Source organism: Mucilaginibacter sp. P2_D11 (assembly GCF_056404435.1).
This window is the reverse complement of sequence record NZ_JBFUEA010000002.1, coordinates 115,343-171,648: the sequence shown is the minus strand read 5'-3', so window position 1 is coordinate 171,648 and position 56,306 is coordinate 115,343. Positions and strand designations below refer to the sequence as shown.

General features: G+C 46.7%; 59 protein-coding genes (2 of these 59 running past the window's edge). 37 read left to right on the top strand and 22 right to left on the bottom strand.

The features are described from left to right. Window positions 1-303: the final stretch of a signal recognition particle protein gene (gene ffh / locus AC1DXC_RS03710; protein WP_477457789.1), read on the top strand. It extends 1,026 nt beyond the left edge of the window; the window shows 303 of its 1,329 coding nt (coding positions 1,027-1,329); its start codon lies off the left edge, out of view; its stop codon occupies window positions 301-303. A gap of 83 nt (window positions 304-386) precedes the next feature. Further along, the gene (locus AC1DXC_RS03705) at window positions 387-1,127 is read left to right on the top strand and encodes a TonB family protein (protein WP_477457788.1); all 741 of its coding nucleotides are present in this window, start codon (window positions 387-389) and stop codon (window positions 1,125-1,127) included. Window positions 1,128-1,391: 264 nt separating this feature from the next. Here AC1DXC_RS03705 and AC1DXC_RS03700 read toward each other — a convergent pair whose 3' ends face one another. Next, entirely contained in the window at window positions 1,392-3,527 is a 2,136-nt protein-coding gene (locus tag AC1DXC_RS03700) for a carboxy terminal-processing peptidase (RefSeq protein ID WP_477457787.1), read from the bottom strand. Between the two features lie 199 nt (window positions 3,528-3,726). Next, complete coding sequence (locus AC1DXC_RS03695; protein ID WP_477457786.1) at window positions 3,727-4,344, bottom strand: hypothetical protein; 618 nt, start codon at window positions 4,342-4,344, stop codon at window positions 3,727-3,729. 406 nt (window positions 4,345-4,750) lie between these two features. Here AC1DXC_RS03695 and AC1DXC_RS03690 point away from each other — a divergent pair, with 406 nt between their 5' ends. Continuing rightward, the gene (locus AC1DXC_RS03690; RefSeq protein WP_477457785.1) at window positions 4,751-5,530 is read left to right on the top strand and encodes a PKD domain-containing protein; all 780 of its coding nucleotides are present in this window, start codon (window positions 4,751-4,753) and stop codon (window positions 5,528-5,530) included. 511 nt (window positions 5,531-6,041) lie between these two features. Here AC1DXC_RS03690 and AC1DXC_RS03685 read toward each other — a convergent pair. Continuing rightward, window positions 6,042-6,884 carry an isoaspartyl peptidase/L-asparaginase gene (locus AC1DXC_RS03685; RefSeq protein WP_477457784.1) on the bottom strand — a complete coding sequence of 281 codons (843 nt, stop codon included), beginning with the start codon at window positions 6,882-6,884 and terminating at the stop codon, window positions 6,042-6,044. Next, window positions 6,881-7,807, bottom strand: coding sequence for a cyanophycinase (locus AC1DXC_RS03680; protein ID WP_477457783.1), 927 nt, complete (start codon window positions 7,805-7,807; stop codon window positions 6,881-6,883). Before AC1DXC_RS03680 ends, AC1DXC_RS03685 begins: the two co-directional genes overlap by 4 nt. A 165-nt stretch (window positions 7,808-7,972) precedes the next feature. On the opposite strand from AC1DXC_RS03680, the gene cphA reads away from it, so the two are divergent. After that, window positions 7,973-10,600 (top strand): cyanophycin synthetase, encoded by a 2,628-nt coding sequence (gene cphA / locus AC1DXC_RS03675; protein WP_477457782.1) that lies wholly within the window; start codon window positions 7,973-7,975, stop codon window positions 10,598-10,600. Window positions 10,601-10,764: 164 nt separating this feature from the next. Here cphA and AC1DXC_RS03670 read toward each other — a convergent pair whose 3' ends face one another. Beyond that, window positions 10,765-11,397, bottom strand: coding sequence for a DNA-3-methyladenine glycosylase family protein (locus AC1DXC_RS03670; RefSeq protein WP_477457781.1), 633 nt, complete (start codon window positions 11,395-11,397; stop codon window positions 10,765-10,767). 66 nt (window positions 11,398-11,463) lie between these two features. Here AC1DXC_RS03670 and AC1DXC_RS03665 point away from each other — a divergent pair, with 66 nt between their 5' ends. From AC1DXC_RS03665 to AC1DXC_RS03645, 5 genes are read left to right on the top strand one after another with little or no spacing between them, the layout of a single operon-like run. After that, on the top strand, window positions 11,464-12,744 hold the full coding sequence (locus AC1DXC_RS03665; RefSeq protein ID WP_477457780.1) for a replication-associated recombination protein A: 1,281 nt from the start codon (window positions 11,464-11,466) through the stop codon (window positions 12,742-12,744). Window positions 12,745-12,780: 36 nt separating this feature from the next. Continuing rightward, on the top strand, window positions 12,781-13,437 hold the full coding sequence (locus AC1DXC_RS03660) for a TMEM175 family protein (protein ID WP_477457779.1): 657 nt from the start codon (window positions 12,781-12,783) through the stop codon (window positions 13,435-13,437). 9 nt (window positions 13,438-13,446) lie between these two features. Beyond that, entirely contained in the window at window positions 13,447-14,922 is a 1,476-nt protein-coding gene (locus AC1DXC_RS03655; RefSeq protein WP_477457778.1) for a DUF5687 family protein, read from the top strand. Window position 14,923: 1 nt separating this feature from the next. Next, window positions 14,924-15,667 (top strand): ABC transporter ATP-binding protein, encoded by a 744-nt coding sequence (locus AC1DXC_RS03650; protein ID WP_477457777.1) that lies wholly within the window; start codon window positions 14,924-14,926, stop codon window positions 15,665-15,667. Between the two features lie 8 nt (window positions 15,668-15,675). Next, window positions 15,676-16,170, top strand: coding sequence for an N-acetyltransferase family protein (locus AC1DXC_RS03645; RefSeq protein ID WP_477457776.1), 495 nt, complete (start codon window positions 15,676-15,678; stop codon window positions 16,168-16,170). Between the two features lie 12 nt (window positions 16,171-16,182). On the opposite strand, the gene AC1DXC_RS03640 is transcribed toward AC1DXC_RS03645, so the two are convergent. Together AC1DXC_RS03640 and pdxA are read right to left on the bottom strand one after the other, a co-directional pair. Then, window positions 16,183-17,367 (bottom strand): DUF5009 domain-containing protein, encoded by a 1,185-nt coding sequence (locus tag AC1DXC_RS03640; protein ID WP_477457775.1) that lies wholly within the window; start codon window positions 17,365-17,367, stop codon window positions 16,183-16,185. An 81-nt stretch (window positions 17,368-17,448) separates the two neighbouring features. Next, complete coding sequence (gene pdxA / locus AC1DXC_RS03635) at window positions 17,449-18,504, bottom strand: 4-hydroxythreonine-4-phosphate dehydrogenase PdxA (RefSeq protein ID WP_477457774.1); 1,056 nt, start codon at window positions 18,502-18,504, stop codon at window positions 17,449-17,451. Between the two features lie 196 nt (window positions 18,505-18,700). On the opposite strand from pdxA, the gene rsmA reads away from it, so the two are divergent. Both rsmA and AC1DXC_RS03625 read left to right on the top strand, forming a co-directional pair. Further along, complete coding sequence (gene rsmA, locus AC1DXC_RS03630) at window positions 18,701-19,480, top strand: 16S rRNA (adenine(1518)-N(6)/adenine(1519)-N(6))-dimethyltransferase RsmA (RefSeq protein ID WP_477457773.1); 780 nt, start codon at window positions 18,701-18,703, stop codon at window positions 19,478-19,480. A 26-nt stretch (window positions 19,481-19,506) separates the two neighbouring features. Then, window positions 19,507-20,226: a hypothetical protein gene (locus tag AC1DXC_RS03625; RefSeq protein WP_477457772.1), complete on the top strand. Its 720-nt coding sequence runs from the start codon at window positions 19,507-19,509 to the stop codon at window positions 20,224-20,226. Between the two features lie 236 nt (window positions 20,227-20,462). Here the strand turns inward: AC1DXC_RS03625 and AC1DXC_RS03620 are convergent, their stop codons facing one another. Then, entirely contained in the window at window positions 20,463-21,026 is a 564-nt protein-coding gene (locus tag AC1DXC_RS03620; RefSeq protein ID WP_477457771.1) for a hypothetical protein, read from the bottom strand. 277 nt (window positions 21,027-21,303) lie between these two features. On the opposite strand from AC1DXC_RS03620, the gene AC1DXC_RS03615 reads away from it, so the two are divergent. Beyond that, window positions 21,304-22,068 (top strand): slipin family protein, encoded by a 765-nt coding sequence (locus AC1DXC_RS03615; RefSeq protein ID WP_477457770.1) that lies wholly within the window; start codon window positions 21,304-21,306, stop codon window positions 22,066-22,068. 139 nt (window positions 22,069-22,207) lie between these two features. Here the strand turns inward: AC1DXC_RS03615 and mfd are convergent, their stop codons facing one another. Further along, window positions 22,208-25,558, bottom strand: coding sequence for a transcription-repair coupling factor (gene mfd / locus AC1DXC_RS03610; RefSeq protein WP_477457769.1), 3,351 nt, complete (start codon window positions 25,556-25,558; stop codon window positions 22,208-22,210). 156 nt (window positions 25,559-25,714) lie between these two features. Between mfd and AC1DXC_RS03605 the strand changes: the two genes are divergently transcribed. The 5 genes from AC1DXC_RS03605 (at window position 25,715) to AC1DXC_RS03585 (ending at window position 29,230) form a co-directional block, all read left to right on the top strand. Continuing rightward, window positions 25,715-26,131, top strand: a complete 417-nt coding sequence (locus tag AC1DXC_RS03605; protein ID WP_477457768.1) for a DUF4199 domain-containing protein — start codon at window positions 25,715-25,717, stop codon at window positions 26,129-26,131. After that, window positions 26,124-26,438: a DUF2752 domain-containing protein gene (locus AC1DXC_RS03600; protein ID WP_477457767.1), complete on the top strand. Its 315-nt coding sequence runs from the start codon at window positions 26,124-26,126 to the stop codon at window positions 26,436-26,438. Before AC1DXC_RS03605 ends, AC1DXC_RS03600 begins: the two co-directional genes overlap by 8 nt. A 154-nt stretch (window positions 26,439-26,592) precedes the next feature. Continuing rightward, window positions 26,593-26,961: a TM2 domain-containing protein gene (locus AC1DXC_RS03595; protein WP_477457766.1), complete on the top strand. Its 369-nt coding sequence runs from the start codon at window positions 26,593-26,595 to the stop codon at window positions 26,959-26,961. 428 nt (window positions 26,962-27,389) lie between these two features. Continuing rightward, entirely contained in the window at window positions 27,390-28,487 is a 1,098-nt protein-coding gene (locus AC1DXC_RS03590) for a Nif3-like dinuclear metal center hexameric protein (RefSeq protein ID WP_477457765.1), read from the top strand. After that, on the top strand, window positions 28,487-29,230 hold the full coding sequence (locus tag AC1DXC_RS03585) for a zinc ribbon domain-containing protein (protein WP_477457764.1): 744 nt from the start codon (window positions 28,487-28,489) through the stop codon (window positions 29,228-29,230). Before AC1DXC_RS03590 ends, AC1DXC_RS03585 begins: the two co-directional genes overlap by 1 nt. A 39-nt stretch (window positions 29,231-29,269) precedes the next feature. Here the strand turns inward: AC1DXC_RS03585 and AC1DXC_RS03580 are convergent, their stop codons facing one another. Beyond that, window positions 29,270-30,019, bottom strand: coding sequence for a DUF4184 family protein (locus tag AC1DXC_RS03580; protein WP_477457763.1), 750 nt, complete (start codon window positions 30,017-30,019; stop codon window positions 29,270-29,272). Between the two features lie 133 nt (window positions 30,020-30,152). On the opposite strand from AC1DXC_RS03580, the gene AC1DXC_RS03575 reads away from it, so the two are divergent. Genes AC1DXC_RS03575 through AC1DXC_RS03565 form a run of 3 tightly spaced genes read left to right on the top strand, consistent with a single transcriptional unit; the run spans window position 30,153 to window position 32,055 of the window. Next, a complete protein-coding gene (locus tag AC1DXC_RS03575; protein WP_477457762.1) occupies window positions 30,153-30,686 on the top strand; it encodes a carboxymuconolactone decarboxylase family protein in 534 nt (177 codons plus the stop codon). A 28-nt stretch (window positions 30,687-30,714) separates the two neighbouring features. Then, the gene (locus AC1DXC_RS03570) at window positions 30,715-31,134 is read left to right on the top strand and encodes a nuclear transport factor 2 family protein (RefSeq protein ID WP_477457761.1); all 420 of its coding nucleotides are present in this window, start codon (window positions 30,715-30,717) and stop codon (window positions 31,132-31,134) included. A gap of 3 nt (window positions 31,135-31,137) precedes the next feature. Next, window positions 31,138-32,055 carry a helix-turn-helix domain-containing protein gene (locus AC1DXC_RS03565; RefSeq protein WP_477457760.1) on the top strand — a complete coding sequence of 306 codons (918 nt, stop codon included), beginning with the start codon at window positions 31,138-31,140 and terminating at the stop codon, window positions 32,053-32,055. Window positions 32,056-32,137: 82 nt separating this feature from the next. On the opposite strand, the gene AC1DXC_RS03560 is transcribed toward AC1DXC_RS03565, so the two are convergent. From AC1DXC_RS03560 to AC1DXC_RS03535, 6 genes are all read right to left on the bottom strand, one after another. Continuing rightward, on the bottom strand, window positions 32,138-32,626 hold the full coding sequence (locus tag AC1DXC_RS03560; RefSeq protein ID WP_477457759.1) for a hypothetical protein: 489 nt from the start codon (window positions 32,624-32,626) through the stop codon (window positions 32,138-32,140). 53 nt (window positions 32,627-32,679) lie between these two features. After that, the gene (locus AC1DXC_RS03555; RefSeq protein WP_477457758.1) at window positions 32,680-33,750 is read right to left on the bottom strand and encodes a PA0069 family radical SAM protein; all 1,071 of its coding nucleotides are present in this window, start codon (window positions 33,748-33,750) and stop codon (window positions 32,680-32,682) included. A 30-nt stretch (window positions 33,751-33,780) separates the two neighbouring features. Continuing rightward, window positions 33,781-34,422, bottom strand: a complete 642-nt coding sequence (locus AC1DXC_RS03550; protein WP_477457757.1) for a response regulator transcription factor — start codon at window positions 34,420-34,422, stop codon at window positions 33,781-33,783. A 274-nt stretch (window positions 34,423-34,696) separates the two neighbouring features. Beyond that, window positions 34,697-35,356, bottom strand: coding sequence for a hypothetical protein (locus AC1DXC_RS03545; protein WP_477457756.1), 660 nt, complete (start codon window positions 35,354-35,356; stop codon window positions 34,697-34,699). A gap of 41 nt (window positions 35,357-35,397) precedes the next feature. Continuing rightward, complete coding sequence (locus tag AC1DXC_RS03540) at window positions 35,398-36,135, bottom strand: sensor histidine kinase (protein ID WP_477457755.1); 738 nt, start codon at window positions 36,133-36,135, stop codon at window positions 35,398-35,400. A gap of 699 nt (window positions 36,136-36,834) precedes the next feature. Next, a complete protein-coding gene (locus AC1DXC_RS03535; protein WP_477457754.1) occupies window positions 36,835-37,269 on the bottom strand; it encodes a hypothetical protein in 435 nt (144 codons plus the stop codon). Window positions 37,270-37,699: 430 nt separating this feature from the next. Here AC1DXC_RS03535 and AC1DXC_RS03530 point away from each other — a divergent pair, with 430 nt between their 5' ends. Next, window positions 37,700-38,788, top strand: a complete 1,089-nt coding sequence (locus AC1DXC_RS03530; protein ID WP_477457753.1) for a metallophosphoesterase — start codon at window positions 37,700-37,702, stop codon at window positions 38,786-38,788. A gap of 43 nt (window positions 38,789-38,831) precedes the next feature. Here AC1DXC_RS03530 and AC1DXC_RS03525 read toward each other — a convergent pair whose 3' ends face one another. The 3 genes from AC1DXC_RS03525 to AC1DXC_RS03515 all read right to left on the bottom strand — a co-directional run bounded on the left by AC1DXC_RS03525 (window position 38,832) and on the right by AC1DXC_RS03515 (window position 41,112). Next, a complete protein-coding gene (locus tag AC1DXC_RS03525) occupies window positions 38,832-39,686 on the bottom strand; it encodes a DUF2911 domain-containing protein (protein ID WP_477457752.1) in 855 nt (284 codons plus the stop codon). Window positions 39,687-40,021: 335 nt separating this feature from the next. Next, a complete protein-coding gene (locus AC1DXC_RS03520; RefSeq protein WP_477457751.1) occupies window positions 40,022-40,534 on the bottom strand; it encodes a hypothetical protein in 513 nt (170 codons plus the stop codon). Further along, the gene (locus tag AC1DXC_RS03515; RefSeq protein WP_477457750.1) at window positions 40,531-41,112 is read right to left on the bottom strand and encodes an RNA polymerase sigma factor; all 582 of its coding nucleotides are present in this window, start codon (window positions 41,110-41,112) and stop codon (window positions 40,531-40,533) included. The genes AC1DXC_RS03520 and AC1DXC_RS03515 overlap by 4 nt, the downstream gene beginning before the upstream one ends. A gap of 338 nt (window positions 41,113-41,450) precedes the next feature. On the opposite strand from AC1DXC_RS03515, the gene AC1DXC_RS03510 reads away from it, so the two are divergent. Beyond that, a complete protein-coding gene (locus AC1DXC_RS03510; protein ID WP_477457749.1) occupies window positions 41,451-41,801 on the top strand; it encodes a DUF6249 domain-containing protein in 351 nt (116 codons plus the stop codon). 60 nt (window positions 41,802-41,861) lie between these two features. Here the strand turns inward: AC1DXC_RS03510 and AC1DXC_RS03505 are convergent, their stop codons facing one another. Continuing rightward, window positions 41,862-42,374 (bottom strand): DinB family protein, encoded by a 513-nt coding sequence (locus AC1DXC_RS03505; protein ID WP_477457748.1) that lies wholly within the window; start codon window positions 42,372-42,374, stop codon window positions 41,862-41,864. Next, a complete protein-coding gene (locus AC1DXC_RS03500; protein WP_477457747.1) occupies window positions 42,352-43,572 on the bottom strand; it encodes a sensor histidine kinase in 1,221 nt (406 codons plus the stop codon). The genes AC1DXC_RS03505 and AC1DXC_RS03500 overlap by 23 nt, the downstream gene beginning before the upstream one ends. A 193-nt stretch (window positions 43,573-43,765) precedes the next feature. Here AC1DXC_RS03500 and gltX point away from each other — a divergent pair, with 193 nt between their 5' ends. After that, a complete protein-coding gene (gltX, locus tag AC1DXC_RS03495; protein ID WP_477457746.1) occupies window positions 43,766-45,295 on the top strand; it encodes a glutamate--tRNA ligase in 1,530 nt (509 codons plus the stop codon). Between the two features lie 26 nt (window positions 45,296-45,321). Here gltX and AC1DXC_RS03490 read toward each other — a convergent pair whose 3' ends face one another. Next, window positions 45,322-45,603, bottom strand: coding sequence for a hypothetical protein (locus AC1DXC_RS03490; RefSeq protein WP_477457745.1), 282 nt, complete (start codon window positions 45,601-45,603; stop codon window positions 45,322-45,324). Window positions 45,604-45,821: 218 nt separating this feature from the next. Here AC1DXC_RS03490 and AC1DXC_RS03485 point away from each other — a divergent pair, with 218 nt between their 5' ends. The 14 genes from AC1DXC_RS03485 to AC1DXC_RS03420 form a co-directional block, all read left to right on the top strand. Then, window positions 45,822-46,337: a YceD family protein gene (locus AC1DXC_RS03485; RefSeq protein ID WP_477457744.1), complete on the top strand. Its 516-nt coding sequence runs from the start codon at window positions 45,822-45,824 to the stop codon at window positions 46,335-46,337. Between the two features lie 16 nt (window positions 46,338-46,353). Further along, the gene (gene rpmF / locus AC1DXC_RS03480; protein WP_133226593.1) at window positions 46,354-46,545 is read left to right on the top strand and encodes a 50S ribosomal protein L32; all 192 of its coding nucleotides are present in this window, start codon (window positions 46,354-46,356) and stop codon (window positions 46,543-46,545) included. A 14-nt stretch (window positions 46,546-46,559) separates the two neighbouring features. Then, window positions 46,560-47,498, top strand: coding sequence for a phosphate acyltransferase PlsX (gene plsX / locus AC1DXC_RS03475; RefSeq protein WP_477457743.1), 939 nt, complete (start codon window positions 46,560-46,562; stop codon window positions 47,496-47,498). Window positions 47,499-47,502: 4 nt separating this feature from the next. After that, window positions 47,503-48,498: a beta-ketoacyl-ACP synthase III gene (locus tag AC1DXC_RS03470; RefSeq protein ID WP_477457742.1), complete on the top strand. Its 996-nt coding sequence runs from the start codon at window positions 47,503-47,505 to the stop codon at window positions 48,496-48,498. A gap of 189 nt (window positions 48,499-48,687) precedes the next feature. Then, window positions 48,688-49,152, top strand: a complete 465-nt coding sequence (gene accB / locus AC1DXC_RS03465; protein ID WP_477457741.1) for an acetyl-CoA carboxylase biotin carboxyl carrier protein — start codon at window positions 48,688-48,690, stop codon at window positions 49,150-49,152. 85 nt (window positions 49,153-49,237) lie between these two features. Beyond that, complete coding sequence (gene accC / locus AC1DXC_RS03460; RefSeq protein WP_477457740.1) at window positions 49,238-50,572, top strand: acetyl-CoA carboxylase biotin carboxylase subunit; 1,335 nt, start codon at window positions 49,238-49,240, stop codon at window positions 50,570-50,572. Window positions 50,573-50,649: 77 nt separating this feature from the next. After that, window positions 50,650-51,498, top strand: a complete 849-nt coding sequence (gene tatC / locus AC1DXC_RS03455) for a twin-arginine translocase subunit TatC (protein WP_477457739.1) — start codon at window positions 50,650-50,652, stop codon at window positions 51,496-51,498. Between the two features lie 225 nt (window positions 51,499-51,723). Further along, on the top strand, window positions 51,724-52,158 hold the full coding sequence (gene rpiB, locus AC1DXC_RS03450; protein WP_477457738.1) for a ribose 5-phosphate isomerase B: 435 nt from the start codon (window positions 51,724-51,726) through the stop codon (window positions 52,156-52,158). Window positions 52,159-52,189: 31 nt separating this feature from the next. Beyond that, window positions 52,190-53,773 carry a M28 family peptidase gene (locus tag AC1DXC_RS03445; protein ID WP_477457737.1) on the top strand — a complete coding sequence of 528 codons (1,584 nt, stop codon included), beginning with the start codon at window positions 52,190-52,192 and terminating at the stop codon, window positions 53,771-53,773. 236 nt (window positions 53,774-54,009) lie between these two features. Then, entirely contained in the window at window positions 54,010-54,450 is a 441-nt protein-coding gene (locus AC1DXC_RS03440; RefSeq protein WP_477457736.1) for a hypothetical protein, read from the top strand. Between the two features lie 3 nt (window positions 54,451-54,453). Beyond that, window positions 54,454-54,654, top strand: coding sequence for a helix-turn-helix transcriptional regulator (locus AC1DXC_RS03435; protein ID WP_477457735.1), 201 nt, complete (start codon window positions 54,454-54,456; stop codon window positions 54,652-54,654). Between the two features lie 15 nt (window positions 54,655-54,669). Next, on the top strand, window positions 54,670-55,086 hold the full coding sequence (locus AC1DXC_RS03430; RefSeq protein WP_477457734.1) for a VOC family protein: 417 nt from the start codon (window positions 54,670-54,672) through the stop codon (window positions 55,084-55,086). A 66-nt stretch (window positions 55,087-55,152) separates the two neighbouring features. After that, window positions 55,153-55,527 carry a VOC family protein gene (locus tag AC1DXC_RS03425; protein ID WP_477457733.1) on the top strand — a complete coding sequence of 125 codons (375 nt, stop codon included), beginning with the start codon at window positions 55,153-55,155 and terminating at the stop codon, window positions 55,525-55,527. A 105-nt stretch (window positions 55,528-55,632) separates the two neighbouring features. After that, window positions 55,633-56,306 carry the 5' portion of a hypothetical protein gene (locus AC1DXC_RS03420; protein ID WP_477457732.1) on the top strand. It continues 220 nt past the right edge of the window, so the window shows 674 of its 894 coding nt (coding positions 1-674); it begins with the start codon at window positions 55,633-55,635; the stop codon falls past the right edge of the window.

The window sequence follows — 56,306 nt, the reverse complement described above, 5'->3', positions numbered from 1 at the left end:
GGTAACATGAAAGATCTGATGGGCATGATACCCGGCGTTGGCAAAATGATGAAAGATGTAGAAGTGAGCGATGATGCCTTTAAAGGCATAGAAGCCATTATCCAGAGCATGACGCCGAAAGAGAAAGAGAACCCCGATATCATTAGCCCAAGCCGCCGTATGCGCATTGCCAAAGGATCGGGCAGCGACCTTGCCGAAGTTAACCGCCTGATGAAGCAATTCGACGATATGAAAAAGGTAATGAAGCAAATGAGCAACCCGGCAGCCATGGCCAACATGATGCGCAGGATGCCAAAACAATAACGCTTAAAGCAGCGGAATTTTTAGAAGCCTCAGCAGAAATGTTGGGGCTTTTTTATTTGGCGCGCAAAAGCTATCTTTATAGAATGAAACCTAAACTGCTCATACTATTAAGCTTTCTGCCTTTCGTCGTATCGGCGCAAACCAAACAAATTGTAACGGAAGACCGGGATCATAACCGCATTGAGAAATATTATGTGTTGGAAAAAAACCATGATATTAAGGAAGGCGAGTATAAAGTTTACGGATTTTTCCAGGGTTATTTAAGAGTTGACGGCTTTTATAAAAACAACCTGAAGGATAGCTTGTGGCGCATGTATGCCTATGGCAATAAATTACTTTTAGAAGGAAAATATAAAGCCGATAAAAAGACCGGAACCTGGACAGCTTACGACAGCCAAAACCAAATACAGGTACAATACGATTATACAAATAAATCATTGCTGACGTTTAAATCATCGGCAACGGACACCTCCATGTTGTACCGGGTGATAAATGGCCGCGATACAACACTTTCTCAACCGGATAGGAGACCAGTTTACTTAGATGGTGAGGCAACCTTTAAAAACATTATAGGGCAGGAGATGAAATATCCCGCTGCTGCAAGGGAGGCTCTTAAAAGAGGCACTGTAATTATTTCATTCACGGTTGGTGTCGATGGCAAGGTGTCAAATTACCGGGTTATAAAAGCACTTGGCTACGGGTTGGATGAATCGGCGCTGGCTGCTGTTATGGCAGCCAATGGAGAATGGTTGCCCGCAATGCGCAGTGGAAAGCCGGTAGCATCTGAATATGATGTACCGGCGACATTTTCGTTAGCTTATTGACACTCAAAACACCTCCGGCCAGCCTTGGTAATTTTTCCTATCTGAATAAACGTGCGATTTTGGGTAAGGAAGCAATGCCGTATTAGCATTGCTTCCTTACTGGCGGCGGAAGTTTACCGTTAGTGCTCTGTTGATTTATGCAGCGACCAAGGCTCCGAATCAACCCGAACAAAAAACAGTTGACGGCATGTTGACCGCGATGTTCTAAACAAAAGCCCCGCTCAGTAATCCTGAACGGGGCTTTTGCTATTTATTTAGAAGCACTTATTTAATGGTGGTGCTTACCTTGTTATCAAGCGTGAGGTAATCTGTCAGTATCTGGCCTGCTTCGCGTTTCAAAAAGTCCAGGTCCTCGTTTTTAGGCTTGGTGTCGCCTTTTTTCAATGGCGGCAAGCCCATGGCTACGCGGCGCAGGTTGTTCTGCTCAAGGGCTTTCTTTTCGTCGGCATCGCGTTTTAGCCTCAGTTGTGCTTCGTTCAGGGTAACGCTTACTTCGTTGTCGCGGGCTTTCATATCGGCAATATCCTGCAACAGGTATTTAAAGCTATCGCTGCTGCTCATACGCTGGTCGTGCAGTTTTTTAAGCTGCGGTATTATCGCGGTAAAATCGCCTACCCTGGTGTAATCCGTTTTATCGATAACATCGTAAGGCATAGCCGATGGCTCGGTGTCTTCGCCGTATTTATCAATCGGGATAACCGACGGGAACTCGATATCGGGCAGTACGCCTTTATGCTGGGTAGAACCACCGCTGATGCGGTAGAACTTGCCGATGGTTAAATTAAGTTGCCCGAATTTGTTTTGGCTACCCGTAGCAACGGTTGATTGCTTGCCCATCAGTTTGGCAAGGCGATCTTTGATGGATGGGCTTATCACCTGGTCGAGGTCTATAATGCGTTGTACCGAACCCTTACCGTAAGTTTGGGTACCGATGATAAGGCCGCGGCCATAATCTTGTATTGCGCCCGAGAATATCTCAGAGGCCGATGCGCTGAACCTGTCTACCAGTACTGCCAGCGGGCCGCCATAAGCAACGGCGGGGTCATCGTCTTTTTCAAGTTCTACCTGGTTGCGTGGGTCCCTAACCTGTACCACGGGCCCGGTTTTGATAAACAGGCCGGTAAGCTCGGTAGCTTCCATTAGCGAGCCGCCGCCGTTTTGGCGAAGGTCTAACACTACGCCGTCTACGCCTTCGCGTTTAAGGGTGTCCAATATCAGCCTTACATCGCGGGTGGTGCTTTTGTAATTGGGGTTGCCCGATTTGTAATCATTAAAATCGATGTAGAAAGCCGGCACATTGATGATGCCTATCTTAACTATTTTACCATTGGAGTTGTAGGTGCGTATTTCTTTTTTTGCCGAGATATCCTTCAGGATGATCTTTTCGCGAACCAGCTCAAGCACACGTGGTTTTACGGTTGCGCCGGTGCCTTTTGGCAGTATCTGCAAACGCACTATTGTACCCTTGGTGCCACGGATAAGCGCGATTGCGTTCTCTATCCTCCAGCCCACAACATCCTGGAACTCGCCGGTTTTGCCCTGCGCAACGCCTATGATGCGTTCGTCTACTGCCAATTGCTTGCTTTTATCTGCCGGGCCGCCGGGCACTATAGACGTAACCGTAACATATTCGTTTTGCGATTGCAGCGTAGCGCCGATACCCTCCAGCGAACGGGAGATATCGATATTGAACGCAGCCGCAGCCGATGGTATAAAGTAATTGGTGTGCGGGTCTATAGCGCCGGTAAAGGCATCCATAAATACCTGGAACACATCGTTGCTGTTCAACTTGTTAGATTGCGACAGCACGCCGCTGTAACGCTTTTTCAGCGTTTCTTTATTTGCTTCAAGCTCTTTGCCGGCCAGTTTAAGGTTAAGCAGGTCGTATTTTACGCGTTGTGCCCATTGCTCGTGCAATTCGTTCTCGTTTGCTGCGAAAGGCAGTTTCTCGCGGTCGTAAGTAAAAGTGTCGTTCTTGGTGAAGTCCATCGGCTTGCTCAGCTGCGCGATAGAGAAGTTCACATACTCGGTGTACCTTTTCTGGAAAACGTTGAATATGTAGAACACGTGGCTAAGGTCGCCGTTCTTGATGTCATCGTCTAAAACGGTTTTGAATTGTTCGAATTCCTTTACGTCGCCGGCGGTGAGGTAATTATGGTTTTCGTCTATCTTTTTAAGGTATTCGGTATAGATGATAGCCGAAATAGAATCGTTAAGGGGCACCTTTTTGTAATTATAGGTGCTTACCATACCGGCTACGGTTTTCAATACCACGCTCTGCTGCTCATCTGGCTGCAAATCGTTCGGCCCGGCTTTTTTCATTATTGCCGGTTTAGTGGGCGAGGCGTTGCAGGCCAGCGCAGCCGCTAATGCCAGCATTAAATAACATTTTTTAAACATATCCTTTACAGTAGTTAAGTCGGGACTTTGGTGAAACATCAATACGAGTGCCTGGTTTAATTTCGCTTTATAAAAAAAGAGACAGCCACAAAGCCGTCCCGCTAATATATTGAATAACAATATTACAATAATGTTTGGGTTGTTTTATTATACGACCCGCATTTTACGTAAATGTTACATTAACGCGGTATTAAAGCATTTATTTTGATTTGGCCGGCAATTGGGCGGTTTCGGCGTAGCGGAGGTCGGCTTTGGATAGCCACACCTTGTTGCTTTTTACGTAGGCTATCTTCTTATCTATGAACTGCACCTCGGCGTTGCGGCCCGTAGTAAAGGCAATGCGGCGCGCCTCTGCAAGATCCTGCTGTGCCTGTGGCAGGTCGCCCAAATCGGCTTTTACCATGGCGAGTGCTATCAGGCTTACGATGGTGTGCCCATCATCGGCTTGTATTTTGGATAGGCGGATGCTCTGCAGGTAATACCATTTGGCTTCTGAAAGGCGGTTCTCCTGCACGTACAGCTGCGCCAGTTCGCTAAAACTATAACTGGCCATGGCGTATTCGCGGTAACGCATATGGTGCTGGGCGGCTTTGATTACCTCTTTTTCGCAGAGTTCGAGATTATACGCACTGCGCTGTACCTGCTTAACCTGTACCGTGGTTTTGGCCATGGTGAATTTGGGTAGGCGTTGCACGGAGTGAATTTTAGACTGCACGATGAGCGGATACCGTTTGTGCTTTTTGAAATCGCCCCGCCACCACTGGGCCGAAGCCGAAAGGTTGCAAGCGCAAAGAAGTACAATAATCAGGTATTTCATTTAAGATTTTTTCGCCCGAAGACAATTAAATTAACTAGTATGTAAAGATACTACAAATTTCAGGATTTCCAAATAGGGTTAACTTGTGCTACCTGCCTCAATTAACGGGCGACGCTTTCTAACGTTTTTTTAGGCGCTTTGGTATATGGCCGCCACATAGCTATACAACAACCGGGGGCGAGCTAATTCATAACGCGGACGAGGCCGCAATATTTCGACCTCTTACACAAGCGCATTTTTACTCATGTTGAACAAGGTAAGTATTGTTTAATTATCCCCACAAAAACGTTACAATTTGTACGATGCTGATTTACTGCAAATTACAAAAGAGTCAAAAAAATTTAACATTTGGTTAATCTTTGGCGTGCTAAACCTGTCTAAATTTAGCTTAAACATTAAATCTCCTATGAAACGAATTTTATTCTCCCTGGCCATTGTGGCTATATTTACCTCCTGCAAAAAAGAAAATAATCCACCAAAACCCACCGCCGGATTCAGTTTTGCCCGCAATACATCGGCAGAAGCCATTAGCCTTGGAAGCGGCGATACAGCGGCTGTAGTCAGCAATGCTACCAACGCAGCATCTATCAGTTGGGACCTGGGCGATGGCCGCACATCCGCCGATAGCAAGGTGCTGCTTTCGTACCCCAATGCAGGCACTTATACCATCACGCTGAGCGCGAAAGCTGTCGATGGCACCATTGTTACCAGCACCAAAAAGGTTACTGTGCTGGATAGGGTGCTGAAAAACATTGTGATAAATGAAGTTTACTGGAACAACACGGATGCCACGTACAAAGATGCCGGCTGGCCCCTTACCGAAACTGCCGACATCTACGTAAAGATACAGCAGCTACAAGGCAACGAGGTGTATTTGCCCAACGGCGTAGTGCAGAATGCACCGGTCATTTATACGAGCCCTATAATTGCCAACGTAGCAAAAAACACCACTACCCCCCTACAGATAAACGTGAGCGGCAAGGTCGTGCTGGATAAAACCGTGCTGGATAATTATAAGTACGTCATCAGCTTGGTTGCGAAAAACGCCAGTGGCGAATATGTACTGTTCAATAACCATTATAGCGGTTCCGAACAAATGACAAAAGCAGACGATATCACCAAAAACCAGTTTGTGGTAAAAACAGATTTCTTCAGCTCGATGACGCTGAACGCGGAATTTGAATAAGCCCGGTTTAACCATAAGGCTGCCGCGGGCTTCCGGCCCGTGGTAGGCACAAGTTCAGCTTTCAGCTGACGCAAGCCGGAAGCTTGCTCAACGAGCACCACGAGTTACGCCGCGCTAAACTCGCGGTAGCGATGTGAAAGGCCTGGATAATACAGCCCCTGCAAAGCTGGAAATTCCTGGAAAACCATAGCTGGAACCCGCTCAAAACCTGGAAAAAACTGGACAAGATTTCGCGGCCGGTACAAGGGTCATTTAGTCAAAAACCGCCATTCCATGCAAATAAGGCCGTTTTTGAGCCCAGGCAGGAAAAACCCCAAAAACACCAAAAAAGGCGGGAAAAACACAGAAAAGCACAGAAAAATGCGGATTTTTGAAGGCGTTTTTGGGAAATTTACGCCAGTAGCAGATGCAACAAACCGGTAGATAGGTTTTCCCGGTTCGACGAAATTTCACATGATTTTCCCCACATTTCTATAAATAAAAGCTGGACAAAACAGGGAGCAATTTACCCCTATTCAAACACCTCCGCTTCACCATCGTGCAGGGCCCAAACCATGTAGGGGTGTGTATCCGCATGATAGATATCGCCCGTTTGGCTGATGCCGATAATGCCGGCAAAGCCATCGTAGGGCTTCATTTCGTCAAGGGTTTTTTCTGTAGCGAGGGATAAAGGCATGCCATCGGTTACGCGGGTAACTATTTTGGTAGCTACTGAGCCACTTACGATGTCTTCACCCACGCCGGTGCAGGATATACCCGCAAAGGCATTGGCATAATTGCCAGCCGTTGTTGCCGAATCGCTTACGCGGCCGGGTATCTCGAAGCCTTTACCCCCTGTGGAAGTGGCAGCAGCTATATCGCCATAAATATCAAGCGCCACTGCGCCAACGGTACCCAGGCGTATCGAATCGCTTAGTTTTTTCTCGTATTCTTTGCGGCGCTGGGGTATCTCGGTATTGTAGTATCCGAAGCCATTCTGCTTGGCAAAATCGCAGGCACCGTTGCCGCTCAGCACACGGTCGTCATATTCCATCAATTTTTCGGCAACGCAAATTGGGTTGCGCACATCCTCTATATTGATCACGCCCGAAAACTTTTGGGTTTTGCCATCCATCAGGGCGGCGCTTAAACGGATCTTGCCGTCGCTTTGTATCTGCGAACCGGTGCCGGCGTTAAAAAGGTCGCAATCTTCTAGCAGGCGCACGGTATATACAACGGTTTGGGCAGCGGTATGGTGCTCCAGGTATTTATGGCCCAAGTGCACGATTTCCAGCAGGGCATCCTGTTTGGCTTTTTTTACTTCCTGGTTTGTTTGGCTCTCGCTAAAAAAACCGCCGTGAATAATTAGCTTCATTGTAAAAGATCGTTACTACTATCCTGGGTGGTGATGAACACGCCATCTTCCACCCTCACCGTTTTTTTGATGATCATCCGTTGCTGCAGCAAGTCGTATTTATCGAAAATAGACATTACATGCACCTTCAGGTTCTCTATAGAAACAGGATCACCTATCTCTACATCATAAACGTTGGTTTCTACAATATTAGTGCCATCAACCAGCATGATCAGCCCCGAGCCGATGGCTTCCATCATGGTGCCCTCGGTAATCAGCAGTCCCGCGTCTTCGCCAAGGCCTATGCCTAATATGCCGGGATTTGTGGCTACGGCGTATAATAAACGACCGATACGGCCGCGTTGTACAAAGTGGGTATCCACAATTACCGAATCGATGAAACCAAGCCCGGCGGTAATCTGCACCTCTCCTTTTATCAGGGCCTCGTTGCTTTGCCCGCGGTATATCATGTGGGTTGATGCCGCTGCAGCACCTGCTGATGTACCGGCAATAACGAAGTTCTCGTTGGTATAGCGTTTTTTCAGTATCTGTAAAAATTGCGTTCCGCCGAAAATGGCCGTTAGGCGTAGCTGATCGCCACCGCTGAACATCACTACATCTGCTTTGCTGATACGGTCGAGGTATTCGGGGTTGGCTGCATCCTCGCGGCTTTTGATGTGCAGGATATTTACGTGGGTTACATTAAGCTGGTTAAAGGCTTTGATATATTCGTTGCCAACCAGCTCGGGTATCTGCGATGCGGTGGTGATAACCTCAACCGATGAACCCTCTTTTTTTGCCGATTCGTTGATGATGCGGCGCAGGATGCCTTTCTCGAAAAACTTGATATAATGCGGCTGCATGATATGTTCCAGCACGCTTACGTTACTGCCCATATCCACAGCACCTCCAATTATCACCAATTTTCCTTTAGGGCTTGCCATTCTTTACTCTTTCTTAATCAATTTATACAAATTAAAATAAAAATCATTAAAACAGGCTGATTTAATTAATAAAACTGCATTTTTCGGCCCAAAGGTTTTATTAGAATGATAAGTTTTTTAGATTTAAAACTTATTACCTCACACATCCGTTTTGAATCACCACTTATGAAGATAGAAAATATACAAGTACTGCGCGGGCCCAACATCTGGAGCGTTAACCGCAAAAAGCTGATACAAATGCGGCTCGACCTGCAGGAAATGGAGCAGAGCCCAACTAACGAAATTGCTGGCTTTTACGAGCGCATGAAGGCATTGTTGCCATCGCTGTACAATCATCGCTGCTCGCCGGGGGTGCCAGGGGGCTTTTTTGAGCGTGTGATATCGGGCACCTGGATGGGGCACGTAATTGAGCATATTGCCTTAGAAATACAAACCCTTGCGGGGATGGATACCGGCTTCGGCCGTACCCGCGAAACTAAGACGCCTGGCGTTTATAATGTGGTGTTTGCTTACCTGGAAGAAAAAGTAGGCGTTTTTGCGGCGGAATCTGCCGTGCGTATAGCCGAAGCGCTGATAGCCGGCGAGGAGTACGATTTGGAGAAAGATATACAGCAAATGCGCGAGATACGCGAGAACACCCGCCTTGGCCCAAGCACCGGTGCCATTGTTGAGGAAGCTATCGCGAGGAATATCCCGTGGATAAGGTTGAACAACCAAAGCCTGGTTCAATTGGGCTACGGTAAAAACCAGGTACGTTTCCGCGCCACCATGACGGAGAAGACCAGCAGCATTGCCGTGGATATTGCCAGCAATAAGGATGAAACCAAGCGCCTGCTACAAGAACAGGCCATCCCCGTTGCCAAAGGCATGACCATCAGCCGTACCGAGCAGGTGGTAGAGGCCATTAACAGGATAGGCTTCCCACTGGTATTTAAACCGCTGGATGGTAACCATGGCCGAGGCATCAGCATCAACATCAATACTACCGAGGACGCTATCGCCGCTTATGAATTTGCCGCAAAAATTTCGCGCCGCGTAATTGTGGAACGCTACATCACTGGCTACGATTTTAGGGTACTGGTGATAGATAATAAAATGGTTGCCGCCGCCCTACGCGACCCGGCTCACGTAAAAGGCGATGGTGTGCTCACTATACAAGAGCTTATCGATAGAGAAAACACCGACCCGCGGCGCGGCTACGGGCACGAGAATGTGCTTACCTTAATTGACGTTGACCGCGATACGCTTGACTTGCTGGAAAAGAAAGGCTATACCTTAGATACCGTACCGGCAGCCGGCGAAAAGGTGTTCGTAAAATCCACCGCTAATCTAAGCACCGGCGGCACTTCGGTTGATGTTACCGACCATGTGCATCCGCAGAACGTATTCATCTGCGAGCGTATCTCTAAAATCATTGGTCTGGACATTTGCGGCATAGATATTATGGCCGAAAACCTGACAGAGCCGTTAACAGAAAACGGCGGCGTGGTTTTGGAAGTGAACGCCGCACCTGGTTTCCGCATGCACATCGCACCAAGCGAAGGCCTGCCGCGCAACGTGGCCGGGCATGTGATAGATATGCTGTACCCTCCGGGCAAATCGGCAAGGATACCCATTATTGCCATTACCGGCACCAACGGTAAAACCACCACTACCCGTTTAATAGCCCACATTGTAAAGAACAACGGGCACCGCGTAGGCTTCACTACATCAGATGGTATCTACGTACAGAACACCATGATGCTGAAAGGCGATACCACCGGCCCCGTAAGCAGCGAGTTTATATTAAAAGACCCAACGGTAGATTTTGCCGTACTGGAGACAGCACGGGGCGGCATCCTGCGCTCGGGCCTGGGCTTTAGCTTCTGTGATATAGGCGTAATCACCAACATACAGGAAGACCATTTAGGTCTGTCGGACATACATACCCTTGACGACCTCGCCCGCGTAAAAAGCGTGGTGACCAACGCCATAAAAAAAGACGGCTGGGCAGTATTGAATGCTGATAATAAGTACTGCGTGGAAATTGGTAAGAAGGCCGATTGCAACGTGGCTTACTTTAGCCGCAACGAGAATAACCCTGTGGTGATTGCCCATTGCAAAAAAGGCGGCATTGCTTGCGTACACGAAAACGGCTTTATCACTATACAAAAAGGCGATTGGAAAATCCGCGTACAGCGTACCATCGTTATCCCGCTAACCTTTGGTGGTACGGTTGGTTTTATGATAGATAACGTGATGGCCGCAACGCTGGCTACTTTCCTTCACGGGTTCAAAACCGAAGACATCAAAATGTCGCTGGAAACCTTTATCCCATCGGCCGCACAAACGCCGGGCCGTATGAACATCTTCGAGTTCAAGGATTTCCGCTTCATGATAGATTTTGCGCATAATCCGGATGGTTTCAATGGCATCAAGCAGTTCCTGAGCCATATCGATTCGCCGTTGAAAATAGGCATCATAGCAGGCACCGGCGACAGGCGCGATGAGGACATCATCGAACTGGGCAAAATAGCAGCCGAAATGTTCGATTACATCATCCTTCGCCAGGAAAAACACCTCCGTGGCCGCACCGAAGAAAATATTTTAGACCTGTTGAAAGCGGGCATCGCATCGGAAGGCAGCAACACGCCTTACGAAATTGTGCCTAAAGAGATAGATGCCATTAAACATGCCATGAGCATGGCCAAACCCGGCGCATTCATCGTTGCATTAAGCGACGTAATAAGCAACGCTATAGAAACCGTACAAAATTACCAGGAACAGGAACGGAACGGGTTGTTTAACGTGTAGGGGCCTCTGATTTCGTTAGCTAACTTAGAGTTTTTGAAAAGTATAGGGCTGGCCGAGATTTGGCCAGCCCTGTTTTATTGTAGAGACGCAATATTTTGCGTCTCCCGTTTGCATTGTAGCGAAAGCCATTCCATGCATGTTCAGAGACGCAAAATATTGCGTCTCTACGGTTTTGCCTTTGGCGACGAAAGATAATAATGCCACAGCAGCATACTCGCCACGGTTCGGTAAGGCTGCCATTGTGCTCCAATGGTGGCTAGATTTTCTTTGGTGGTTTCTTTGGGTAGCCCTTTCAATCTTTTAATAGCATTTACGATGGCGAGGTCGCCCAGGGGCAATATATCGGTGCGCTGTAGTACGAACATCAGGTAAACGTCTACCGTCCAGTTGCCGATGCCTTTGAGAGCACAGAGCTGGCTGCGGATGTCATCGTCTTCCATTTGTTTAAATTCTTCGAGATTTATTTGGCCACTGAGGATAGCATCTGCCAGGTAACGGGTATAGGCCGTTTTTTGTCGACTGAAATAGCATTCGCGGAACTCGGCACCTGTTAACAATAACATCCTCGCAGGGGTCAATTCCTGTACCCGTTCCCGCATCTTATTTAATGCTGATAAGGCCGAAGCCAACGATACCTGCTGCTCCAGGATAATATGCACCAAAGTTTCGAACGTATTAGGTCGAGACCACATGGGTGGGTAGCCGTAGCTGGAAATGACAGCTGAAAAATCAGTATCCATTGTGCCGAGCTCGTCGCAAATGGAGTGGTAGGTAGAAGAGGTAAACTGTTGTGGCATATGATTGTTATTTAAACGTACTAACTTTTTTAGGATTTAGCATTTCTATTTCTGAATTTTACATTTATGAACAACCTGCCGCCATTAGCCGAACGCATGCGCCCAAAATCGCTGGATGATTATGTTGGGCAAAAACATCTGGTTGGCCCGGGCGCAGTACTGCGCAAGGCCATAGAGAGCGGCTCGTTACCCTCCATGCTGTTTTGGGGGCCGCCGGGGGTGGGTAAAACTACGCTGGCCTATATTATTTCGCAATCACTGTCACGTCCGTTCTTTTCGTTGAGCGCCATCAATTCGGGCGTAAAGGATGTACGCGAGGTGATAGAAAAGGCTTCTATCCTGAAGGAACAGGGCGAGGTGCTGCCTGTACTGTTTATTGATGAGATTCACCGCTTCTCCAAATCGCAGCAGGACTCTTTGCTTGGCGCGGTGGAACGCGGCATTGTTACGCTGATAGGTGCCACTACCGAAAACCCCTCCTTCGAGGTTATCTCCGCTTTGCTCTCCCGCTGCCAGGTTTATATATTGCAGCATCTCGCGGAGCAGGATATGCTCGACTTATTGGATAAAGCGCAAAAGGAAGACGTAGTCCTCAAAGAAAAAAATATCGTAATTGAAGAGCACGAGGCCCTGCTGCGCCTCAGCGGCGGCGATGCGCGCAAGCTGCTCAATATCTTCGAGCTGCTGGTGAACGCTTTCGACAGTAAGAAAATAGTACTGAACAATGATGTAGTGCTGGAGCATGTGCAGCAAAACATGGCCCTTTACGATAAAACCGGCGAGCAACATTACGACATCATTTCGGCATTCATTAAATCCATGCGCGGCAGCGACCCTAACGGGGCCGTTTACTGGCTGGCCCGTATGATTGTTGGCGGCGAAGATCCACTATTCATTGCCCGCCGTATGCTCATTTTAGCGTCAGAGGACATCGGCAACGCCAACCCCAACGCGTTGTTGCTGGCGCAAAGTTGTTTTAACGCCGTACAGGTTATCGGTATGCCCGAGTCGCAATTGATACTATCGCAAACGGTGATTTATTTGGCCACATCGGCCAAAAGCAATTCGGCCACCACGGCTATTGGCACTGCAATAGCCTTAGTAAAGCAAACCGGCGACCTGCCCGTGCCCCTGCACCTACGTAACGCGCCCACCAAACTGATGAAGAACATCGGTTACGGCAAAAACTACAAGTATGCCCACAGCTACGAAGGCAATTTTGCCGACCTTGATTTTCTGCCGGAAGCCATCCGCGGCACAAAAATTTATGAGCCGGGTAACAACGCGAAAGAAAACGAGTCCAAAGAGAAAATGAGGAAACTTTGGGGCGACAGGTATAAGTATTAGTTAATATTGTTATCTTCCGTCGTTAACCTTTAACCGATGCAACACCCCGATCTAAAAAAAGAATTCCAGGTAGAGCGGATCGCTTTCTTCAGTGATGCTGTTTTTGCGATAGCTATCACCCTGTTGATAATTGAGATAAAAGTACCCGAAGTGCATGGCGAACGGTTTAGTTCGGCAGAGATAGTACTCGGCTTGCGGGTTCTTATCCCAAAGTTTATAGGCTTTATTGTGAGTTTTTTTGTGATAGCCTTGTATTGGGTTAATCACCACCAAATATTTAAATACGTGGTACATTACAGCCCCAAACTGGTTTGGACCAACCTTTTCCTGTTATTTTCCATCGTGCTGATGCCGTTTAGTTCGGCCTTTTACAGCGATTACTGGCTATCTTACAGTGCCGTACCACTGGGATTTTATGTGGTAAATATTTGCCTTACCGGTTTTATGAATACCCGTTTGTGGTATATTATCAGTAACCCGGCCAATAAGCTGAGCGAGGGACTGGACAATCCCGCTTTTGTAGCTTATTGCAAAACCCGCTCGATGATTGCACCCAGCGTTTTCCTGCTTTCGTTTTTGGTAAGTATCTTTAGCATGCGTATTGCCTACTGGTGCCCTGGCCTCATTTTTATAATTATGATAATCCTTAAAAGGCAGTACCGCAAAAAACACCCGGAACTGTTTGCCAAATAATCACATAATATGATCTCAACCTTTTTTAGCCACGAGTTAAAAGCCTTCTGGCGTTCAAAAAACACCGGCAAAACCATAGCCGTGAAGGCGGTAATGGGCGTGCTTATCCTTATCCTGTTGCTTTACGTAGTAGCATTGGGCGTATTGCTGGATATGATTTTAGGCAAGGTGTTCCCCAAAGAGGATTTGGTGGCTACCTTTTGCGGAATCATCCTCATTTACTTTTTGTTTGATATGCTTATGCGTATGCAGTTGCAGGAGCTGCCTACGCTTAAGGTGCAGCCATACCTGCATTTGCCGGTAAAGCGCAACAGTGTTGTAGGTTACCTGGCCTTAACTGCGCTGCTTTCGTTTTTTAACCTGTGGCCCATCGTGCTTTTTGGGCCGTTCATCATCAAAGTTATTTTGCCTTCATCGGGTGCCTTGGTGGCCATTGCGTTTTTGGTCGCGGTAATATCGCTGTCGGTATTCAATAATTACCTGGCTATGTACATCAAGCGCAAGTCCAATTTAAACGGCTGGGTATTTTTGGTGGCCTTTGCGGTGTTGGGCCTTGCTATAGCCGGCGATTTCGCATGGCATATTTATTCGCTGCGTAACCTATCTTACTTATATTTCGGGGCCTTGCTCACCAAACCTTATTTTGCCTTGCTACCGCTGGTATTGGGCCTGGGCATGTTTTACTTCAACTTTATTTACTTAAAGGGTAACCTATATCTCGAAGAACTGGGTTCACGTAAAGCTTCTGCCTATAAAAGCAGTACCGAGATACCTTTCCTTGGCCGTTACGGCAGCGTGGGCGATTTGGTGGCCAACGAAATTAAGCTCATCCTGCGCAACAAACGATCTCGCTCGGCATTGGTAATGAGTAGTTTCATGTTGTTTTACGGGCTGATATTCTACACCCAAAAAGCCTATCCCGATGGCTTCAAGGTGTTCGTGGGCATGTTTATGACCGGTATCTTCATCATCAGCTACGGGCAGTTTATGTTCAGCTGGCAGGCATCGCACTTTGATGGCTTGCTGGTGAGCAAGATCAAATTCTCCGATTTTTTGAAGGCCAAATATCTGCTGTTTACAGTAGTATCAACCCTGGCTTTTTTGCTCACGCTGCCGTATGTGTACTTCGGCTGGAAGGTTATCCTCATCCACTTTGTGATGTATCTATGGAACCTGGGCGTAAACACCACCATTGTATTGTTTTTTGCCAACCGCAATTACAAACGTATCGACCTATCTAAGGGTGCGTCCTTCAACTGGGAAGGCGTAGGCGCAACCCAATTGCTGCTCTCGTTCCCGCTACTGATATTGCCTTACGTTGTGTACTGGCCGTTCAGCTTGTTGGGGATGCCTTACCCGGGATATGCCGCAATGGCCATCATCGGGCTGGCCTTTATAGCTACCCGCAGCTTCTGGATAAAGAAACTGGAAGCAGATTTTTACCAAAAACGATTTAAAATAGCCGAAGGCTTCAGGAATATATAAGATGATTGAGATCAAAAACTTAAAAAAGGTTTACGCCGGGGTAACCGTAGTAAACGTACCTGCGCTCACTATAAACAAGGGCGAAAGTATTGGCCTTGTAGGCAATAACGGCGCGGGCAAAACCACGCTGTTCCGCATGATACTGGATTTGATACGCCCCGATGACGGTGAAGTATTATCCAACGGAAAGAACGTGGCAGGTGCCGAGGAATGGAAAGACTATACGGCCTCTTACCTGGACGAGGGTTTCCTGATAGACTACCTTACGCCCGAAGAATACTTTTACTTCATAGGCGGCCTGCACCAGCAAAACAAGCCCCAGGTAGACGAATATTTGGCAGGCTTAACGGAGTTTTTTAACGGCGAGGTATTGAAGAAAGGCAAATACATCCGCGATTTATCAAAGGGCAACCAGTGTAAAGTGGGCGTGGGCAGCTGCCTGCTTCAGAAACCGCATTTGTTGATGCTTGATGAGCCATTCGCAAACATCGACCCAAGCACGCAGTTCCGCCTGAAGAATGTTCTGAAGGCCGAGAACAAGAACAATGGCGTAACCACAATCGTATCCAGCCACGATTTGAACCACATAACCGATGTATGCGAGCGCATCTTACTGATGGAAAAAGGGCGCATCATTAAAGATATCGCCACCAGTTCATCAACCCTGAACGAGTTGGAAGAATACTTTGGCGTGGGGCAAACTATTACGCCAGGCTTCATTATAGATAAAGAAGAGAACCACTAAGCTGTATTATGTATTTGATTAGAGAGGCCACAACGGCCGATGTTGATACCATTTTGCAAATAGCCGAAGACACCTGGTGGCCCACTTACGAGCCATTGTTGGGCAAAGAACAAGTTGCTTACATGCTAGGCACCATTTACACCCGCGATAAAATTTTAGGGCAATTGAAAAAGGGAGAGCAAGCCTATTTGCTTTTGATAGAAGAGGGCACGCCGGTTGCGTTTGCCGCGTACTCGCCGCGCGAGGAAGATGCAGATATATACAAGCTGCACAAGCTTTATTGCCTGCCCGCAACCCAGGGCAAAGGCTATGGCAAAATACTGATTAACGCCGTTGCAGATAAAACAAAAGAGGCAGGCAAGCATACACTCGACCTTAACGTAAACCGCTATAACAAAGCCAAGGATTTTTATGAGCGGATGGGCTTCACGATAGCGTATGAAGAGGATATCGCCATAGGGCCTTATTGGATGAACGATTATGTGATGCGGAAAGAGTTGTAATCTGCACCGTAGCTAAATCTTCAGCCGGATGTTTATTTTCTGCAATAAACCAGCCAGCCAAACAATTACCAGCGCAAAAAGCAAGGAGCGGATAAGCCCGCCGTTGCCCTGATCAAAGTATTGGGGGTAAGTAAAGTTGGTCATTTGATACATGGGGTAAAACAGGTAAGGCAGCAGATAGCAGGTGAACGTGTTGGTGCCCGCAGGTTCTATCACCTTTACCCAGTTGTACTTTTTGCAGGTATCTACCACAAAAACAAATATGGCGTAAACAATAAGGCTTATGCCCGTGCAAATGAGCACCCATGAGGGGGTATCGCGCATTTTGGATATGCCCCCACTGAAATAACGCACAATAAAGCCCAGGTTGAACAATATAATGGCTATCAAAAACATGGCCACCCAAAGCATCTTCAGTTCGCGGTTTTGGGCAAGGCGCATGTATAATACCGACACGAATATCCCCGCCATGGTAAACGCCTGCATGGCCCCATTGCCCGATATCCAAACATATTGTTGTATGGGGTTGAGGAAGGTAAGCAGCCCAAAGTGGTAATCGAGATTAAAAAACATGAAGAATAGCCAGGCAGCAGCCTGCACCCACAGCACCCCGTTGGAGTAATGGTAAATAAAGGCACAAATAAGGTATGCCCAGCCGATGAGCCCAAGTATGCCCCACCAGGTAAGGTGCAGCCAGGCGTGCCCCGGGTCGGAACTCTTATAGACTGCGCATACAGCAACTAGCAAGGCAACGCCAAAGCCCTGGCATAGGTAGCGTTTTAGCTTAGATGCGGTGTTGCTATAATCAATGAAAATAAAAAAGAAGCTAAAAGTTGCCAGGCTATCCCACACGGGCCGGGGCAAAATGGCGTGGGCCTCATCGTAAGTTTCCATATTGGCGTGGAAGAAGCCGATGAAGATGAGGGCAAAAGAGCGCGTAATGATACGCATGGGTATTTTGGCATCCTCTTTTTTAGAGCGATGCGCAAAGGCATATGGGATGGCCAACCCCACTATAAATAAAAAGGCCGGAAAAATCGTATCGGCTAATCCTAATCCATCGGCATTGACGGCCACGTGTTTGAGCCATTCGGGCGTGTTGGGTACGCCGTCCAGATCGTTCACGAAAATCATCAGGAACATGGTAACCGCACGAAACGCATCTATAGACCGGATGCGGTTAATTAAATTACTCATTAAACAGGAAAATGTTTTTTAGGGACAAATGTTTTAAGTAAACGGCAATTTTCTTAAAACAGTATCGCTAAAAGAGTGGTTTTAGTCCCTGTCGCGGCTAAGCTTGGTAAATAACAGCGGGTTTTCGTTCAGCTCGGCTGTTTCACGGCGGTGTTTGATGATATGGATAGCCGTGAATAACGCTTCGCGGAAGGATATCTCCGATGCCATGTTTTTGCCCGCAATATCATAAGCCGTGCCATGGTCCGGCGAAGTGCGCACGAAGCTGAGCCCGGCGGTATAATTTACGCCCGATTCGAAGGCGATTTGCTTAAAAGGGATAAGCCCCTGGTCGTGGTACATAGCCAGCACAGCATCAAACTGCAGGTAAGTGCCGTTGGCAAAAAAACCATCGGCCGCATATGGGCCAAAAGCCAGAACATCATGTGCACGAGCTTCTTCTATGGCGGGGATGATAACGTCTTTTTCTTCATTGCCTATAAGGCCGTTATCGCTGGCATGGGGGTTTAGGCCCAGCACGGCAATTTTGGGTTTGCGTACCCAAAAATCATCGCGCAGGCTGCTGTGCATCAGCTTCAGTTTGGCTATGATTTTTTCGGTAGTGATGCTTTCCGATATTTTCGATACGGGGATATGCCCCGTAACCACGCCAACGCGTAGGGTTTCGCTCACCAAAAACATCAGCGATTCGTTTGCGCTATCGCGCGATTGCAAGTACTCGGTATGCCCCGGGAAATTGAACTCCTCGCTCTGGATATTATCTTTGTTGATAGGAGCGGTAACCAGTCCGTCTATCTTGCCGCTCAGGAGGTCGTCGGTAGCGCGTTGTAATGATTGATAAGCGTATTTACCGCCTTCGGCCGTAACGGTGCCCAGCTCTATACGTACGTCTTCTTCCCAGCAGTTCACCATATTGGCCCGCTTGGATATTGCTTGCGATGCATCGTCGACGATATTGAAATTAAGCTCGTTTACCTGCGTGGCCCTGCGGTGGAACGATGCCACCTTGCTGTGCCCGTAAACAATTGGCGTGCAGTAATCGTATATTTTGGTATCGGCCAGCGTTTTGATGATTATCTCTAACCCAATGCCGTTAATATCGCCGATGCTTATCCCTATTTTAGGTTTGTCGCTCATGATTTATTTTGATTTCACCGATTTAACTGATTTCACCGATTAGCCGTTGTGGCGAGTTGAATACAGGGAAATGGTTATAATTGCTTTAAGCTTTGGCCGTTGCGGTTTAGCTTAATATGCAAAGAAAAAGATTTTAAGTTTATAATTCCTTAATAAAGCGCAAATATGCCTTAATTTGCTTAAATATACTTGTATAATGACATTAGTAAGAGCAAAAAAACATTTAGGCCAACACTTTCTTACTGATAAAAATATTGCGCAGAAAACGGTGGAGAGCCTGCGCGCCGGCGATAAATACCGGCAGGTGCTGGAGGTTGGCCCCGGTATGGGCATCCTGTCGGATTTTCTGTTGCAAAAGCCCGAATACGAAGCCTTCCTAATCGACATCGACACAGAATCGTACACGTTTCTGCAAAAGAAATACCCGGCACTGGGCAGCAGATTAATCAATGCCGATTTTTTGGAGCTCGATTTCGCAAGTCTCTTCGAGCCGAAGATGGCGGTTATCGGAAACTTCCCCTATAATATTTCCAGTCAGATACTTTTTAAGATATTGGATAACCGGGAGCGGGTTGTTGAGGTGGTGGGCATGTTCCAGAAAGAAGTGGCCGAGCGCTGCGCCAGCAAGCCGGGCAGTAAAGAATATGGTATCCTGAGCGTTTTTTTGCAGGCCTATTATAAAGTTGAATATTTATTCACAGTTAAAGCAGGAGTTTTTAACCCTCCGCCCAAAGTACTCTCGGCGGTTATCCGTTTAACCCGCAACGAAACCGAAACTCTCGGTTGTGACGAAAAACTGTTTTGGCAGGTAGTAAAGGCCGGCTTTAACCAGCGACGCAAAACATTGCGCAACGCGCTATCGTCCCTCATCAATAAAGAAAAAATGACCGAGAATAAAACGCTCGATTTAAGGGCCGAGCGGTTAAGCGTGGCTGATTTTGTTGCGTTGACCAATGAGATAACCGCGAATAGATGAAAAGGCTGTCGGTTACCATTTTCCTATTGTTTGCCGGTATTTGCGGCTTTGCACAAAAAACGCTCACTGCAAAGTCACCAGTTATAAGCACAAAAAGGGTTTACCTGCAGTACGGAAATCAAAAGGATAGTTTGTTAATTCCTGTAATATCTAACGATTACCCGGCTTTGCAAAAAGCGTTTTCAGATTCGGTATTATTCTCTGGCGATAAGCTCCCGGATGTGGTGGACAACTATAGTACTTGCGGATGCGGCGTTACGAGCTTAAATTATAAGGTAGAGTATTCCAACAATCTGCTTGTTTCCATTAGGTTGCTTTACGAAGGCATGGTGGCTTACCCTTCGTCTTATCAAAAATGGCTGACGCTATTTGTTGAAGATGGGAAGCCGATACCGTTAAACACTGTATTAGGCGAGGCGGGTATGGATTATGTATTGCAGAAGTACAAAGCAGTCCTCATTTCACGAATTAAGCGCAATCTGATTACTCAGACGCATGATGCTGATGCTATTTCCGCACGCAAAGAACTATTAGAGGCCGCCCGAGGCTTAAAAGCGCATGATATTATTAGCAAATTCCTCATTACGCCTAAAGGACTGCTTGTAACAACGGATAATGTGCTGCCGCATGTTATACAAAGTTTTGAACCACCGCGCGAAGTGTTATTTACAAGGGCAGAATTGCGAAAATTCATCGCGGCTTATTCCGTAGAACCGGGATGGCATACTACAATCAAAAAACCTTAACGTCTGTTGAGTCATTTAACCCTTCGATTTCTTCACGGAATCGGCTATACGTTTTACGAACAGGTGGTTTGCCGTGCCGCCAATTACTACTCCAACAACAGGTATTAGCTTGTGTTCAGCAAACCAGCGTTTGGTTCAAAACAGACTCTATGCTTCGCATGTAGTTCAAGCGCTCGAACCCGACCGTGAAGTTTTCTTTTCTCATGCTGAACTTAAAAAGTACGCAAAGGCTTAAATTAATAAACTTTCACCTCAACCGGCCCTTTTATCCCCTGCGATTTCTTTACCGAATCGGCCATGCGTTTTACGAACAGGTAGTTTGCCGTGCCGCCAATTACTGCGCCAACAACAGGTATCAGTCTTTCGGCAGTGCGTACGCCAAAGGCCAGTAACAGCTTTTCGGCAATGCTTTCCATTACGGTTTTGGTCATGGCAACGCCGGCTTCTATTTTAAAAGAGGCGGCAACCAGCCCCATAAATTCCTCGAAACTTATTTTATAACTACCTCGGCTGTAGTACATAATAGCCATGGTAACCCTGAACTGTTGAGTGATGAGGTTAATGAAATCGACCGGCATGCCTACCAACATAGTGATGATGCCACCGCTGCCTGATATGGCTCCCGAGCCTGCTGCCAGGTAGGCGCATTGGTTGATGAATTTATCCAGCCCCATTTTATCCACGCCGCGTTTGATGTTCAGCTGGTCTATATGGTCGAATATCTGCCTGAAGCCGTCGTTGGATAATTTAACGGCGTATTGTTTTATATCGGTGCGCGTACGCTTGAATGGTAATTTCATATTGGTTGCAGGCCTATGTTTGCCAATGGTGTATTGCCATTTACGTGCCAACATTTTATAGCAGCAGAAATGGCGCGTTTAGGCATATCAGCTGGCACGGATCATGTGTCATTCCTGGCTATTTTACAGGCAATTAGCCGCTGAAAATATTTTTTGCATATATCGAAATGTACGCTACATTTACCGCGTAATCGCATACCGGTGAAACTTCCCCGAAACCTCAAAATCCTCCCGGAACCTACAGGCAGGCGATGCGTTCATTAAACAACAAAACATCATGTATTTACTTATTGTATTAGCTATCGCCCTTGTGCTGGTAGTAATTAGTGCTCACATTGCGCAGGAGTATCAACGCGCCATTGTTTTCCGTTTAGGCCGCTACAGCCATACCGCCGGTCCGGGGCTTTATTTTATCATTCCCTTTGTTGACAGGCAGATAACCGTTGACATCCGTACCCGCACGGTTGATCTGGAGCAGCAGGAAACCATCACTAAAGACAGCGTAACCATTAAGGTGAACGCCGTGCTTTGGTTCAAGGTAATTAATCCAGAAGACTCGATTATCAAGGTTGCCAATTATAACCAGGCGGTTTACCAGTTTGCGGTGACAGCGCTGCGGAACATTATCGGCCAGCACCATTTGGATGAAGTGTTGCGCGAGCGCGAACAGATAAACTCAACAATGCAAAAAATTGTAGATGCTGCCACCGAGCCATGGGGCATTAAGATAGTGATGGTAGAGATGAAGGACGTAGAGATCCCCGAATCGATGCAGCGCGCCATGGCACGAGAAGCCGAAGCCATCCGCGAGAAACGCGCCCGTATCATCAAAGCCGAAGCCGAATTGGAAGCATCCATCAAACTAACGCAAGGTGCCAAACAAATGGAAGGCAGCCCGATAGCCCTGGAACTTCGCCGCATGCAGATGCTATCGGAAATCGGCATCGATAACAATACCACTACTATTGTATTGGTACCATCTGATTTTACCAATGCTGCCAGGAGCTTTACGGAGATGGTGAGTAAGAAGACGGAGGGGTAAGAATATTAAATAACGTCCTGCTGAATTAAATTCAGCATCCCACATGCGCAGTGACATCGCAGAGGTGTTTGCTTTTATGATGGGATACCGAAACAAGTTCGGCAGGACGATTTATTGAGTTGGCCCGAGCGATAGGTGTCTACACCCCAACCACCAACAACTCCTCCAAAACTTCCAGTGCTTCATTAATATTTCCCACCCTATCTACGCTTAAGCGGAGGGTGTTTTTTACCTCTTTTAAGTTGGTGCGCCTCGGGTTACGCTGTACAAAGGCAAGCACTTCGCGGAAGGCATCGCTTTCGAAATAGGCAGATTGCTGGTTGGTGATGAAGTACCCGCGCAGTACGTTGTTTTTAAGGGACACTTTTTCGAAACCGATGGTTTTGCCCAGCCATTGCAGGCGCATTGAGTTCAGTAAATCGTTTACCTGCAGGGGCACGGGGCCAAACCTATCGTGCAGTTGCTGCTTAAAGGCTTGTAGTTCGGTTTCGTTTTCCAGTTTGCTTAATTCGGTGTACAGGTTATACCGCTCGCCAATGTTCGTTACGTATTCATCCGGTATTAGTATCTCCTGGTCGGTATCAATCTGGGTAAAGCTGATGAATGGCTTGGGCTTTTCATCGGGGAACACGCCTTTGAATTCGTCTTCCTTCAGTTCCTGTATGGCCTCGTCCAATATCTTGTGGTACATATCGAAGCCTATTTCGGCAATAAAGCCGCTTTGCTCGGCACCCAGCAGGTTGCCGCTGCCGCGGATGTCCAGGTCGCGCATGGCTACGTTAAAGCCGCTGCCCAAATCGCTGAATTCTTCTATCGCGCTCAGGCGTTTGCGGGCCTCATTGGTGAGGGTTGATAACGGCGGACTCAGCAAATAACAATATGCTTTTTTGTTGCTTCGCCCAACACGGCCGCGCATCTGGTGCAGGTCGCTTAAGCCAAACATATGGGCGTAGTTGATAATAATAGTATTGGCGTTTGGGATGTCCAACCCTGCCTCGATGATGGTAGTCGCCACCAGCACATCGTACTCGTGGTTCACGAATTTCAGCATCACATCTTCCAGCGCGTCGCCCTCCAGCTGCCCGTGGGCTATGCCTATACGGGCTTTGGGGACGAGCTTGTGTATCATACCGCCCAGTTGTGGCAAGTCGGCAACGCGGTTGTGGATAAAGAACACCTGCCCGTCGCGCTCTATCTCGTGCTCTACGGCTTCTTTTATCAGCTTATCGTTAAACACATGCAGCTCGGTAACTACCGGTTGGCGGTTTGGCGGCGGAGTGGATATGATGGAAAGATCGCGTGCGCCCATCAGCGAAAAATGCAAGGTGCGTGGGATAGGCGTTGCCGTGAGGGTAAGCGTGTCCACATTGGCGCGCATCTGTTTCAGCTTTTCCTTTACGGATACGCCGAATTTCTGCTCCTCATCAATAATCATCAACCCCAGATCCTTAAACTTTACATCCTTACTCACCAAACGGTGTGTCCCGATGATGATATCTACCTTGCCCTCCTTCAATTTGGCAAGGGTGTCCTTTATTTGCTTGCTGCTTTTAAAACGGTTGATGTAATCGATATTGGCGGGGAAGCCCTTCAGGCGGTCGCTAAAGGTTTTATAATGCTGGGCGGCTAAGATGGTCGTCGGCACCAATATAGCCACCTGCTTGCTATCTGCAACGGCCTTAAACGCTGCACGCACGGCTATCTCGGTTTTGCCAAACCCAACGTCGCCGCAAATGAGGCGGTCCATCGGGTGCGGCGATTCCATATCCTTTTTAAAATCGGTAGTGGCCTTTTCCTGATCGGGCGTGTCTTCGTATAAAAAGGATGCTTCCAGTTCGGTCTGCAGGTAACTATCAGGCGAAAAAGCGTTGCCATCCTGCGCTTTACGCAGTGCGTAAAGTTTGATGAGGTCGCGGGCTATATCCTTAACTTTTTTTTTTGTTGTTTTCTTTAGCCGTTCCCAAGTGTCGGTGCCCAGCTTGTTCATGCGGGGCTGCGTACCCTCCTTGCCGCTGTATTTGCTGATGCGATTAAGCGAGTTGATATTTACGTACAGCAGGTCGTTATCGGCGTAAACCAGGCGTATCATCTCCTGTACTTTACCATTCACTTCCACTTTCTCCAGCCCGGCGTATTTACCTATGCCATGGTCTATATGGGTAATGAAGTCGCCGGGCTTCAAATCGCGCAGTTCTTTTAACGTGATGGCCTGCGAACGCTGATAGCCTTTCTTAAGTTTGTATTTATAGTATCGGTCAAATATCTGGTGGTCGGTATAGCAGGCGAGTTTTTGCTCCCGGTCTATAAATCCTTCGCGAATGGATACGCTTAGCGGCGTAAATTTTACCGTTTTATCCAAATCATCTAAAATGGCGTAAAGGCGTTCTACCTGCCTTGCGCTATCGGTAAGGATATAATTCTCTACCTTATCGGCCTCGTTGTTCTTGAAATTATGTATCAGCAGGCTAAAATCCTTATTGAACGACGGCTGCGGGCGCATATCGAACATAATTTGTGCGGCATCGTGGTAAAAGAATTGCTTGCCAAATTCTACCAACGGGAAATCGTGCAGTTGGTCGGCTATCAGTTTTTCGTCGGTAAAGCTGAATTTGGGGTCTATCCAATCGGGGTTCTGATTTTTCTCCTCTGCAGAAAGGGCCTTCCACAATTGGGTGGCTTTTTTATGCCCGGTTTGGATAATATCCAGCGTAAACTGCACATCCTTTATCCACACCTGTGTGCCGGCATCTACATATTCCAACAGGGAGATGTTATTCTCGGTAAGGAATTTAGATTGTACGTTGGGTACGATGGTGATATTCTTCACCTTCTCTACCGATAGCTGGCTCTCTATCTCGAACGTGCGTATCGATTCGATGGCATCGCCAAAGAATTCTACCCGGTAAGGCAAATCGTGCGAGAAGGAAAAGATATCTACAATGCCACCGCGTACCGAGAACTGCCCCGGCTCGTAAACAAAATCAACCCGGTCGAAATCGTATTCCACCAAAAACTCGCTGATGAATTCGAGGCTCAGTTTATTATTAACGGCAATCTCGAGGGTGTTTTTTTCCAGAGAAGCACGGTCTATCACCTTTTCGGCAATGGCCTCGGGGTAAGTAACGATGAGCTGGCCGTATTCGGTAGCGTGGTTAAGTTCGTTCAATACTTCGGCGCGGGCCAAAACATTGCTGCTATCGGGCTGGGTAAATTCGAATGGTTTGCGGTATGATGATGGGAAAAGCAGGGCTTCTTTACCGGTAAGGCTTTCCAGGTCGGCCTGGAAGTAGGCAGCTTCTTCCCGCTCGGGCAGCACGAATATCATGTGCTTGTGCTGCAAAAAATATAACGCAGCAGCCATGGCCGCATCGCCCGATCCGACTAAGCCCCTTAGCTGCACCCTTGGATTTTTACCGGCATTAAGCGCCTGCGCCAGTGCCTTTATCCGTTCGTCGGCCTTATACCTTTCTAATATATCGCGGATATTCAAAACGATGCAAATATAGGCAAAAAAGGGCTTTAAGACCTCTACTGTTAATTATGCAAAATTTGGGCAAACAAAACGGGACATACATTACTTTTAAATGATATTTCGCTGCCAGTAAGGCGGCGCCAACCAAAACCATAAACTAAAAATTTCTTCAATATGAAAAATTCAGTAATTTTCGGCGTAGTGATAGGCGTTTTAAGCACTATATGGCTTTTTGTACTGCGCGGCAACCATGCCGATCTTACCGATAGCAAGGTGGCGACCATAGAATACGGGTCGGTACTCATCCCGCTTATCGGGCTTTATTTCGGCGTCAGGAATTTCCGCGATGGCGAATTAAAGGGTAAGATGGGCTTTTTAGAGGCGCTCATCCAAAGCTTTAAGATACTGCTGGTAGGCGGTGCGCTAACTACATTTATCGGCATCGTTTTTGTAAACTGGGGCGGCATAAGCGCACACGATCCAACACTGCAGGCTTTTAGCGGCCGCATTTTTGGCGCTTTGCTGGTTGGCGTAATTATGGCCTTTGGCGTATCTTTACTGCTCACCACCCGCAGCAATAAGGTTGATTAAAAAGCTTTTTAACCGATACTTCGAACTGATATTTTGGATAGCTGCGATGGCTTGCCTGGCGTTTACCAACCCGGCGGGGCCATCGCATTTTAGCTTGTGCCCCTTAAAGTATCTGGGCTTTGTCTGGTGCCCCGGCTGTGGGCTAGGCCATGCCATCGCTTACTTGTTCCTCGGCGATATTCGGGCCTCTTTCCACGCGCATTGGCTGGGTATACCGGCGGTGCTTGGCATAATGTACAGGATATATGCCCTTATTTTCCCGGTAAACTACCTCGCCCGCATGCAAAAGCGCGATACTCACCGATAGATTTTCTTCCGGCAAAAGCCCGGCCCTGTTTCACCGTAAAATCCACCTCGTTTACCGATACTTTATCACATGCTGCCAATAATGCATTGACCACAGTTGTGTTTGGATGTAGTTTTACATCATAAATCATCACAAACATTAAAAAACAACAGCCATGAACACGCACTATGATCCTTATATGACCTTCTCGGATATGACAACCGAAGAAATGACATTTTTGCAACAGGCAACAAACGGCCTGAGCGAAAGACAGAAACAATACTTTTATATGGTTTACTCGGGCAAACGGCGCAGCCCGCAAGAGATACTGATTTATACGCTACTTGGTTTTGTGTGCATTGCCGGCGTACAGCGCTTTGTAACCGGGCAAATTGTAATGGGCATACTCTACTTTTTTACAGGCGGTTTCTGCGCTATAGGTACCATTATAGATTTAATTAACCACCGCTCCATCGCAACAGAGTATAACCAGAAAATGGCTTACGAAAGCTTCCAGATTACCAAAATGGCCGTTCAGGAATAATTAACGCAAAAACATCACCCCAAACTTTAAATACATACAAACATGAAAACCCTTAACAAAAACACCCATAAGCTAACCGTTCGTTTCGATAAAGAATTGCTGGCCCTGTTGCAGAACGACCTGAAAACCGCAAAGGCAAAAAAAGCGTGATAAGATAAATACTGAATGGGCTTAACGCCCGGGAAGACCGAAACGATTGTAAGCATTGGGAAGGGCCACAGCGCCCGGCGGCGATTGGCCCACCAAAGAAAATATTACAGGCGTTTTGGTCTTTGTTGTTTGTGGTGATTTTTAACCACAGAGGGCGCGGAGTAGCCGCGGAGCTTCACAGAGATTTAGGAGGAATGCCATTTAACCAACAGGAAGCGACTCAAATAAAATCCTGTCAATCTTTTTAATCTCCTCAATCCTGTATTACCTTCGCTTATATGAAATTAGCACAGCTTACCGCTTACCTGGAGAGCCTGGCTCCGCTGGCCTATCAGGAAGATTACGATAATTCAGGCCTGATTGTAGGCCACCCGGATGCCGATATCCACCAAGCGCTCATCTCTTTGGATTGTACCGAAGCCGTAGTAGATGAAGCCGTAGCCATGGGTTGCCAGGTAATCGTATCGCACCACCCCATCGTTTTTAAAGGACTAAAAAGGTTCAACGGCAAAACCTATGTTGAGCGCGTGGTAGAGAAAGCCATCCGCCACAACATCGCTATCTACGCTATCCATACCAATCTGGATAACATCATGACGGGGGTTAACGCACGCATCTGCGAAACGCTGGGTTTAAAAAATAGCCGAATCCTGGCTCCCAAGCACCAATTACTCAAAAAGCTGGTTACCTACGTACCCGTTGCGCAGGCCGAAGAGGTGCGCAATGCCTTATTTGCCGCAGGGGCGGGCAACATTGGCAATTACAGCGAAGTAAGCTTCAACGCCGAAGGCTTTGGTTCCTTTAAAGCAAACGAGCACGCCACCCCCTACGTGGGCGAGCCCGGCAAACGCCACCGCGAGCACGAGATACGCATAGAAAGCATTTACCCTACCAACCTGGAGAGCAAGATAATTATGGCCCTGGTACTGGCGCACCCCTATGAAGAGGTGGCGTACGACCTTTACGCCCTCACCAACCAAAACCAGCAAGTGGGTAGCGGCATGATTGGCGAGTTGGAAAATGCTAAGGATGCCAATGCTTTTTTAGCATTCGTAAAAGACAAAATGCGCGCAAGCGTTATAAGGCATACCGAATTTACGGACAAGCCCATCAAAAAAGTAGCGGTTTGCGGTGGCTCGGGAGGCTTTTTATTGAAGCACGCCATAGCCGCCGGGGCCGACATTTTTATCACCGCAGATTACAAATACCACGAGTTTTTTGATGCAGAAGGAAAGATAGTGATTGCCGACATCGGACATTTTGAAAGTGAGCAATTTACGCAACAATTATTGCATGAAATTATTCAAAATAAATTTGTTAACTTTGCGGTCCGTTTAACAAAAGTAAATACAAACCCCGTCAAATATTATATTTAATGGAACAAACTGTAGAACAAAAGCTTAAAGCTTTATACGACCTGCAAACCATCCACACCAAAATTGACAAGATACGCCAGGTACGCGGCGAATTGCCTATGGAAGTTGCCGATCTGGAAGATGACGTAGCCGGATTAGAAACCCGCATACAAAAAATAAAGAACGAGCTGGACGACCTTGAGGACGAAATTGTGACCCGCAAGAACATCATCAAGGAATCGCAAGCCAACACCAAAAAATACGAAGCCCAGCTTAACGAGGTTAAAAACAACCGCGAGTACGACGCAATCTCTAAAGAGATTGAGATACAGGGTCTGGATATACAGGTAAGCGAGAAAAAAATCCGCGAGTTTGGTTTCGAGATAGCATCTAAAACCGCCATCTACGAAAAAGCACAGGCCGATTTAGATGCCCGCCGTGCCGACCTTGACGCCAAGAAAGACGAGCTGGGTACCATTACTGCCGAAACTGAAAAGGAAGAAAACGAGCTGAACAGCCAGGCCGATAAAGCGACCGTGAACATAGAAGAGCGCTTGCTTACCGCTTACAACCGCCTGCGCAACAATGCAAAGAACGGCCTTGCGGTAGTAACTATACAGCGCGATTCATGCGCGGGCTGTTTTAACCAAATACCTCCTCAGCGCCAGAGCGATATACGCCAACGCAAAAAGATCATCGTTTGCGAGCACTGCGGCCGTATATTGGTTGATGAGCTGATGGCTTTGGAAGAAGAAAACGTATAACAAGCAACCAACTATAAATTTATATTTAGAAGGCTCCAGCTATGGGGCCTTTTTTTGTGGGGCAAAAATGGAAACCAACAAAAGCCCAAGTAATATCCCGGAAATGGCCGTTACGATAATATCACCATACGGAAATTCATTTTGGCTATTCCATGTTTTAATGCATGCAATGGTTTTTATAGCTAGTACCATCAACATAATACCAAGTACACCAAACCAAAACCAGGTTTTATTTTGCTTCACTGTTGTCTCGGCCCTCTGCAACCGTGATACAGCATACCCAATTACGCCGAAGCCAACCAGCGTGCTGCAATGCTGTAAGAGTTTATAAACGGCCACCGAATGCCCGGCTATGCTAATAGTTGAAGTAAACACCGGGAAGTGCGCAGCAAAATAGCGTTGCTTGTGTGTAAAGCCGTCCCAAAAAAGGTGCGAAGCCGAGCCTATTAAAAGGCATATCATAATGATAGCTATATTGTTTACGGAAAGCTGGCTGGCAGCAGTGTTCTTATAAGCAGAGAACCGGCGGTTTAAGTATGCCGGTAGATAATCAATAAGAGGGTTTTTTACCAGCCGTTGATAGGCAAAATATACAAGCAAGCCCAGCGGTAAGTCGAACCAAAATAAACCACCAAGGCTGTGCCCGTAAATACCTATCAATTTCATCCTGATAAAATATTCAAAGTCGGGAATCATACTGCCTATTATTAAGGCTGTTAATGATGCCATCCGTTTAGGCAAACGGCTTAAAGGTAATACGATAGCAGGGTGTGCAAAGGTGAAAGGCATTAGGCTAATTTATAAAAAAGAATGCTCCCGCGAAGGAAAACTATCCATGTACTTGCGCCCTTTATCCATTTACCGGGATGGTGGCATGCTGCACCTTTGTATTGTCAATAACGACATACAAAAATACAGCAAAATGAAAACTCAATTTTTAGTACCTACCCGCGAAGAAGTAAGTCCCGCCAATCAGGCCATATTTGATAACCTTAAGAAAGCACTGGGCTTTGTGCCAAACCTGTACGCCACCATAGCTTACTCGGATGCCGGCCTTGCCCGCTACCTCGCTTTCCAGAACGCAAAAACAACGCTATCTAATAAAGAAAAAGAAGCCGTTAATTTAATTGTAAGCCAGGTTAATGGTTGTGCGTATTGCTTAAGCGCCCACACATTAATTGGCAAAATGAATGGCTTTACCGACGAGCAGATACTGGAGTTCCGTAAAGGCAAAAGCGAAAACCCCAAACTTAACGCATTGGTTAAGCTGGCTGCCGAAATAACAGCCGACCGCGGCAGGGCTACAGATGAGGCCGTAAATGATTTTTATGCAAACGGCTACACAAACCAAAACCTGGTGGATTTAATTTTACAGATAAGCGATAAAACAGCCATGAACTACTTGCATAATTTAACAGATATTGCGGTAGATTTCCCACCGGCACCGGCATTGTAAAACGCCCTGCAGGCAAAACAATAAACCGATGAGCACAGAAAACAAACGATACCCGCTGCCACCCTTCAATATGGAAACCGCCCTGCAAAAAGTGCAGGCGGCCGAGGATGCCTGGAACACCCGCGACCCGGAGAAAGTGAGCATGGCTTACACCGTAGATTCGGAGTGGCGGAACCGCACCGATTTTATCAACGGACGCGAAGAAATCAAAGCCTTTTTAACCCGCAAATGGGAAAAGGAGCTGGATTACAAACTGAAAAAGGAGCTATGGGGTTTCCGCGAGAACCGCATGGCGGTGCGCTTTGAATATGAGTGGCATGATGAAGCCGGGCAATGGTACCGCAGCTACGGTAACGAGCTTTGGGAGTTTGACGAGAACGGCTACATGCAAAAACGCTTTGCCAGCATAAACGATATGCCCATTGATGAAGCCGACCGTAAATTATAAGTAATGACAGAGCAGCAAAGCTTTACTTTGGTAAATCCGCAAACCGGGAACCTTGCCTTTAAACTGTTCGCATTTAGCGATAATAGTTATTTCGACCATGTGCAGCGGAATAACTATTATTCGCTTATTTGGATAAAGCAGGGGAGCGGTAGTGTGCGGGCCGATTTTAACGACTATGCCTTTATAGTCAACACACTGTTTGCCTTTGCGCCTTACCAGCCGTTTATGTTTACACCACAGGGAGGCATAAGCGGGGTTGCGCTTCATTTTCATCCCGATTTCTTCTGTATTCATAAACATCAAAAAGAAGTGGCCTGTAATGGCGTGTTGTTCAACAACATCTATAATCCTCCGTTTTTACATTTAGACGAGCCCACCTCTGCAACGCTGGAAATGTTACTGACGCAGATACGTGTCGAAATGCAGAACCCCGCGCTGGCGCAGTACGAGCTGTTGGTATCCTATCTTAAAATATTGTTGATAACCGCCTCGCGGCTAAAAACACAGCAGCAACCCGAAGCAGAAAAGGTTTTGGAAGGAGCAAAGGAGCCATTCATCCTGCAAAAGCTGAAGGATTATATTGAGCTCCATTTTAAAACCCGCCATGCTGCCGGCGAATATGCCGACTTGCTGAATATTAGCCCGAAAGCCCTGGCCAAGATCACCAAAGCGCATTTCAATAAAACATTAACCGACCTGATATCCGAGCGCATCATCATAGAAGCCAAACGCGAATTGTACCTCACCAACAAGCCGGTAAAAGAAATTGCCTACGAATTGGGCTATAACGACGAAAGTTACTTTAGCCGCTTCTTTAAAACCAATGCCGATGTAAGCCCGCAAATGTATCGTGATACGGTTGGGTTTAACAGGATGGGCGAAGGAGATCATTCGCGGGCATTGCGGCCGTATGCGGGTTGATGGCTTTGGAAGACGTGGACGCACAGCCAACTACAAACTTATACCCTAAAAGGCTCTAGCTATAGGGCCTTTTTATTGGAATTTAAATTGAATGAACACTTAACCATTTTCGCGCAACGTCAATAGCAATTTGTTCGATATTGTTGATGTCGGCTCCTTCCCAATAATGCTGATACGGATTACCATATTCCAAATCTCCCCAAGCCCAATTTAGAAGCCGAAAGTCGAATAGTATATTTCTACAGTCTGTATCGATGGAAATGTCTGTTATTTCAGCCAAGCTTTGCCTTACAGAGCTACCGGCGCTAATTAATGAAACAAGATAGTGCCCATAACTCACAATGCCATCGTTGCCGCTTTTGGATTGTAAGTTAAGCTCTGATAAAGCGGCATTTAAATACTTGATTGCTTCGAAATAATCAGGTGGTTTTGACAGCCCGGCTAATATTAAAATATTCTCGCTTTCGTATCCAAGGCTTATCATCTCAATAGCCCAATCAACACAATCATCTGTATTGAAGTTAGCAATAACCGGATAGGAAACAATTTTATGAGTTAGTGAGCTAAGCATTGTTCTATTATGGACTAATATACATTAATTAAAGAACCATGTGCTAATGCCAATTAAAACATCCCCATCTGCTTCCCGCCCTTTGGCGTAAACAACGTGAGGTCATAAGGCGGCATTTCGCGGCCAGATAGGAATCGTACGCATGCCATACGGTATAATTGATGGATGGAGTTGGCCATATGGCCGTCGCCGCTCATGCGGCGGCCGAAGTCGCTATCGTTCAGGTTGCCGTCGTGGCAGGCTTTTATCATGTTCAGCACTTTCTCGGCACGGTCGGGGAAGGCTTTGTGTACCCAATCGGTAAAAAGCTCGGCAATGCTGCCGTTGAGGCGCACTATGGTAAAGCCTGCAGCCAATGCCCCTCTATCGGCTGCAGCCTTGATAATCTCGGGCATCTCGTTGCTGTTTAGCCCGGGTATGATTGGGGCAACCATCACCCGCACGGGGATGCCTTTTTCTGATAGTTTTTGTATTACGGCCAGCCTGCCCATGCCGGTTACGGTACGTGGCTCCAGCTTTTGGCGTAACGATTCGTTTAACGAATTGAGCGACACATTCACGTGGATAAGATTCATGACGGCCATTTCGCTGAGGATATCCAGATCGCGCAGCACCAGGTTATTCTTGGTGATAATGCTCACCGGGTTGCGGTATTTAAGGAATAACTGCAGTAAAGCGCGGGTTATTTTCAGTTTTCGTTCGATGGGCTGGTAGCAATCGGTATTGCCGGAGAGTACCATAGCCACGGGCTCATAACCCCGTTTGTTGAAGTGCTTTTCAAGCAGTTCCGGCGCGTTACGTTTTACGATGATCTTTCGCTCGAAATCCAACCCGGCACTGAAGCCATAATATTCGTGCGTATTGCGGGCGTAGCAATATATGCAGCCGTGCTCGCAGCCCTGGTATGGGTTTATGGATACGAAACGCCCCAGGTCGGGACTGTTAGATTCGCTTACGATTTTTTTGGCATTCTCTTCAAAAAGCTGCGTGCGGGTATCTTCCAGCAGTTGCTCATCAAGCCCTTCGGCATGCTCCAGCACGTACTTATTCTTCAGGAATTTGTTGTGCGTGTTTACCTGTGCCCCTCTCCCCTTAAAAAACTCCGGATTCTCCTCATGTGCCATAAGCACAAATTTGCTAATTTAATTAGCAAATTACAACTCTATCAAATTGTTTTTTATGGCGTAAAGCACCAGGCCCACACGGCTCTTTATCTGTAGTTTTTCGAAGAGCTGATCGCGGTAGCCATCAACGGTGCGTGCGCTGATGCACATATGGTCGGCAATTTCTTTGTAAGTAAGTTCGGTGCCGGCCAGTTTCAAAAACTCCAACTCGCGGCTGTTCAGTTTTATATCGTCGACGTTGCGGTTGTAATTGTTTACCAGGTGGCGGGTAACAAACTCGGGGTAATAAATTTCGCCCTGCGATACCTTGCGCAGCGCGTGCTCAAACTCGTATGGTTCCGAATCTTTAAGCAGGTAGCCCTTCACGCCCAGCTTCACCATGGTAAGCACTTTTTCGGCATCCTCGAACATGGAGAGTACAATTACGCATATATCCGGATAATTTGCTTTCAGCCAGCGCGCGGTTTCTATCCCGCCCATCACCGGCATGTTTATATCCAGCAAAATTATATCGGGCTTCAATTGTGGTGAGAGTTTGCGGGTAAGCTCTTCGCCGTTGCCGGCTTCGAAAAGTATCTTGTATCCGCCAAGGCTGTTTATCAGCGATACCAGCCCGCTCCTGAACAGGCGATGATCATCAACCAGTACTATTTGTATAGTGTCTGTAGGCATTTTTTGTTGTAAAAGGGGGTCTCAACATCTATCGCAATACAACAACCCTTTCCGGGTTAGCTGCTGCTGTTATAAGCAGCAATACCGATAAAGGCTGCTCAGTACCGTAAAATTCCTTAAGCCTACCCCGCTAATTTTTAACGGATAATTAGACGGGTTGGCGGTGTAAAAAGCGATGGTTAAGTTAAATAAATGTGAATAATACTGCAAACAAAATTTACACCGTTTAGCCTTGCCACTTATGACCATAAAACGCGCCTCAAATGCGTATAGCTTAGCCCCCTTCTGCCGGCGCGGGCTGCTTGCGGAAACATAAAAAAGCCAGGCTTAAACAGGTGTAGAGCACGGCTATAGATATATTGGCAATGCCGTTAAACAATAGAAGATAAGTATAATTGCCTTTGTAGGCCATGTAAGCAAACGAAGCGTAGACCATAAAGTTAAGCACGCAAAAAAACAAAAACCCGGTATTTACCCAAAAAGCGGGCAGCTTTATAAGGACCAGGGGCTGTATGGTGTAATGTAGCAACTCATAAAAATAAATGCCGCACAAAACGATGATGACCATGAATTGCATCAGGATGGTGAAAGAATCGAGATCCCAAAAGCCCTGGAAAAAGGCCATGTTGATAAGAGAACATGCAACAGTTATGACTATTGCGACAGCCATCCGTTTTTTAAAGTAAGGGTTTCTGAGGAGCCCCCGCAGGAAAAATGCGCAGAATAAGAACGAGATGTAAGTGCTGATGTTTGTTGCATGCAAGTTGCGATGATTGATGCTGAACCAGTTTTGTATGGTCCCGAATTCGTAAAATACGATAAACAATAGATAAGGCACAAAATAGCGGTAAGGTGTTCCCTTCATTTTGGTGTATTGCAGCACCGAAAAGATAAAGGCCATCAATTCGAACAAGAAATACACAGTCCCAAACATGGGCGCGAATATAGGTATTACCGCATTAATGCAACCGCAGCCTATTTGGCAAGCGAGGCTATAGCTATTGCTATGCAGCAGCCTTTACCAGGGTCGCTGCTTATTTTGGCAACAGCGCCTACTAATGCCGCCCTGTTCTGCATATTGCGCAGGCCTGAGCCGCCCGCCTTTAATGCGGAATAATCGAACCCGGCGCCGTTATCTGCAATGCTGAGGCTAAAAGAGTTGGCCTCATACCGCATGCCTATTTTAAACTGGCTGGCCCCGGCATGCTTAAGGGCGTTGTTCAAGGCCTCCTGGAAGATGCGGAAAAACACCAGCTCGCGCTCATCGCCCAGGCTAATGGGCTGACCCTCTACATTCATTACAGCCTCCATAATGTTGCTTTTGTTCAGCCGTTCTACCTCAATGGCAATGGTTTTTACTAACCCAAGCTGGGCTATATGCTCAAAACTTAAACTTTTAGAGAGGTCGCGTAAATCGCCTATGGCTTGCGAAACCAACTTTCGGCTCTCATCTATCTTATTGGTCCGTTCTGTTTCGGCAAGGTTGCCGGTAAAGGCAAGGTTAAGCTTAACGAAGGAAAGCACCTGCGTTACATTGTCGTGTATTTCGCGGCTCACGTAATTAAGCGTTTGCTCCTGCATCTCTATCTGCGTTTTAAGCAGTTCCTGCCTAAAAGCGGCCTGTTGCTGCTCTTTTTCGGTAATGTGGTTGTTGTGCTTACGTTGATAAAAAAACAAAAAGCTTATTATAAACATGCCCAACAGTAACAGCATGATAGTACCAGCAATAATAATTACAATAAGCTGTTGGCTTTCCGGGCGCATAAAAACGAAATAGTTAAAAAGGAGTATAATATGGCATTTGCAAGGTTAGCAACAATTCTAAATAATGTAACAAACGCCTGGAGTTTTTGGTACGCCAAAAAGGTAAACGATGCGTAAAACAGAAAGTAAACAAGACAGAAAAACAATAGGCCAGTATTGAGCCAAAACCCGGGTAAAGACACAATGGAAAGCTGAACGTGCGTGTAGTTCATTAACTCATAAAAATAAAGACAGGTAATTACAATAAGGATAAAATACTGTAAGAGAATTGTTATGGAATTAAAACTCCAAAAGCCCTGAAAAAAAGCATTGTTCACTAAATAACAAAAGGCCGCAAACAGAATTGCGGCCTTTATACATTTCTTATATAGTGGTGTTCTTATAAGTTGCAACAAAATAAGCGAATAGAACAAAAAGAAAATAAACAGGGTAATGTTGGTTATCCAAAGGTTACTGCCCTTTATGCCAAACCAGCTATTTACCGTACCATATTCGTAAATGAGAATAAAAAAAAGATAGGGCACAAAGTATTTATAAACTGTGTTTTTAAGTTTCGGTAACTGAACCACTGCAACTATAAGCGCAAGTGCTTCAAAAAAAAAATATAAACGGTCAAACATTGCCACTAATATACGTATTACAAGATTATTAACAACCGAATAATGGAGGGCATAGCACGGCGTTATCCATGCCTTTTGCGGCAACACCGGCATCGTCGTTTAGGTTTTCTACCGAGCCGGTGAGCGTGACTAAAACCGCCATTAGCTTATTTTGATACCTTTTGCGCCTCTCTTCCGGGATAGGGAAAATATCATGGTCATGTATGCCAAAATATATTTTCAACCCATCTGCGCCGGGGTTTGCTTCAAAAAGGGCATCGATATTTTTTTTTGTGAAAATAACAGCACGGGAGTCGTTTTTTTCCGGATGGCTTGGGTCTGAACAGTCAATGGGCCTAAGCCTGCCATTGTCTATCACCTGAAGTTTTTTAAAAAAATTCGCAGAAAGCGCTGCCAGCTGTTTTTTTGTTACTACGCTGTCTTCAAACGAGTGCTCGGGTAGGGTTTCGGGTTTAGTTGACATAATCAGGGGAGTTTAAATGTTAAGTTAAGGGATTAGTTTCGCCTAATATATCAAAATTGCATCTACCGGAACAACCCGTGTTTTCACGGTATTTTTTACCGCTAAAACAACATAATATTTAGGTGTTCTACTTCTTTTGAGTGAGCCGATTTGTACCGTACTTTGACATAACAGATAATTAGTTGATTGTATCCATGCTAAGTGATTTAAAAAACTTGCTACGGAAAAAAGTGTTAAAAACGCCAAAGCTCAAATAAGCGTTTTAAAGTTAATCCCTACTTCGGGGGAATTTAGGGATGGAAGGAAATGGGTTATGGGGGCATCTCGCCCCCACACCTCCTTCCAAAAAATCAAGAAATTAACAGCAAAAGGCACACAAGACCCTGCATCTACCTGCAACAATTTACGCCTTTTGCATGTTATCTTTGCCATGCACAGCTTCCTAAAAAAACTATTGTACAAACCCGTATCGCGCCTGGCCGATAAGTTCTCTTCACGCCCGGATAAGAAGCGGGTGGATAAGGCGCTGGCTGCGTTATACAAAAATATTACTACCCGCCCGGGCAAAAAAGGGCCGCTCATCTGTTTCGATGCCGTTAAAGATAAATTTGTGATCCTGTCTGATCAGCATAAAGGCGCGCGCGATGGTGCCGATATGTTTGCGGGTGCGGAGAGAAATTATCTCGCCGCCCTGGATTATTATTACGGTGGCCAATTTACCTACATCAACCTGGGCGATAGCGAAGAGCTTTGGGAAAACATTTTCCTTACAGTAAAAAACCACAACCAAGCCACCTTTGATAAAGAGAAGTTGTTTATAGATGCGGACAGATTCATCAAAATATTTGGCAACCACGACCTGTATTGGGGCAACGACCCGCTCGCCATGCTTAGCCTTACGCAGATATATGATAAAGCCATACGGATTTATGAAGGCGCGATACTGCAAGCCGATGTGAGCGGAAAAACGCTATCGATATTTATGACGCACGGCCACCAGGGCGATCTGCAAAGCGATGGTAACTGGTTCAGCAAATGGTTTGTTTCGGATATATGGGGGCCTTTGCAAGGTTATCTGCGCATAAACCCCAATACGCCGGCCTTTAACAACCAGCTAAAAACCGACCATAACCGCATTATGTACGAATGGAGCAGCCAAAGAAAAGATACGCTGCTGATTACCGGCCATACGCACCAGCCAGTGTTCCGTTCGTTTACGCAATTGGAAAACCTATATGCCCGCTTAGAACAGGCTAAAAGCAAAGGCGAGCAAGCCGAAGCCGCTGTGCTGGAAAAAAAGATAACAGCCTTGCATTTAGAGGGGCATACCCAGCCCGATTTTAACGGCTACCTGGATACCTACTTCAACACAGGCTGCTGCTGTTTTGATGATGGAGATATTACGGGTATAGAAATTGCCGGGGGGGCCATCAGCCTTATTAAATGGCATTACAGCCGCAATGCAAGCGAAAGAGTTGTGCTGGAAGAGTGCAAGCTGGAAGATTTGAAGCTGCAGTAGGTATGTTTCATGCCCGCTGCAGCCTAGCGGTATTTTGGCGGACTTAGTTTTTTGCCTGTGCTATTACGGCCTCGTTAAGGCGCACGTACTCGTCATCATTAGTGGCTTTAGCCAGCTTAACGCCTTCTTGTGCGGTGGCAATAGCTTTTGCCTTATCGCCCATTTTTAGTTGGATACGGGCTTTCCATAATTTATACCATGGGCCGTTTGGCTCCATTTGCTCGGCTTCCAAAGCCCATTGCAGGGCTTTATTCAGGTCTTTATCGTTCTCGTAAAAGTATTGGATAGCATTGAAATAAGGGCGTTTGTTTTTATCGCCCAGCATCAGCTTTTCTATATTGGCAGTAATTTGGGCATCGTCGTCAGTCTGTAGGCGGATGGGCACTGCGGTATGGTCCCAAACCAGGTACAGCTCGGTAGATTTTGTGGTAGAGTTGGCAAACTGCATGGTAAAGGTTTCCCTTTTTTCATCAACCGGGCGCGATTTTACTTTTACGCGCAACACGTCATCCTCTTGTTTGTAGCCATAAGCGCCCCATTGTTTGGCGGTTTTGTTAAGGATGATGGTCCAATCGGTCTCTTCGGGTATGCTAAACAGGGCATAAATACCTGCCGGCACTTTGTTGCCTTCAAAAATTACGTTCTCGGTAAAGGTGATGGTGGTGGCAGCGTTGGCTCCGGTGCGCCAAACCTGGCCGTAAGGGTTTATACCGCCGAATATTTTACGGCCTTTTACATTGGGGCGCGAGTAGGTAACGGTTACTTTGCCTAAGCCAAAATCCTGTATAATGGTTTGGGTAGAGCTGGCTTCGGGTATGCGCAGTTCCTGAGCAAATGTTTGGGCTGTTGTACAACAGGCAAGCAACATAATGCACAGGCAGTAAAAAGACTTCTTCATCGTCAGGTATAAATTTACTACTAAGGTAATGATTGTTGAATGAATTTTAAATGAAATAGACTTGCGTGCGGGCCAAAGGTTCAATCGCCTTAAAAAAATAAAAGCCCCCTAGACTTGCTCCGGGGGACTTTCAACCTAAACCTTATCACAATTAACCGGTAAGGAATACCGGTCCGATGTGTTTATTACAAATACTGTACCAAAAAGCATTGCGTGTTTAAACGCTCATTTTTATTGCAAATAGAACACAAAATGCACTATTTTGCGTATTTGTTTAGAGCGTGTTTGCCATGAGTGTACAATTTGTCAGGAAAATTGTACAGCAGTGTACACAATTAGTGTTGTTTTATCCCCTGCCGCTTGCGCAGAAAGGCATCCAGCAGGAACAGGCCCATCACTACATCGAAAAACAGGAAGCCTTTTAATACAGAACCAGAGAAAAAACTTTTGATGTGCGAGGCATCCAATTGCTCGGGCATTTGAATGTTGATGTCAATTGCCATAGCTGAGCCCCCGTTCCAGTTAACAGAGGTTAACACAAATATGAGCAGCGCCGCTATGGTGACAATAAAAAATGCCGCTATTCCCCAAATAATTCGCTTGTTGATGGTTGCTTTAAGTGGTTGCATGGCGTTTTCCGTACGGATATTTTCCATTACGTTGTAAGTGAAAGCCATCGATGGCTCGTCCAGTTCCATCGTACTAAATTCCTCGTTCAATTTCAGCAGTTCATTGTACTGTATGCGCAGGGCCTCGTCCTGTGCAATAAGCTGCGCCATGGCCTGCTGCTCGTCTTTGCTGCAACTGCCATCAATGTAGCTCCAAAGTTGTTCTTCTATACTGTTCATATCAGTTCTTTAACTTCGTGTTTTAAATTACGCTCCAGCTTTTCTTTCAAACGCAGGCGCGCCCTAAATAGTTTCACCTTAACCGTATTTGCCTCGATACCTAAGGTTTGCGCTATTTCATCTAACGATTGCTCGCCTTTATAAAACAGCGTAATAATGGTTGCATCATCGGGCAATAGTTGTGCTATGGCCTGGTTAAGGTAAAACGACCTTGATTTATTTTCAATGTTGTGCGCATCATACGCGCTTGGTTTATTTTCAATCTGTATATAAGCCTCATCATCGTCTATGGACGAGGTATCTAACCGTTTCTTACGCAAAAATGTCATGGCGGTGGTATATACAATACTGTACAGCCATGTACTGAATTTGCTTTGTTGCTGAAAGCTCGATAACGAGCGATAAGCTTTAACAAAACAGTCCTGCGCAACCTCTTCGGCATCCTCGCGCCCCTTTGTAAACCGCAGCGCCAGCGTAAAAACGAAGCGCTGGTGCCGTTTAACCAAATCGGCATAGGCCGCCTGGTTACCCGCCAGGGTTTGTTCTATCAGTTCGATATCGGAAAGCTTGCTTTGCATATTATACAAACACTCTGACTACATGGCGTGGAAATAGGTTACACCTTAATTTCGGAATTCGGATGTTCGATTTCGGATTTATATAAATGTACGATATTCTTTCTCGACGCTATGCCTTAATATATAAGTTAAAATTACAACAACGCGACGTGCCGTGACATTATATCTGAATAAACAGCACATCGCAATTGCCAAATCCGACATCGAGCATCGAAATTCTAAAATATTTTCTCCCTTGCCTGTAACCTGCTTAAAAAACGTGTGGTCATAGCTTACAAATACACCAAGGTGGTGCATTGGAAAACAAAAAACACATACTTATTTAAATTTATATTATCATGGAAGGAATTTTGGTGCCCATATTAATTTCCCTTGGGCTTTTCGCAATGATCTTTGGAATTGTTTATGTACGCAACCGCGAACGTATGGCGATGATAGAACGCGGCATGGATCCCCGCGCTTACAAGGCACAGCCTGCGCCTTATCAAAATTTAAAATGGGGCTTATTGCTTATCGGCGCCGGTGTAGGTTTGTTTTTAGCATTCCTGTTAGACCGCACCGTGTTTACAGCCACCCGAGACGAAAACGAGGCTATCTACTTCGGCCTGATAGCCATCTTCGGCGGCCTTGGCCTGGTGCTTTCTTACCGTATCGAGAAAAAAGAGCTTTATAATAACGATAAAGAGTAAGCCGGCAAAAACTTTACAAAAGTAAAAGAGGGGTAGCGCATTGCGTTATCCCTTTTAATGTTATAAATAACGTTCTTTTAGTATCCGCAGGTGATGCAGCTCGTGTCCGGCTGCCATATAAATCAGGGCGCGCACGGTTAGGTAGTTGCCGCTTGCGGTACCGCTGCGGTTCAGCTGTTCTTCGGTCAGGCTACGGAAAACGTACAGGTTAGACTGGCGGGTAACCCTAAACTCTTCGGCTAGCTCGGCCAGGCTGCGGCTGTTGTAATCGGTGTTGTCCACGTAAGTGTCCTGATCGAAACCCGGCAGTACGATTTGCTCGCGCGAGAAGCAAAAAGCCCTGAAAGCAAACACGCGCTCCGTATCTATCATGTGGCCCAGCACTTCTTTAATGGTCCACTTGCCTTCAGCATAAGCGTATAGGTGCTTTTCTTCGGGCAGGGAGGTGAACAGATCGTAAGTTTCCGTAAGCGAATCCGTCAATAACTGCATCACATCGGCACCTTCGGGTACCATGTTTACGTAGGTGCCGGCAAATACCGGGTACTGATTAGGTTGTGGCCTTTGTATCATCTGTTAAACTTTTTAATGCTATCCTGAATGTGGTGCCCTTGCCAAGCTCCGAATCGCGCACGAATATCTGCCCGTTGTGGTAGTTTTGTATCATACGCTTGGTGAGCGATAGTCCCAAGCCCCAGCCACGCTTGCGCGTAGTGTATCCCGGTTGGAAAACCGTTTCGAATTTAGAGCGGGGTATGCCTTTGCCGGTATCAGATACATCAATAAAAACCTGCTTTTTTGCCCGGCTGCCACTGATAACCACTTTAATACTGCCGGTACCATCTATAGCGTTTACGGCGTTTTTCAGCAGGTTCTCCAGCACCCAATCAAACAGCGGGATATTGAGACCTGCCAACAATCGCCTGTTACCCGTAAGTTCGAAGCTGATTTTATCGCTTACGCGCACTTTAAAATAATCTACAAAATCTTTCACCACATCATAAACCGGATGGGTTTCCAGCTTTGGCTTTGAGCCTATTTTAGAGAATCGGTCGGCCACTATCTCCAGCCGTTTTACGTCATTCCCCATCTCGGCTAGCAAGGGGTCGTCTTCCGCATCAAACTTGTCTTTGATGAGTTCTATCCACGCCATCAACGACGATATAGGCGTACCCAACTGGTGCGCGGTTTCTTTGGCAAGGCCTACCCAAACCTGGTTCTGCTCAGATTTGCGCGACGAGCTGAACGCCGTGTAGGCAACCATCAGGAATATCGCAATAACCGATAATTGGATGTATGGGAATATCTTTAACTGTGTAAGCAGGGGCGAATCTTTATAGTAAACCAACCAGCGCTCGTTTAAAATGGTTAATTGTATCGGGTCGTGTTGAGACTTCATATATTCCAGCTCATCTTTAAAGTAGCCAGGGTCGTATTTCTGATGCTTTTGCTTAAGCTCTGCGGCATCAAGCTTAATAAAGGTTTTGGTGGTATCCAGCCCGCGGGTAAGCTGAAACTCGCCTTTGGAATTCACCACCAGCGAGGGCACTACCGAACTATCGCGCACGGCGAAAACGTAGTTGAGGAAATCGTTATCGTCCGAAGACATCATCTGCCGCATGCTCAACGCCCATACTTGTGCCCGCGTACGTTCAGATTTGGCAATGTTGCGCACCAGATAGCTCGTGTAAAGCAACGACCCGGTGGCAATAACTACCGCAAAAGCAAGCAACGAATATTTCCAGATACGTTTTTGTTGGTATGGATTCATTTTTAAAGTCAGAAAGTCGGATGTCCGTAACTCGGGAAGTCCGAAGAAGGGGCAAATTACATAAAATGTTTTTTATTGAGCAGGTTTACCCTATAGTTCCCGTAGCTATATCGCTCCCCATAGCGACGGGTTTCAATGTCAAAAAGTTTTCTGCCTTTCCGACTTAACTACTAAACCCTATCTTTGCCCTGCAATGTCTGAAAAAAAAGTAAGAGTCCGTTTTGCGCCGAGCCCTACAGGTGGTTTACACCTTGGCGGCGTGCGCACCGTATTGTTTAATTACCTGTTCGCCAAAAAACACGGCGGCGATTTTGTGCTGCGTATTGAAGATACCGACCAAAGCCGCTACGTAGAAGGCGCAGAAAAATATATAGCCGATTGCCTGGCCTGGTGCGGTCTCATCCCCGATGAAAGTCCGGCCGTAGGTGGCCAATACGCCCCCTACCGCCAAAGCGAACGCAAGGTAATTTACCGCGAATATGCAGAGAGGGTGGTGTCGCAAGGGCATGCTTATTATGCCTTCGATACGCCCGAAGAACTGGATGCCAAACGCAAGGAAGTGCCAAACTTCCAATACGGGCATGCGCACCGCAGTGGTTTGCGTAATTCGCTTACGCTGCCTTTGCATGAAGTGGAAACCCTGCTGCACAACGGCACCCCGCATGTTATCCGCATTAAAATGCCTGATGACGAAACCATCAGCTTCCATGATATGATACGTGGCTATGTAAGCTTTGAAACCGCGCAGGTGGATGACAAGGTATTATTAAAAGCCGACGGCATGCCAACATACCACTTAGCCGTGGTGGTTGATGATTACCTGATGAAGATATCGCATGCTTTCCGCGGCGAGGAGTGGTTGCCATCGGCACCGGTACATCTGCTGCTATGGGAGTACCTGGGCTGGAAGGCCGATATGCCGCAATGGGCGCATTTGCCATTGATATTAAAGCCCGACGGGCACGGCAAGCTAAGCAAGCGCGATGGCGCCCGCCTGGGCTTCCCGGTGTATGCCATGAGCTGGTACGATGCCAAAACTGATGAGCTTACCCCGGGTTTCCGCGAGCTGGGCTTTTTGCCCGAGGCGTTCATAAACCTGCTGGCTATGCTGGGCTGGAACGACGGTACCGATCAGGAGATATTTACGCTGGATGAACTGGTAGAGAAATTTTCGATAGAGCGCGTAAGCAAAGCCGGCGCTAAATTCGATTTCGAGAAAGCCAAATGGTACAACGCCGAATGGATAAAGCACACGCCAGCCGAAAAGCTGAAAGTAAAAGTGGCCGAGGTGCTTACTGCACAGGGCATCACGATAAATAAAGAAGCCTACCTGCTGAAGATAATAGATGTTGTAAAAGACCGTTGTGTATTGCTCGCCGATTTTTACCAGCAGGCGGGTTACTTTTTCCGCGCACCGATGGAGTATGATGCTGCATCGGTAATACCTAAATGGAACGACGCAAAAAACCAATTCTTTGCGGCATTAAAAGAGTCTTTTAGCCTATCTGCAGCCTTTGAGCCCGCCGATCTTGAAGCTCGTTTTAAAGCCCTTACCGAAGAGAAGGGACTTAAACTTGGCGACGTGATGCTGCCCTTCCGCATTATGCTGGTAGGAGGCAAATTTGGCCCGCATGTGTTTGATATAGCAGCCTTGCTAGGCGAAAGCGAAACCTTACGCCGGATAGATAAAGCATTAGCGGTATTTAGCACACCGGCTGCATAGCGGCCGGTGCCTAAGCACATGTCTGGTTACATTTTTGGTATCCAGGGGCAGCAATGGTAAAAGGCCTTGCGCAGGGTGTCTTTCGGTATGCCCTCTGCCGGCAATTTGCCCGGGTACGTTTTCTCGAATACCTTTACCATGCAGTCACAAAGTTCGGCTTTTTGCTGTTTGGTGCCGGCGGCATTCGGCATGTTTAGCTTAAGGCGTGTAGTAATTGTATCCTTTACAGTTTGTTTGTAATCGGCACTCCATCCGCACGATGCGAGGGTAAGTACCAATAAACATAAACATAACATCATTTTTTTCATCACCCAAAATTTGAAGCTAAAATAGGTAAAAAAATGATGTTGCTCATCCTGGCATTTTAGTGATTTTCTGCCTCCTAACGCCATTTTCTTGCTTCCCGGTTCTTGCCCTCTTGCCTCTTCCGCATCCATTGTTAACAACCTCTTCCCTATTTAAAAAAAACAGTTTCCTGATTTAAGAATTTTACCTACATTTGCGGGCTAATTGTTGCTCATTGAAATTGCTACGGACATACGCTATTCCCTTTACCGGCCTTAAGCTGGGGAAGCACCTGTTTGAATACCAAATAGGTGACGAATTTTTTAAAGAGTTCGAGTATTCGCTGGTTAAGAAAGCCAACTTGCTTTGCAAGCTTGAGCTTGATAAGCAGGAAACCATGATTATCCTTAATTTTGACATTAAGGGTACGGTTACCGCTACCTGCGATAAGTGCCTGTCTGAATATCAGCAGCCCATCGATATAGAAGAGCAGCAAATAGCCCGTTTCGGCGAAGAAGAAATGGGCGAGGATGACGAGATTATTACTCTCGGCAAAAACGATCATGAGATTAGTGTTGCCGGGTTGATATATGAATACGTGAATGTTTCCCTGCCGTTTGTTGCCCAGTGCAGCAACCAGGAAGGCGGGAAGCAGTGCGATGAACAAATGCTGGATAGCTTAAGTAAGCTATCAGTAACTGATGAACAAGCAGAGAAAATAGACCCGAGGTGGGACGCTCTGAAAAAATTAAAGTAAATTAAACAACAGGATCATGCCACATCCAAAAAGAAAAATTTCGAAATCGAGAAGAGATAAACGCCGTACCCACGATAAGGCTATTGCGCCAACCTTAACTACTTGCCAAACAACCGGCGCAGTACACTTGCCACACCGCGCTTACACTGTTGACGGTAACGTTTACTTCAACGGTAAAATCCTTATAGAGAAAGCAGTAGCTGTATAAGTTAATTTTCTGAAATGAAGATTGGCTTAGATATAATGGGTGGCGATTATGCCCCCAAGGCAGCTGTTTTAGGGGCGATAGAAGCGCAAAAGACGCTGTCTGCCGGCCAGAAACTGGTGCTTATAGGCGATAGGGATATCGCAGTTACTATTCTTCAGGAAAACAATTTCAGCCCGGATCACTTTGAGTATGTTCATACAACCGAAGTGATAACTATGGGCGAACACCCTACCAAGGCAATCATGCAAAAGCCGGATAGCAGCATTGCTGTGGGCTTTAAAATGCTGAAAGAAGATAGCATACAAGCGTTTTCTTCGGCAGGCAATACGGGTGCCATGTTGGTAGGTTCTATGTTCAGCGTAAAAACCATACCAGGCGTTATACGCCCGGCCATGACAACCATTGTACCCAAACTGAAAGGCGGTTTGGGTATTTTGTTGGATGTTGGTGCCAATGCCGATTGCAAGCCCGACGTGCTTTTACAGTTCGGCGTGTTGGGCAGCCTGCTTGCCGAATCGATTTACGGCATTCCCAACCCACGCGTAGCACTCATGAACATTGGCGAAGAGGAAGAAAAAGGCAATCTGCTTAGTCTTGCCACTTACCCGCTTATGCGCGATACCAAGTTGTTCAACTTTGTTGGCAACGTTGAGGGGCGCGACTTGTTCGAAGACAATAACGACGTGGTTGTATGCGACGGCTTTACAGGCAACGTGATACTGAAGCTTGCCGAATCGTTTTACGTAATTACCTTGAAAAAGAGGCTGAAGGACGAGTTCTTCGATCGCTTTAACTACGAGCAATACGGTGGCAGCCCCATACTTGGGGTAAATGCGCCGGTGGTGGTAGGGCACGGCATCTCCAGCCCCGAAGCCATTAAAAACATGGTGCTGCTATCAAAAAACATGATAGAGACCAATCTCATCGATAAAATTAAACAGGCTTTTCAGTAAAAATATGAGTAAGATCCATGCCGCTATTACTGCAGTAAATGGTTACGTGCCCGATTACGTCCTCACTAACCACGAACTCGAAACAATGGTGGATACCAACGACGAGTGGATAATGAGCCGTACCGGTATCAAAGAACGTAGGATATTGAAAGGCGAAGGAATGGGCACATCTGAAATGGCTGTACCTGCCGTGGAGGGCCTGCTAAAGAAACGCGGCATAAGCGCCGAAGAAATAGACCTGATTATCTTTTGTACCGTAACCCCGGATCTTACCTTCCCGGCAACGGCCAATATACTGGCGCATAAAATAGGCGCAAAAAATGCCTGGGGATACGATTTGCAGGCAGCCTGCTCGGGCTTCGTGTTCGGTTTGGCTACTGGTGCGCAATTCATCGAGAGCGGCAAGCATACCAAAGTATTGGTTGTTGGCGGCGATAAGATGTCGTCCATCATCAACTACGAAGACAGGGCAACCTGCATCATCTTCGGCGATGGCTGCGGTTGCGCATTGCTCGAACCCAATACCGAAGGTTATGGCATACTTGATTCTGTGCTGAAGAGCGATGGCGCTGGTGCGCAGTTGCTGTACCAAAAAGCAGGTGGATCTGTGCGGCCCGCCAGCTACGAAACCGTTGCCAACAAGGAGCATTATGCTTACCAGGAAGGGCAGGCGGTGTTTAAATTCGCAGTAACCAATATGGCCGATGTTGCCGCCGAAGTAATGGAGCGTAACAGCCTTACGGCCAATGATATTGCCTGGCTGGTACCTCACCAGGCCAACAAACGCATTATTGATGCCACGGCAAACCGTACCGGCGTAAGTGCCGATAAGGTAATCGTGAACATAGAGCGCTTCGGCAACACCACCAACGGCACCATACCTTTGTGCCTGTGGGAGTGGGAAAGCAAATTCAAAAAAGGCGATAACCTGATACTGGCGGCGTTCGGCGGCGGCTTTACCTGGGGCTCGATCTACTTAAAATGGGCGTATAATTCATAAATGTGCAGGTTTCAGATGTGCAAATTTCAGATGTGCAGATACGCAAATATTGAAAGCACATATCTGATCAAAACATCTTAAAATTATACCTGTTAAGTAACATTGTAGTTAAAAATCATTTGCACATCTGCATATTTGCATATCTGCACATTTTATACATACTTTTATCCAAAACCAATTAGCTCCAACATGGATATTAAACAAATTCAGGATCTTATACGCTTTGTTTCTAAATCGGGCGTAAACGAGGTTTCTATCGAACAAAAAGATTTCAAGATTACGATTAAAACCAACGAAACGGCCCCGGCTGTTTATCATGCTACGTTGCCTGCGCCTGCACCGGTTGCAGCAGCGCCTGTGGCCGCAGCTGCACCAGCGGCAGAGCCGGTTGCAGCTATAGCCGATACCAGCAACTACATCACCATAAAATCGCCGATGATCGGCACTTTTTACCGCTCGGCATCGCCGGAGAAACCGTTGTTCGTAAACGTAGGCGACGAGATAAGCAGCGGCAGCGTGCTTTGCATCATAGAAGCCATGAAACTGTTTAACGAGATAGAATCAGAAGTATCGGGCCGTATAGTAAAAATACTGGTTGATAACGCATCGCCGGTAGAATACGACCAGCCTTTGTTTTTGGTAGAACCTAAGTAATTTTTGTTGATTTCACCGGTTAACGTGATTTCACAGATTTTATCGGTGCGATCTTTTAAATCGGTGTAGTCCTAAAATCGAAATCATGTTTAAAAAAATATTGATAGCCAACCGTGGCGAGATTGCCTTGCGTATTATACGTACCTGCAAGGAAATGGGCATCAAAACCATCGCTGTTTATTCTACTGCCGATAGGGATAGCCTGCATGTGCGCTTTGCCGATGAGGCTGTGTGTATAGGCCCCCCCGCCAGCCGCGATTCTTACCTCAATATCCCTAATATAATTGCCGCCGCCGAACTTACCAATGCCGATGCTATACACCCGGGCTATGGTTTCCTTTCGGAAAACGCCAAATTTTCTGCCATTTGTGCAGAATACGGCATCAAATTCATAGGCGCTACGGCAGACCAGATAAACCGCATGGGCGATAAGGCTTCGGCCAAAGAAACCATGAAAAAAGCCGGCGTACCTATCGTTCCCGGTTCTGAAGGCTTGCTATCTGACATCAAAACAGGTATTGCCATAGCCAACAAAATTGGCTACCCCGTCATACTGAAAGCTACTGCCGGTGGTGGTGGCCGCGGGATGCGCATCGTTTGGAAAGACGACGAGTTTGAGAATGCCTGGGATAGCGCACGTGCTGAATCTGGCGCGGCCTTCGGTAACGACGGCCTTTACCTGGAGAAATATGTACAGGATCCACGCCACATCGAAATACAGGTTGTGGGCGACCAGTATGGCAAAGTTTGCCACTTATCCGAACGTGATTGTTCTATACAGCGCCGGCATCAGAAACTGGTAGAAGAGGCGCCATCTCCTTTCATGACCGATAAACTGCGCAAGAAGATGGGCGAGGCTGCTATAAAAGGTGCTAAAGCCGTAAAATATGAAGGTGCCGGTACGGTAGAGTTTTTGGTTGATAAAGACCGCAACTTTTACTTTATGGAAATGAATACCCGTATACAGGTAGAGCACCCGGTTACCGAAGAGGTAATCAATTTCGATCTGATAAAGGAACAGATTAAAGTTGCCGCAGGTATCCCCATCTCGGGTAAAAACTACGAGCCAACCATGTGCGCTATTGAGTGCCGTATCAACGCCGAAGATCCTGCTAACAATTTCCGCCCGTCTCCTGGTAAAATAACCAATTTCCATTCGCCGGGCGGCCACGGCGTGCGTGTAGATACGCATGTATACAGCGGCTACGTTATCCCGCCGAATTACGACTCGATGATAGCCAAGGTAATTTGCATGGCCCAAACCCGCGAGGAGGCCCTGGCAACGATGGAGCGCGCATTGAGCGAGTTCGTTATCGAAGGCATCAAAACCACAATTCCGTTCCATTTAAAATTACTGAAGGATCCTAACTTCAGGGCCGGTAATTTTACCACTAAGTTTATGGAAACCTTCGAATATTAATTGATAAAAACTTTCCGGTTAACAGATAACGTAAGTAGTATTCCTGCGTTTAGAAGGGGGACTATTTAATACAGATAATGAGCGATAATAAACTGATAAAGGCCATCAAGGAAAAAGGCCAGAACATGGAAGCCGAGATGTCGTTCTTCGATCATTTGGAGGCTTTGCGCTGGCACCTTATCCGCGCGGCAATTGCCATCATCGTATTTACCTCAGCCGCTTTTTATTTTTATCGTTTTATATTCGACACCATTATCATGGGCCCCAGCCGCCCCGATTTTTGGACGTATCGTATGCTTTGCAAGCTGGGCGAAGGCTTTTGTATCAAAGCAATCAATATCCAGCTCATTAATACCGAAATGGCGGGGCAGTTTACCTTGCAGATCAACTCGTGTTTATTAATTGGCATTACGTTGGGGTTCCCATACCTGTTGTATGAAATATGGCTTTTTGTGAAGCCGGCCCTGCACGAGAAGGAACGCAAAGCGGCCACAGGCTTTGTTTTCTATGCATCGTTCCTTTTTATATTAGGCATACTATTCGGTTATTACGTCATCACACCCGAATCGGTGAACTTCTTATCGAGTTATACCATAAGCGACAAGATACAGAACCTTTTCGACATGGAATCGTACCTGTCGTCCGTAGCCACGCTAACTTTGGCTACAGGCCTGGTTTTTCAGTTGCCGATACTGGTTTATATTCTATCGAGTCTGGGCATACTTACGCCTAAATTCATGCGCAGCGGCAGGCGCTATGCCATCATCGTGATATTGATTATATCGGCAGTAATTACCCCAACGCCCGATATGATGACCATGACCATCGTGAGCATCCCGCTGTTTGTTTTATACGAGGTTGGTATAGTAGTAGCCGGCGTCGTTGAAAAACGCAAGTTAAAACGCGCAGAAGAATTGGATTTATAAGCCGCCGGCGTTAACAATATCGAACACCGAATGCTGAACTTCGAATGATGAAGGAAGCTTCGGTGTTTTTTTGCCACATCGCTTCGTCCTTCGATATTCATTATTCGAAATTCTGTGTTCGATATTGAAAAATTCGAAATCCGACATTCGCAATCCGAAATCTCCTCCTCTCTTCCTATCAAAAAATTTACGTAAGCCCTTGTATAAAAATTATACATTTGGATAATGAAAACAGGGTTAAAGATAGCCATTGGTGCAGACCACGCCGGCTTCGAATACAAGCAGGCCATACTGGGCATGTTTGATGACATTACATTCCACGATTTTGGCACCTATTCCACAGAATCTGCCGACTATCCCGATTTTGCGCATGCCGTAGCTTCGGCTGTAGAAAGCGGCGATTTCGACTATGGTTTCCTGCTTTGCGGCAGCGCCAATGGCGTAGCCATGACAGCCAATAAACACCAGGGCATCCGCGCAGCCATTTGCTGGAAAGAGGAGGTAGCCATTCCCGCCCGCACGCATAACGATGCAAACGTCCTGTGCATCCCCGCCCGCCATGTTAGCTTAGCCGAAGCAAAAACCATCATCGAAAGGTTTTTGACCGAAGAATTCGAAGGGGGCCGCCACGCACGCCGGGTAGATAAGATGAGTTGTTAAACACCATACATAAAACGTAAATATAAAATAGATGAAGAATGCATCACTTTGGGTAGTTACCCTGGCTCTGCTGGCAGGCTCTTGTGCCGTTAAAAAAAGCGGGCCGGTTAGCCCTGTAAAATACGGCAATTTAATTACGGCTGATGGCGCTAAGAAGCACCTGAGCATATTGGCATCAGATGATTTCGAAGGACGTGAAACCGGCAAGCCCGGTGCCGATAAAGCGGCTAATTACATTGCGAACGAGTTTAAGAAACTGGGCCTTGTAGCCCCCGTAAGCGGCTCGTATTTTTTTGATGTGCCTTTATCCGAAACCAAACTTAACGTAACCGCTTTTGCTATTAATGGGCAGGCCTTCCAAAATGGCGAGGATTTTTTCCTGAACGGTTTGTTTGTTGATAAACGTATCGTATCTACCGATGTTGTTTTTATAGGCTATGGCACAGAAGCAGAACTGGCAGGGACCGATATTGCCGGTAAAGTGGTGCTTTGGATAAACGAAGACAAACCCGAGGCCGGAAAAATGCCGAACACTAGTTATCGTATGACTAGTGCGCGCCAGGCTATTGTTAAGGCTATACAGGCTAAAAACCCGGCTGCTATATTGGCTGCAAACGGAGAGCTGGGCCCACTGTTGAAACGCTTCGGAAGCAGCGTTAAGGGCGGGCGCTTAGCCATAAAGAAGGAAGGCGGTGTAAAAACCACCAGCACCGCGCCGGTATTCAATGTTACCACAGCCGTAGCTGATCAGGTTGTGAAGCCAGCCGGCAAAACATATGCCGACTTGCGCGCAGCAGCAGCTACAACCCCGCAAACGCAAAGTATAAAAACGATAGCAACCATATCTTACGCTACCGAAAACAAGGATGTAAAAGCGGTTAACGTTTTAGGTTTCTTGCCCGGCAGCGATCCCAAGCTAAAAGATGAGGTTTTGATCTTCTCGGCCCACTATGATCATATTGGCTTGGTTACCACCCCGGGTGCTACCGATAAAGTAAACAACGGTGCAGACGACGATGGCAGCGGCACCACCGGCGTACTGGAAATTGCACAGGCATTCGTAAAGGCTAAAAAAGATGGCCATGGTCCGCGCCGTAGCGTGCTGTTCCTGGCTAACGTTGGCGAAGAAAAAGGCCTGTTGGGTTCTGAATACTATACCGATCATCCGGTCTATCCGTTGGCAAGCACCATTGCCGATTTGAATATTGATATGATTGGCCGCGTAGGCGAAGAGTACATTGGTAAACCCGATTCTGCAAACTATGTGTATTCTATCGGCTCTAACATGTTAAGCTCGGACCTGAACAAGATTGGCGAGGATGCCAACAACACTTACACCCAAATGAAATTGGATTATAAGTACGATGATCCTAACGACCCTAACCGTTTCTACTACCGCAGCGATCATTACAACTTTGCCCGTTACAACGTGCCGATTATATTTTACTTCAACGGCGTACATGCCGATTACCACCAGCCCGGCGACGAGGTGAGCAAAATCAACTTCCCGCTACTGGCCAAACGCGCGCAACTGGCGTTTTACACCGGCTGGGAATTGGCTAACCGCGACAACCGCCCCGTTGTGGATAAAAAACCTACAGGCGGAGTTCGCTAAGGGTTAATAAACATTTTATAAGGAAGCGCCCCGCACGGGCGCTTTTTTTGTGCCGTCAAGGTCCGGCTTGGCTTGGGACACCTAAGTCTTTAAACCCTGGGAGCGATACCATTGTTATCTGCGCTGGGCCTCCTCTTGAACATAGCATATCTCACACCTAAAATCTCATATCTAAAGAAAAAGCTTGCGAATATGTAAAGCATGTTTTACATTTGGTAAATTAAACTTTACAATCAATGAAAACACGCTTTCTTTTTCCGCACTGGTGCAAATATCTGGGCTGGTTCTTTGTAGTTGTTCATATTCCCATTATGGCCTTAACCAAGGGCATGGATGGTGAGCATTACCAGGGTTACAAAACCGGGGAGAACACCGCTTTTTTTAGCCATGATCATTGGTTCTTTATTGGCACAGCCCTGCTGGTTGCCGTTGGTTTGTTCCTGGTCGCTTTTTCTAAGGAACGGATAGAAGACGAACAGGTAACCCAGTTACGGCTCGATTCACTGCAGTGGGCCATTTATGTGAACTACGCACTGTTGGTTGCCATGCTGGTAATATCTGAGGACAGGGAACATATCCTCTTTTTAAATTTATGGATACCGCTTGCCTTCTTCATTATTCGTTTCCGATGGAAGATATGGCAGCTGAACCGTTTATTAACAAAGGAAGAGGCATAGGTGATGAAGAATAACATAAGGGTAGAACGAGCTATCAAGAACATTACCCAGGCGGACCTGGCCGGGTTGATAAATGTATCGCGGCAAACCATCAACACCATCGAAAGTAACCGCTATGTGCCATCAACCATACTGGCACTAAAAATCGCCAAAGTGTTTGGCAAACCCGTGGAAGAAATATTTACATTAGAGGAAGAGGATTAACTAATTTATAAAGAAATGAATGTCAAGGTTTTTGATCAGGAGTCAGCTCCACGGGAGCCGAAAGGATTTGCTCCGGAGTTATACATACCCAATGGTGTAAGCGATGTGAGCTTTTACGAGAAAGCATTCGGCGCGGTAGAGCTGCGCCGTTTTGGCAACGACGATGGCACCATCCACGTTTCGGAGTTTATAATTGGAGATGCCATGTTTCACCTGCACGAACAAACGCAGCATTCCGGCGGATTAAGCCCCGCCGGCGGCACCACCGTACTTATCGGGCTATTTGTAGATGATGTGCATGCAGTAATAGCGAAGGCCGTAGCGGCTGGCGCAAAAATAGCCTCGCCGGTGCAGGATTACGATTATGGCTACCGGCAGGGCTCCATCATTGATCCATTTGGGCACCAGTGGCAAATACAGAAAGCGATTTAGCTTTTAAAAGAGGCAAGAACCAGGATTCAAGAACTAAGAGAAGAAAATCAAGATAGATATAAACCAATGGCAAACCAGGAACCGATATTCGGGCACGGCAAAATCTGTTATGTAGAGATACCCGCGCTCGATGTAGCGCAGTCGGTAGCGTTCTATCAAAAAGTATTCGGCTGGGAGATACGCAGCGACGAGCAGGGCAACGCCAATTTCGACGACGGTACCGGCGGCGTAAGCGGCATGTGGTTTAAGGTAGATGAACCGGTTACAACAATGGGCATGCGGGTATCTATTATGGTTGATGATGCGCAGAAGACGCTGAAGGATATCGTAGCGGCAGGCGGAACGGTTGTTGAGCCGTTTGATGCTGATTCCGGCATCCCTATTGCCCGTTTTGCCGACCCATCAGGCAATGTGTGGACGATTTACCAGCATGGAGGATAGGACTTAGAAGCAGGATTATCAGACGCAAAAATCAAGAAAGTGTCCGCAAAAGGTATCTTGCCTCTTGATTCTAAATTCTTGCTTCTCTTAGCTATCTTTAGGGCAATGTTACTACCCCGTATATTTAGGCTTATTGGTTGGGTATTGCTACTGCCACTTGCGGTTTTATGTGCCGAGGTGCAATTTGGGCATTACGTAATACCATTTTTGGATTTTAATACCCATCCCAAACCAGTAGGTTTGTTTGAGGTGTTGGGCATGCGGTATGATTATTCTGATGAGGCTACCACTACAGCCCTCATAATCGTCCTGCTGTTCATTGCTTTCGGCAGGATTAAGAACGAGACTGAGCTTACCGGTAAAATCAGGCTCCAGGCGCTTTATTGGTCGGCAACTATAACCTGGGCAATTACCGCGCTGTATCTTCCTACAGATATTTTGCCAAAAATGTTCGGCATCGAATCGCGAGTATTGGAGGTTGTTTTCCAGTTGGCCTCTGCATTTGTAATCAATAGCTTTTTGGTTCCTGTAGTGCTTTTTATTCCAATTTTTGGTTATCTCAAACGAAAAATAAAGCACGAAGACCAATTGAAACGGGTTTATCTGTTGCCATACATGCCTTTCAATCTCATTGGTAAGTGCGCTACGATGTTGTATTTATTTTTTGGAATCGTGGTTTTGTTATTCGAAACCGGGTACAGCCTGCAATCGGATATAATGATGCTTTTCCCGATAGCCCTTGCCCTTTGGACTTGTTCAAAGGAACGGACCGAAAACGC

What these genes read in the sequence shown, in the direction of transcription:
- plsX (WP_477457743.1), top strand. Translation starts at nt 46,560, where the DNA reads ATGAAGATTGGCTTAGATATAATGGGTGGCGATTATGCCCCCAAGGCA.
- AC1DXC_RS03440 (WP_477457736.1), top strand. Translation starts at nt 54,010, where the DNA reads ATGAAAACACGCTTTCTTTTTCCGCACTGGTGCAAATATCTGGGCTGG.
- AC1DXC_RS03660 (WP_477457779.1), top strand. Translation starts at nt 12,781, where the DNA reads ATGCAACACCCCGATCTAAAAAAAGAATTCCAGGTAGAGCGGATCGCT.
- AC1DXC_RS03515 (WP_477457750.1), bottom strand. Translation starts at nt 41,112, where the DNA reads ATGCAAAGCAAGCTTTCCGATATCGAACTGATAGAACAAACCCTGGCG.
- accB (WP_477457741.1), top strand. Translation starts at nt 48,688, where the DNA reads ATGGATATTAAACAAATTCAGGATCTTATACGCTTTGTTTCTAAATCG.
- rpiB (WP_477457738.1), top strand. Translation starts at nt 51,724, where the DNA reads ATGAAAACAGGGTTAAAGATAGCCATTGGTGCAGACCACGCCGGCTTC.
- gltX (WP_477457746.1), top strand. Translation starts at nt 43,766, where the DNA reads ATGTCTGAAAAAAAAGTAAGAGTCCGTTTTGCGCCGAGCCCTACAGGT.
- AC1DXC_RS03490 (WP_477457745.1), bottom strand. Translation starts at nt 45,603, where the DNA reads ATGAAAAAAATGATGTTATGTTTATGTTTATTGGTACTTACCCTCGCA.
- AC1DXC_RS03535 (WP_477457754.1), bottom strand. Translation starts at nt 37,269, where the DNA reads ATGTCAACTAAACCCGAAACCCTACCCGAGCACTCGTTTGAAGACAGC.
- AC1DXC_RS03615 (WP_477457770.1), top strand. Translation starts at nt 21,304, where the DNA reads ATGTATTTACTTATTGTATTAGCTATCGCCCTTGTGCTGGTAGTAATT.
- AC1DXC_RS03555 (WP_477457758.1), bottom strand. Translation starts at nt 33,750, where the DNA reads ATGGCACATGAGGAGAATCCGGAGTTTTTTAAGGGGAGAGGGGCACAG.
- AC1DXC_RS03530 (WP_477457753.1), top strand. Translation starts at nt 37,700, where the DNA reads ATGCACAGCTTCCTAAAAAAACTATTGTACAAACCCGTATCGCGCCTG.
- AC1DXC_RS03650 (WP_477457777.1), top strand. Translation starts at nt 14,924, where the DNA reads ATGATTGAGATCAAAAACTTAAAAAAGGTTTACGCCGGGGTAACCGTA.
- AC1DXC_RS03550 (WP_477457757.1), bottom strand. Translation starts at nt 34,422, where the DNA reads ATGCCTACAGACACTATACAAATAGTACTGGTTGATGATCATCGCCTG.
- AC1DXC_RS03670 (WP_477457781.1), bottom strand. Translation starts at nt 11,397, where the DNA reads ATGCCACAACAGTTTACCTCTTCTACCTACCACTCCATTTGCGACGAG.
- AC1DXC_RS03585 (WP_477457764.1), top strand. Translation starts at nt 28,487, where the DNA reads ATGGAACAAACTGTAGAACAAAAGCTTAAAGCTTTATACGACCTGCAA.
- rpmF (WP_133226593.1), top strand. Translation starts at nt 46,354, where the DNA reads ATGCCACATCCAAAAAGAAAAATTTCGAAATCGAGAAGAGATAAACGC.
- AC1DXC_RS03690 (WP_477457785.1), top strand. Translation starts at nt 4,751, where the DNA reads ATGAAACGAATTTTATTCTCCCTGGCCATTGTGGCTATATTTACCTCC.
- tatC (WP_477457739.1), top strand. Translation starts at nt 50,650, where the DNA reads ATGAGCGATAATAAACTGATAAAGGCCATCAAGGAAAAAGGCCAGAAC.
- AC1DXC_RS03470 (WP_477457742.1), top strand. Translation starts at nt 47,503, where the DNA reads ATGAGTAAGATCCATGCCGCTATTACTGCAGTAAATGGTTACGTGCCC.
- AC1DXC_RS03680 (WP_477457783.1), bottom strand. Translation starts at nt 7,807, where the DNA reads ATGGCAAGCCCTAAAGGAAAATTGGTGATAATTGGAGGTGCTGTGGAT.
- AC1DXC_RS03500 (WP_477457747.1), bottom strand. Translation starts at nt 43,572, where the DNA reads ATGAATCCATACCAACAAAAACGTATCTGGAAATATTCGTTGCTTGCT.
- AC1DXC_RS03645 (WP_477457776.1), top strand. Translation starts at nt 15,676, where the DNA reads ATGTATTTGATTAGAGAGGCCACAACGGCCGATGTTGATACCATTTTG.
- AC1DXC_RS03510 (WP_477457749.1), top strand. Translation starts at nt 41,451, where the DNA reads ATGGAAGGAATTTTGGTGCCCATATTAATTTCCCTTGGGCTTTTCGCA.
- rsmA (WP_477457773.1), top strand. Translation starts at nt 18,701, where the DNA reads ATGACATTAGTAAGAGCAAAAAAACATTTAGGCCAACACTTTCTTACT.
- AC1DXC_RS03435 (WP_477457735.1), top strand. Translation starts at nt 54,454, where the DNA reads ATGAAGAATAACATAAGGGTAGAACGAGCTATCAAGAACATTACCCAG.
- AC1DXC_RS03685 (WP_477457784.1), bottom strand. Translation starts at nt 6,884, where the DNA reads ATGAAGCTAATTATTCACGGCGGTTTTTTTAGCGAGAGCCAAACAAAC.
- AC1DXC_RS03575 (WP_477457762.1), top strand. Translation starts at nt 30,153, where the DNA reads ATGAAAACTCAATTTTTAGTACCTACCCGCGAAGAAGTAAGTCCCGCC.
- AC1DXC_RS03520 (WP_477457751.1), bottom strand. Translation starts at nt 40,534, where the DNA reads ATGAACAGTATAGAAGAACAACTTTGGAGCTACATTGATGGCAGTTGC.
- AC1DXC_RS03525 (WP_477457752.1), bottom strand. Translation starts at nt 39,686, where the DNA reads ATGAAGAAGTCTTTTTACTGCCTGTGCATTATGTTGCTTGCCTGTTGT.
- AC1DXC_RS03505 (WP_477457748.1), bottom strand. Translation starts at nt 42,374, where the DNA reads ATGATACAAAGGCCACAACCTAATCAGTACCCGGTATTTGCCGGCACC.
- AC1DXC_RS03570 (WP_477457761.1), top strand. Translation starts at nt 30,715, where the DNA reads ATGAGCACAGAAAACAAACGATACCCGCTGCCACCCTTCAATATGGAA.
- AC1DXC_RS03580 (WP_477457763.1), bottom strand. Translation starts at nt 30,019, where the DNA reads ATGCCTTTCACCTTTGCACACCCTGCTATCGTATTACCTTTAAGCCGT.
- AC1DXC_RS03640 (WP_477457775.1), bottom strand. Translation starts at nt 17,367, where the DNA reads ATGAGTAATTTAATTAACCGCATCCGGTCTATAGATGCGTTTCGTGCG.
- AC1DXC_RS03565 (WP_477457760.1), top strand. Translation starts at nt 31,138, where the DNA reads ATGACAGAGCAGCAAAGCTTTACTTTGGTAAATCCGCAAACCGGGAAC.
- pdxA (WP_477457774.1), bottom strand. Translation starts at nt 18,504, where the DNA reads ATGAGCGACAAACCTAAAATAGGGATAAGCATCGGCGATATTAACGGC.
- AC1DXC_RS03620 (WP_477457771.1), bottom strand. Translation starts at nt 21,026, where the DNA reads ATGAAATTACCATTCAAGCGTACGCGCACCGATATAAAACAATACGCC.
- AC1DXC_RS03695 (WP_477457786.1), bottom strand. Translation starts at nt 4,344, where the DNA reads ATGAAATACCTGATTATTGTACTTCTTTGCGCTTGCAACCTTTCGGCT.
- AC1DXC_RS03605 (WP_477457768.1), top strand. Translation starts at nt 25,715, where the DNA reads ATGAAAAATTCAGTAATTTTCGGCGTAGTGATAGGCGTTTTAAGCACT.
- AC1DXC_RS03655 (WP_477457778.1), top strand. Translation starts at nt 13,447, where the DNA reads ATGATCTCAACCTTTTTTAGCCACGAGTTAAAAGCCTTCTGGCGTTCA.
- AC1DXC_RS03705 (WP_477457788.1), top strand. Translation starts at nt 387, where the DNA reads ATGAAACCTAAACTGCTCATACTATTAAGCTTTCTGCCTTTCGTCGTA.
- AC1DXC_RS03700 (WP_477457787.1), bottom strand. Translation starts at nt 3,527, where the DNA reads ATGTTTAAAAAATGTTATTTAATGCTGGCATTAGCGGCTGCGCTGGCC.
- AC1DXC_RS03665 (WP_477457780.1), top strand. Translation starts at nt 11,464, where the DNA reads ATGAACAACCTGCCGCCATTAGCCGAACGCATGCGCCCAAAATCGCTG.
- AC1DXC_RS03425 (WP_477457733.1), top strand. Translation starts at nt 55,153, where the DNA reads ATGGCAAACCAGGAACCGATATTCGGGCACGGCAAAATCTGTTATGTA.
- AC1DXC_RS03595 (WP_477457766.1), top strand. Translation starts at nt 26,593, where the DNA reads ATGAACACGCACTATGATCCTTATATGACCTTCTCGGATATGACAACC.
- AC1DXC_RS03545 (WP_477457756.1), bottom strand. Translation starts at nt 35,356, where the DNA reads ATGTTTGGGACTGTGTATTTCTTGTTCGAATTGATGGCCTTTATCTTT.
- AC1DXC_RS03430 (WP_477457734.1), top strand. Translation starts at nt 54,670, where the DNA reads ATGAATGTCAAGGTTTTTGATCAGGAGTCAGCTCCACGGGAGCCGAAA.
- AC1DXC_RS03445 (WP_477457737.1), top strand. Translation starts at nt 52,190, where the DNA reads ATGAAGAATGCATCACTTTGGGTAGTTACCCTGGCTCTGCTGGCAGGC.
- AC1DXC_RS03540 (WP_477457755.1), bottom strand. Translation starts at nt 36,135, where the DNA reads ATGCTGTTACTGTTGGGCATGTTTATAATAAGCTTTTTGTTTTTTTAT.
- cphA (WP_477457782.1), top strand. Translation starts at nt 7,973, where the DNA reads ATGAAGATAGAAAATATACAAGTACTGCGCGGGCCCAACATCTGGAGC.
- AC1DXC_RS03560 (WP_477457759.1), bottom strand. Translation starts at nt 32,626, where the DNA reads ATGCTTAGCTCACTAACTCATAAAATTGTTTCCTATCCGGTTATTGCT.
- accC (WP_477457740.1), top strand. Translation starts at nt 49,238, where the DNA reads ATGTTTAAAAAAATATTGATAGCCAACCGTGGCGAGATTGCCTTGCGT.
- AC1DXC_RS03590 (WP_477457765.1), top strand. Translation starts at nt 27,390, where the DNA reads ATGAAATTAGCACAGCTTACCGCTTACCTGGAGAGCCTGGCTCCGCTG.